We start from the raw sequence: 57,671 nt of genomic DNA, 5'->3' as shown, positions 1-57,671 counted from the left end.
TTTGTTTTTTTATTCGTTGGTTATGAAAGTATTGCGTAGCCATTTTTATTGCTACTTCTATCGCACAAGAACCATTGTCAGAAAAAAAACAGCGCTTTATACCTTTAGGAAGTATAGGAATAAGTTTGTTAACGAGGTCTATTGCTGGTGGGTGCGTAGCGTTAGCAAAAATTACATGCTCCAGTTGTCTTGCTTGTTGTGCAATTTTTTTTGCTATGAAAGGATGGGCGTGCCCATGGAGGTTACACCACCAAGATGATATGGCATCTAGATACTTCGTTTCGTCTGCGGTATATAGGTAAGCACCCGACCCTCGAACAATATGTAAGGGCTCAGGATCTAAGCGTGGTTGATAGAACGGATGCCAAATATAAGAAGCCATGCTTTTCATCTTTTTAGTATTGGAGAGCAGACGTTATCTAATAGATTTAAATTTTTTTTCCATAAGCTAGCATAATATAGCACTCTCTCCTTGGAAATACTATGTTCATGCTGTATGGCACCTATGAGAGGTAGTTTGGAGAGTTCTATAATATCTTCCTGTTCTTTCCTAGGATATTGATTTAATACCAACCCTAAAATATCTAAGTTTCTCATTGTCATGGCCTCTAGTGTCAAGAAAGTATGGTTAATACTACCGAGATAATGTGAACTGACAAGTACCCATTGGCAAGGCCATGTCGACAATAAGTCTCCTTGAAGTATCTGAGTAGTACATGGAGAGAGGAAGCCCCCGAATGTTTCTATGATTAAATGAGAGGGTGTCTCGGGAATGCGAATTTTGTTTTCATCTATAGAGGTATTTTCTAGACGTGCTGATAAATGAGGTGATAGGCTATGCGCAAAGCAATAACTTTCAGGATGACATTTAGCTCCTGTAAGTTTACGAACGAAATCAGTATCCGTAAAATCTAGAGAACCTGCTTGTATAGGTTTCCAATATTCCGCGTTTAATACTTGTGTAAGGATTGCGCTAGTAAGAGTTTTTCCTACACCCGTATGAATTCCAGCTACAATGATACGCATATATCTTTTCTAATTTCGTGTAATTTAAGAAGGAAGGCGTCAACTTCTTTTTTGGTGTTAAAAGCGTGTAAACATATTCTTAAAAGTTCTTTGTTCTTCTGTACTGAGGGACTAACAATAGGGCGAACGTCAAAGCCATGTTCTTGTAACTTGGATGCTAACGTACGAACCATGACATGTCCAGGAACACATATAGATTGAATAGGGGTTGTAGAGTTTTCCTCAGATATCGACAATCCCAATGTCGATGCCACTCTTCGGAAATAAAGAGTAAGATCTTGCAAGTGTTTTCTCTGTGATGTTGCAGCTTGATTATATTGATATGCGAGATCTATTAGTAAGAAAGTGTGGTGCGATGGTGCTGTAGTGTAAATGAATGGACGACAGAAATTAATGAGGTAATCTTTTAGCACGGATTGTCCAGCAACTGCCGCCCCATGTATTCCTAGAGCCTTGCCGAATGTATACACTGTTGCAGCTACGGAGTTTTGTAGTCCTAGTGAAGATACAAGACCCTCGCCTTGCTCTCCAAGTATTCCTAAAGCATGCGCCTCGTCTACTATTAGATAAGCTGAATATTCATTACATAATTCACAAATAGCTTGCAGGGGTGCTACAGAACCATGCAGTGAATAAATAGACTCTATACACACAAAGGTATTACCATTATGAGGGCGTGCTAATCTTTGTTTTAAGTGCGCAACATCATTATGACGAAAGGGAAAACTTGTAGCTTTTGACAAGCGGATGCCATCGTGGATAGAGGCATGAATACGTATGTCATAGACTATTCTATCTTGAGCTGTTGCCAAGGAGGACAGCAATCCTAAATTTGCAGTATACCCGCTATTGAACACCAAGGCATCTTCCATCCCATGATATTCAGCTATTTTTTTCTCTACTTCCTGAGCATAAGTAGAGTGTCCTGACAATAAACGCGATCCTGTCGATCCTAATTGCGAAATCTGATTAAAAGAGTTTTCAAGAGATTTCTTAAATTCTCTAGATCTAGACAAACCTAAGTAGTCATTGGAAGTCAAATCCACAAGATTGGGATAACAAGATAGTTCTCGATATATACCCTTTTTCTTTTGTTGATTCAGGTTTGACTTTAACAGCAAGTGGAATGGCATGGATTGCCTCTTTCTACAGAAAACGCTGGACGATGATGCATGCCTAGCAAGTCCAGCATGAAGTTATCGTCGTTTACGTCACTATTTTTCACTGTGAGAAGCTTTTCACCGTAGAATATAGAATTAGCACCAGCTAAGAAGCATAAGGTTTGTTGTTCAATAGAAAGAAAAGAACGTCCTGCAGCAAGTCGAACCATAGAATGAGGAAAAACTATGCGAGCTGTTGCAACAGTACGTAGCAATTCCCAAAAAGAAAGTCGATCTTGATTTGCTAAAGGGGTTCCTTCAATAGGCCATAGCATATTAATTGGTACAGACTCGGGGGCATAATTTCTCGAGGCTAGAGTATGTAGCAATTTGATGCGATCATCAACACTTTCCCCCATACCAACGATTCCTCCGCAGCACGTGCTGATGCCGGAGTTATGAATTACATCGAGGGTATTCAGACGATCTTCATATTTTCTTGTCGTAATGATAGTTTTATAAAATTCCTCAGAAGAGTCTAGATTATGATTATAAGCATAAAGGCCAGCTTCATAGAGTTTTTCTGCTTGGCCAGGAGATAGCATACCTAAAGCACAGCAGACCTCAGCACCCATATCAGTGATCCCTTTAATCATAGCGAGTGTACGATCAAATTGATGATTATCTTTTACTTCCCTCCAGGCTGCTCCTAAACAAACACGGGTAGCTCCTGCTGCAATCGCATGCTTTGCTTGTTCCAGAACATCATTTATTTTCATCATAGGCTCCGGTTTGACTGAAGTCTGGTATCGAGATGATTGGGCGCAATAGGCACAATCTTCAGAACATCCGCCAGTTTTAATTGAGATCAAATGACATGTTTGTAGTTCAGAGTGAGGAAAATTAGCTCTTAAAATAGCGTTAGCTCTATGAATAAGTTCGAAAACAGGAGAATGATAGATTTCTCCGATTGCTTCTAGTGACCAAACAACAGCTTCTTTATTCGCATCCATAAGGTATCCCTAAAATGAATTTTTTGGAGAAATCTCTGGGTGCGAGATGTTTACATAAATGACAAAGGGAAGTCAAGAGGTTCTTTATTCATAATTATAGAGTATCATTAAAATAAAAGTTTTAGGAGAGCTTTGAGAGCTAGCTACTTATATCAATGATAGAAGGAAGTCAAGTTAGTAGTGGGTGTTGCTACTATATTTCTATTGTCTGAGTTAACCTTCGATTACTGTTTCACTAATAAAGCGAAAGAGTGAATCCTCCGTCCAAAAGTAGATTAGTTCCTGAAATAAAAGAAGCGGATGATGACAAGAAAAACTCTATTGTTTTGGCTACCTCTTCAGGATAGCAGTGTCGTCTTAAAGGGATGCTCGCAGAATCTTTTTCATATTCCTGAAGATATGTAGTATTATGCTTTTGAGCTCTCTCTTTAATGCGCTTTTCGTGAAATGGAGTTAAGACAATTCCTGGGGATACGACGTTAACACGGATGCCTTTCGCACCTAATTCATGAGATAAGGCTTTAGCATAAGCCGTCCACATACGACGAATAACACACGACAATCCAAAAGTAGGCTGGTGCTGCACAGACGTGGTGCCTCCAATGATAACGATAGCACTTCCCGGGGGCATGTAAGGAATAGTCGCTTGAATTAGAGCCGTTTGTGCAATAAATGTAGTTTGTAGTATAGCTTCCCATGATTCCGGAGATTGCAATACTCCTCCCCAAATAGGTCTGGGGGTAATGATGATAAGACCAGATATAGATCTATTTTCAGCTTTGATCGTTGATTTATAATCTGTAACATATCCAGGATGGCTGTAATCTACACATAAGGTAGTGCAGGATGGGCAGTTTTTATGTAAATTAAGAAGTTTGCTCTTTTGTCTGCCGATAAGAAGAAGATCATAATTTTTTTGGTAAAGGTGCCTAGATATTACAGAGCCCAGTTCTCCTGTAGAGCCAGTTACGACAACATATGGTTTATCTTCGGCACGTAGAGAAAACATAACAACACTACCTAGAATTGCACATAAGGCAAGAGCCTTGTAAATCGTAACCTTATACATACGGAAAATTCTCTTGTGAAATTATCTACGCTTTTATGAGGTAACAGACGGTCCTATGAATCTATACGGAACGACAGCATATTCGGAGAACCTACAAGCTTCATGGGCGCAAAAACTAAAAGGAATAATACGGTTAAATGAAACACCCAATAGCCCATATGCAAGAAATAGTCGTACTTCCACCCCGGGAAAATCTACATAAAGAATATGATTTATTCCAAATATTTTGTCGAAAAGTCTCTATGTTTCTCGCTGAATACTCAAAGAAGAGGAAGATAATTTAGCGGTAGCAAGTTGAGAACAGGTATTTTTATAAAATTGGTGTAATAGGGATTGAGCTCTATTAGCGTCTAGATTACTCAAAGAAAATTCTGGGTTGCTCAAATATTTGTCTAAATACCAAGCAACCCAGATACCACAGGATGTTCCATCCTGTTGTAAAGGAGTAGCAGCTGCCTTTTTAATAGTAAAATCTTGTGTTTGATTTTCTAAGGGATACATCTGCCCTGAAACTTTAGCAATGTCAGACAGCATAGGGTCCAATACGCTATTGTTAATATAATTAGCCAAGCTATCAAAGAACACTACTTCTCTTAGTTCCGTGTTAACAATCAACAATGTCCAGTGTGACAACCCTATGTGTTGAAACAAAGCGTGCTCCCGCATTTTGCACCACATATCTTCAGGAGAAGTTGCTAATGGATGATGCCACAGAGGATAAGCTAAAACAAAATTTTTAGTCTGAGATACAGAATCTTCTGAAATGTTATCTGTAACTGAATGTTCTGTTTTATTTTTTTCTACAAGTAAGTCGCCGTGAGTAATCGATTCTGCATTGTATATAGATATTATTTTTGAGAATGATAAAGAAGATAATTTTGGATGTATTTTCTTTATAAAATTACCAAACGAAATTAAATCATCAGTATCCCATCCAGTTATGTGATATTGATTAGGGATATATTTGTGCGGGAGTTGATATAAGGATGCAAACTGGTTACTAATAACTATGCTGTCATCTGCATAAATGTCTAGGTCTAGTAATTTTCGTACAGGTAGAAAAATAAGGATTAATCCAAGAGTGACCAAAATACAAAAGATGGCTAATAGTACCCTCGATATTTTATCCAAGAAGTTTGCTTGGGTAAAAGATTTCGATCCCGACATATTGCTCTGGTTTATTTCGTTTAACCACTTTGATGTAGGGATGGTAAGCAAATTTTTGGAGAATCCGGGTGCAGATTCTGAGATGAGAAATGATGCCATTAACTGATTTATTGAATTCTGGTCATATTATAAAACAATCTCGACTTATATAAAGTGTATTTTCTTGTTTATTTTTTTTGTTAACAAATTTTTAATTAACAACTAATCTTCAGTTTGTTTGGTAAAATCAATAAAATGGTTAATTTTCTTAACTAAAAAACATAGAATCGGAGAGGTTATTAAACTAAAGAATACTTTATAAGAGTAAGAACATGTCATGATATAAAAGGTCTTTGTAAGAGAAAGGCCCATACCAATATAAACAATGCCTAGATCTACAATCAGGGTGTCGATGATTTGAGAAAGGCAGGTAGAAATGTTGCTCCGCATCCATAATGAGCCATTGGGATATGTTTTTTTAAGAAGCGAGAATGAGAAAATATCAAGATATTGAGAAGCTAAAAAAGCAGTGAACGAAAAAAATAGACAAAACGGGTTAAGGTCGAAAACTAGCTTCCATGCTTCATGTATTTCAGGGCGTGTTGTAGGTAAAATAGAAAAGATTTGTACCAATAAGACAGATGCGGCATTACCTACAAATGCAGAATAAACTATTTGCTTGGCTTTCTTGGAGCCATAGATTTCGTTCACTATATCCGAAAGTAAAAAAGTGAAAGGATAAAAGATTAAACCGCCAGGTAGAGTAAAATACTTGGTAATAATTAGTCTGGGAGCAAAGATTAAATTAGAGAGAATTAGGATTAAAGAAAAGGCAAGTGATAGATAAGACAGTAGTGTTGTTTTCTGACAATGCATATCCATAATCTATTTTCTAGTAAATAGATCGAAACCCCATCTATAAGAGGGCTCGACATTAAAATTGACAACGTTCTTCAAAAAAGTCTATATAACCTTTACATTTTTTTGGGAATGAAAGCAGTTATTTACCGTCTGAACGAACTCTTGCAAAGGAGACCAAGTCTTCATGGGAGCTTATCTATAAGTTCTCAAAATCTAATAGCCCTCTGTTTAAAAGATCAAGCATGCTATCTACAGTAGTGGGTAACTCTTCAAAATCTCGAATTACAAAAGCAATATTTTGAAGATGGCTGGGGTCAAAATCCTGCAAGATTACTTTCTCTAGATTCCAACAGTAATGTGTTGCTTTTGTTGAAAAAATATGAGTTAAGTCTACGGGTGAGCTAAGTAAAGCAGCCCCGTATGCTTTCTTTTCTCCATGTTTTTTGATCAACCCCGTTTCTACAGAAAACCAAAAACATTGCGTTATAACTGAGATATACCTATCTAGGGCGAATTTTTTTTTGTCACTATGTTGAAAAAGAAGAGCTCTTTTTTGGGCTTCTTTAAATAAAATCCCCATCTTGTGAAAAAAGGAAGCAAAGTGTGGAGAAAGTAACCAGGGAACGTGACACAATAAATCATGTACTATATCAGGAATTAGAGAAAAATTATTATTTTCTATAGGGCGAACATATTGAGATATGGGGAAGCATTTCTGACTAAGAAGATGTAAGTAATCTTGTGGGGCTACTTTTTCAGGGGTTATGATGAGAGAGAACTGCGCTTTCTCTTGGATTATTTTTTGTATATTATGGAAGTCTGGAAGATTAGTGGATAACAATTCAAGTGTTTCGAGATAATCGAAGAATTCTTGAGAGCAATGACGCTGCCATAAAGCAAGGCGGGAGGATAAAATCAGGCTCCAGTGTCTCTGGATTTCATTTGGTAAATCTAGAACTTGGCAATCCATAATATGAGCTCTATAGCATTGAGAATAGTAGGATGATTATGTTGGGATTGAACAAAAATTAATCTTTAAGAATTAGAAGTTTCCGAATTTTATAGTTAGGCGAGATTTTTGTCTATGTTGCACAAAGCTATAGGAAGTAGGTGTAGTAATGAAGGTTGGTATTATTGGTGTTAGTGGAAGAATGGGGACATTGATCAGAGATCAGTTAGCAAATCAGTCTGGTTACTCCTTAGGCCCCGGATTCTCCAAAAGTAGTTCATATACTCTGGACGACGTTATAGAAAATAACGATATACTCGTAGATTTTTCATCTTTTGAATTTACGGAGCGCCTTGTTGATTGTTTGTTTAAACGTCCAAAACCTATAATATTAGGAACAACAGGATATGGGAAAACTGTTCAATCGAAGCTAAAAAGATTATCAAAGATTGTGCCAATTTATGTATCTTCTAATACCAGTTTAGGTGCTTATATACAAAAAGTGCTAGCTAGTGTACTGGCGCAAGTCTTTGATGACACATATGATATACGTATTCGCGAAACTCATCATCGTAAAAAGAAGGATGCTATTTCAGGAACAGCTATGGATTTAGCATATACTATTCAACGCGCCAAGAAAGAGGCTCGCCAAGAGGAATATTCTTTGTTAGGGACATCCGAGAATAACAAAACCATAGAAGTGCTCGCATCCCGTGTAGGTAATATTCCAGGTGAACACGAGGTTAGTTTCGTTAGCGATTCAGAACAGGTTTCTATTTGCCACACAGTATTTTCTAGGGAAATCTTCGCTGAAGGAGTTTTGCGTATTTTGAATTGGTTTAATTATGTTAAACCTGGTCCAGGGTATTACGGACCTAAGGATGTTTTCAACATTGCATTATGAAAACGAACATTACTTGCTTAAAAAATAAAAGCGTCATTAAAATGTACGCTTCTGAGATTCTTTGATTTCTAATTTCTTGGGATTTTTTGTTTTTAAGTATCTTCCCAAGGCTCTGACAGCTTCTTATTAGTGGCATAGACGTTTCTTAGTTTTGTTGAAAGGGCGGAATTTTCGTCTGCGCTTACCTTGAGCAATGTACAAGTTGATTTTTTGGATTAAGAAATACAAGTGTCTCGGGTAATAGTACGAATACAGTTAGGGAAAATATGCGTGTGGCTGTTCTAGGTGCTACCGGACTTGTGGGCCAGAAGTTTATAGCTCTTTTGTATAAGCATTATCCTTGGGATATTGCTGAGTTGGTTGCTTCGGAAGAAAAAAGAGGGTTGTCCTACCATTCTGTATGCAATTGGCAAGAGCCTTTAATTCCTATGCCAACTTGCGTAGGTCATATACCTATAAAGCTTATTGAGGAAGTTGAATCTGACGTTATTGTTTCCTTTTTGCCCTGTAGAGTAGCTCGGGAATATGAATATTATTGCCTATCTCGTGGGAAAATTGTTTTTTCCAATTCTTCAGCTTATAGAATGCATCCTCAGGTTCCTATTATTATTCCGGAAGTGAATTTGGAGCATATGCGTTTAGTATGTGAGCAGCCATTTCCAGGTCGTATGATCACAAATTCTAATTGTTGTGTCTCCGGTATAGCCTTAGCTTTGGATCCATTACAGGTTTTTGGAATTTCTAACCTACATATTGTTACCCTACAATCTGTCAGTGGTGCTGGTTATCCAGGGTTATCTTCTATGGATATTGTGGCTAACACGGTACCTTACATACCTAATGAAGAAGAGAAAATTCGACTAGAAACGTTGAAAATACTCGGAGAAGTTAACTCTCCTGCTGATATTCCTATTTCTGTAAGTGTTCACCGTGTTCCTGTTGTGTATGGACACACTTTAACGCTTCATATCACTTTTACACAGGCAGTTGATATTAGGGATATATTAGAATGTTATCATGTTAGGAATGAGAGATTTTCGAGTATTTATCAGTTATATGACTCTCCTTGGCATCCTCAGGCTAGGAAAGATTTAATGGACGATGATATGCGCGTTCACATCGGCCCTTTAAAATATGGTGGCGATAATAAAACGATTAAAATGAATGTATTAGTCCATAATCTTGTTCGAGGTGCCGCTGGAGCTGTTCTAAGAAATATGGAGTTTTATTTTTCTCAATATTTCGGAGAGTGTTCATGTCGCCAGTAGTCTACAAATTCGGCGGAACAAGTTTGGGAACAGCTATAAATATAAAAGTAGTCGTAGATATTATTTGCAACTACAGGCCAAATTTTGTCGTTGTAAGTGCCATCGCTGGGATTACTGATTTATTAGATGCTTTTTGTATGGAGACTAAAGGAGGTCGTGAACGAATCATTAATAAAATAACGAATACACATAATTTGATTATTGGTGATCTAGGAATCGAATTCTCTTTAATGGGATGGTTGGAAATTTTACATTCTTACCTAGATTACAATGGCAATATAGAGGGCTCTGATCGTGCCTTAATACTGGCAATAGGAGAGGATATTTCTGCGTCTTTAATTGGTTATGTGTGTCATAGTCGTGGTTTCCCTATAGAATTTTTAGAGGCGCGTAGAGTAATTGTTACAGATAGCTCTTATAATCGTGCTAATCCTAACATTGCCTGTATGCGTGAGAATTGGATGTCTCTAGGTCTTAGTCAGAAGAAAAGTTATATCACTCAGGGATTCATAGGAGCTGATCTACAAAACAAGACAACTTTATTAGGTAGGGGAGGGAGTGATTATTCTGCAGCTTTGATTGCAGAATTAAGTGAAGCAAAAGAAGTTCGTATCTATACGGATGTTAGTGGTGTGTACACTATGGATCCTAGAGTCGTAGAGGATGCTCAACTGATTCCTGAGTTAAGTTTCGAAGAAATGCAACATTTGGCTACATTTGGTGCTAAGGTACTACATCCACCTATGCTTCTTCCTTGCATGCGCTCTAGCATCCCTATTTTCGTGACTTCTATTTTTGAAGATTACAAAGATGGGACATGGATTTATGCTATGGATAGGACATCAAGCTATGAGTCTAGGGTAAAAGCATTATCTGTGAAAAAGAATCAGGATTTATGGTTCGTCTTAGGTGCAAGCTCTTCTGTATTGGAAGAAGTAATTCATATCTTGCATACTTGTCAAGTTCTCCCGGGGATAATTACATCCAAGGAAAATACCATTACCTTTACGACTGATTCTGCAGACATTTCTCCTCGTATTTATCATTCTCTTTATCATATGCTCTCAGAAATAGGCGATGTTTATACAACAAAAGAATGTGCACTAATTACTATGGTAGGTTCTGGATTAGCTTCTGCTGCGATGCTTACACAGGTAACAGAAAAATTACAGCATGAGTCAGATCATATTTTTTGTTGCTCACAGGATCACATGAAACTGAGTTTGGTTGTTTCTGGGAAATATGCCGAATATATTGTCACACAACTTCATCGTGATTATGTGCGAAAAAAACTTACTATAGTTTAATTTTATCTACGCATGACCCTACGTATACTTTTATCCAGTTTTCTATTGGGAAGAAATTATGAAACTTCTTACTGCTTCTGTTACCCCATTTCTTGACGATCATAAAATAGACTTTGTTAGTTTTAGACGTTTGTTATTTTCTCAGGAAGAATCAGGAAGTGCTATTGTCGTTTTAGGAAGTACAGGGGAAAATATGTCTCTGACAAACCAAGAGAGACGATCCATTGTAGATTTTACATTTTCTCTTGGTTTGAAGGTTCCTATAGTCATAGGTGTACCAGGTGTGTCTTTGTATGAGTCTATTGAATGGGTTAGGTTTTGTAATGATTATCCTATCGACGCGTTTTTATTAACATGTCCCATATACATGAAACCTGGGATTACTGGCCAAACACTATGGTTTGAAACGTTGTTAGATCAAGTATATAGCCCTGGTATTCTCTATAATATTCCTTCAAGAGCAGGTACCCCATTATATCCAGAAACGGTAGTCTCTTTAGCAGATCATCCAAAATTCTTGGGTATCAAAGATTCTGGGGGATCTCTGGAGATGTTCGTAAAATATTCACAGATTACACCACATTTACGATTATATTGTGGAGATGATAGTTTATGGCCCACTATGGCACGATTAGGTGCTTATGGCTTAGTCTCCGTGTGTAGTAATGCTTGGCCTGTAGGAACTCAGTATTATGTTAAATCAGTTCAAGATCATCAATTCCAAAAAGAGTGGCAGGTTATTTGTTCTTGGTTGGCAAAAACTACTAACCCTATAGCAATTAAGGCTGTTTTAAAATACCAGAAAATAATTACATCTTCAGTCGTTCGCATACCCCTATCTGTTGATGATTTTGTTGAGCATGAACATTTACCTTACATGATAGCAAAGGCTTCGGAACTATCTAAAGTATTTACCTCTTAAGTGAGTTGCTTTTCTTTAGATTATGCGAAATATTTTCGACATGAAATATTAGTAAGGTTTATTGTGATCGGGGCTAAACTGCTCTAATTTGTGTTTGGGGAAATTAGGGTTTATAATTTCTAAGTATTCAATAATTCTTCGGAATCGTGCTTTATAAAGAATGGTCATATGTTTACAACACCTTATATTGTGGCGTGTATTTTTATTTTTACAGTAGTATTCCAGGGGTATGGGAAAAGTATATCAGATGTTATAGACAAGGGGACGTCTACAGAAGAGTATTCTGATATTGGAGATTTTTCTAGTTCTATAGAAGAAGAAAAAACAGATGTAGTTTTGAGTAATTTGGATTCTTTGTTTCAAGTGCTTGCAGACGGACATCAAGAATTATATCAAGAATTCTTACGTTTTGAAGATAGCAGTAAAAAGGATTTAAATGATGAGGAACAAGTTCTCTACTGGATTAGAGAGTCGCAAGCAGGTAAGAAAATTGTGTCTGCTTGTAAGGATATAATCAGTGTCTTATCTTTAGATTTCGAAGATACTTCGGTGGAAAATGGGCCTTTCCATCAGTTATTCCATAAGTTAGATGAGGTAGTGGATATTTGGAGAGAACGTGACCAATCTAAAGAGCTAGCCTATGCTTACAGAGAATTGGAAATGCGAGAAAAGGAACTCGAATTTAAACGGGATCTTTTAGCTTGGGAGAAAGAAAAAGTAGCTAAAGAATTGTCCTGGAAAAGAGAAAAATACATCAGAGATATTATAGAATGATAGGCGCCTATGTCTTTTCTAAGCGAAAGCTCGTATTGGTCGATTTTTAAAGACTTTATCTATAGGTCTTTATGCTTTTTGTTTATTTTTAATAGTTAAACGATTATTTTTATCTCGCTGGTTCATTCCTCTTTTTTCTAAAAGAGTTGTCATAGCAGTTGGCAGTGTTTTCAACTTTCGAGAGCGATGTGCGTACTAGTGTACTACTCTCGAACGTTGTTCTTTTGATTTGTATCTTTATCATTGGATTTTTCATGGTGAATCCCATACGTCCCCTCACGTACGTGGAGAGGCAGTTTGTTGGTTCTCATTCAGATATAACAGAAAAACAAGAGATCATAAAAGTCTCACAAGCTACTACCACAAAATTAACTAAACTGGTGTCTAGCTATGATGAGGACAATAAATACATGGATATGGAAGTTTTTGAAGCAATTTGTATCGCAGATACAAATTGTAAAGAACCTCCGTCTTCACAGGTATCTGTAACTTACGTTAATGGTAGTTGGCAAACGCTATTAGAAGCTCAATTAGAAGCACTATATCTTAGTGAGGTGAGAAAAGAGCCTATTAGACTTGTGTATAATTCTGGAGTAGCCCCCCTTAGGTCTTGCCTGTGTTCTAGGAAATTAGAAGTAGAAGTAAATCACCCAGCTTGCATAGCAATACTAGAACATTTAAATCATTTTTTCTCCGATACTAGTAATGCTGGTAGACAGCATACTATTATTTTTTATTCTGATGGGGGAGCGATTGTCCAAAAGGTTTTGGATCAAACACCTTATGCTAGTAGAGTACAAGTTTGTGGTATTTCTCCTAGAGTTTATGTTAGGGGAGGAGGAAAAAATGTCCAGCATTATAGAGTATTCGGAGATATGCTCAGTCTTTTAGACTACTCTGGGTTTCTCACGACTAATGTTACTACTCTGCCTTATTCGTCATCCTGTGAAGGATTGTATTCACCATCTCTAAGATGTCCAAACTATAAGTGGGCTATATCCGGAATAGCTGAAACAGGGTGTAGTAGAACGACTTCTCATTTTAATCATACACTATCAGTTGTTGAACTAGGGGAAGGAAGAGATGTATTGGGTAAAGTTATAGCAATTCTAGAAAGAGGAGATACTTCCGCAGAGCAGGAAATAAATCCTGTCTCACAGACTAGGATTGACCTGATATCTAACTTAATATTTAGTGTATTTAGAATATTGGATTTGTCACAATTATTTTTCTCATTATCAGTAGTAGATCCCAGAGATAAACAAGTGCTTTTTCTTTTATTAACTACATATTCTTTGGGTGTTTGTCAGCAGTTGTTTATTTTATTCACTAATGTGATGGGACGTAGAGAAAGATATCGAACGGCACGTTTGGTCGCACATAGTTTGTCTCCTTTTATTACCGTAGTTATTCTAGTAGACTTAGCCAATTGCTACCGCAATTTATTTACTAATCTCCTAACTCATTCGCATCCTTTATTAACAGGTTTGTTTTTTTCTGCCTCGGGACTAGGGGGGAGTATTCTTGGTTTGGATATCTTTAAATATTTTTTACCTAAGTTACGTCATAGGGTACAGAGGGCGATACTTTCTAGTGCAGGAGGTGGAGAGTTAGCTACTAGAAGACTAGTTTTACGAGATAGGGAAAGACGTATGGGGGTCCAGGAATTGATAGGAGCTATCCATAGTATTTTCTTTTTCTCTATGTATACAGCTTTAAATGGTATAGGAATTCAATTACCCAGAGAGATTACAGGACATTGTAATGTAACAGATGTTTCCAACACCACTGATCACTGTAATCCTAATAATGCTACTTGGGGATCTTCTCTAGTTTCTAATCAAGTACATAATGCAACGTTAGCATGGCAAAATGGAGATGTACTTGTGATTACACAGATGATCAATCTATTTGTTGTTGCGGTCATCATGATGATCAATGTTGCTATTGTAATCAGACTGATACGTCGTATACGTCAAGGACGTTGAAAATAAGCTATATAGTTTATAAAAATTTTTTTAAAATGAATGGTCTTTGTGATTAAGGATAAGATTATGGAAGTGATTGTCGAAAGCGGTCCGACAATATTGCAAGAAATAGAGGTCAATATTTGGGACGAATTTCCTATTCGAGAACGGTCTTTGATTATTTTATCCCTCGTATTATTGCTATTGGGTGTAATTTATATATCAGTTGGGGTTGCTCTTTTTCAGGTTCCTTTGGCTGTTTTAGGACTCTGTTTGTATACCATTAGTATAGGTTTACTACTACGGTCTGTTATATTATATAATCGGTTTGCGTCTAATCTATTATTATACGGTAAAGCAGGTATAAGCTTAATAGAAAGAGAGTTGTTGCTTCATAGACAACTCTCCTCTTCGAGTGTTGCTTGAAATGATTCTAGGACTATTTAAGTGTTCATCCAATTTTTCCAACGTTTTTTAGGAGGTTGGTTGCTGGCAGGTGTTTGGGTATTCTCTTCAACTGCATTCTCTCCGTGCTGTCTCTTTGTAGCGGGAGTACTTTTTTTATGTTTGGTACTTGTTGCTCCTTTTTTACTTTTAGATGCTGATGCGCTAGTACCCGGTTGCTCTTGATCTATTGAACCTCTGTTCGAATCAGATGCTTTAGGAGTATTAATAGCTTGAAGAAGAGACATACTCCAAGGTGCTTGCCCTGCGGTTATTCTACTATTGAAAAAGTCACGAATTTTTGTGCGGCGTGATGATTCTGGAGTAAGTTTACTTCGATCTAAGTCGTCAGAAATACCTACGCGGTTGTGTTTTCTATATGAGAATTCTCCCAATAAAGTTTTACGGAATGTATCCGAGGCTTCTTTAATTTGTTGATTGTCTCGTTGAGAGAAGGAGACGGTCTCTTTACGTGAATATATTTGTTGGAAGCGCAATCCTCTTGCTGTAAGTATCATAACGAGCAATTTATGAAGAAATAAGTAGCTACATTTATAGATAGAACAGTCATTGTTTATTACTTCTTTATGGAAAATTGTTTGTTTGTGAGGACTTGCTAGAGCAGCTGCTAGTGTAAACATTGCATGTAGTGTCATTTTATGAGTTTCTCCAGCTGCAAGTAATTCTTCTCGTTTCCTGTGTGCATGAACAAAATAAGCTTTATTGAGAAATGCTTCTAAACGTTGGAAGCAAAAGGGTGAAATGTTATTACTTTTATCTACTATCCAGATATTTAAAGCAGTTTCAGGGTTTATTTTCGCAGGTGTTGATTTCCAAATATCTAAAATCAACGACAGGTGCTGTTCTTGTAATCCTGATGCCGTAAGAGAGTTTGTTAGTTTTATTAGTGAGTATGTAATCTCAAACCTACGGTCTATTATTTTTTCAGAGCACTTAGCTGCTATGGTATGTTTATCTTCTTCGCTAAGTTGGCAATGTTGTTTTGCAATCTTCGCAATAGAGATGTTTGCTTTAAGTATTGATAGAGATGTGCAAAGTGTTCCATGTGTTATAGACATTTCCTTGAAATATCTGGATAACGCCTCCATTTCGTTGGGAGAGGGTTCCCCGAAACAGCACGTCCAGCAATGACAGAATTCTACAAGAGGAGAATTTCCTCCAGAATGTACACAAGAATTAGGATGGCAAGACAAGCAGGAGGTGTTGCGTTTTAAACAGCAATCAGAACTTAGAGGAGTATTATCTTTAAGAAAGCTATTGATTTTTTTTGCTAGTTCAATAGCTTCCTCAGGAGATGGGGAAGTAATGGGGGTTTCCCTGTTTGCGTAGGGGCATGATGGATTGCCACACACTACAGGAGCTGGCTGCGGTATTATGGCATCAGAAATATTACTGCTTGGGCATGTCATATAGGCACCTGATTTTTAAAATAGTAATTATTTTTCGTTGTGTTTGTTTTCTGTTTATTAAATTGAAAGGATTTATATCCTTTAAAAACTTTCAGAACTTTTGCGCATTAAAATATTAAGTTCTCGTTCTAGGGGAGATAAGCTCAGAGTATTGATTATTTTAAGTCAGATAATAGACACTATCATGAAATAGCCTTATGTCTAATTCAAAGATCGAAAGGCTATTTAAAAGAGATTTATTCATTACTCTCTGTGCTACTAAGATTGCCGAGGACTATTCAGTTTTCCTTGTTGTTAATTGTTCCTCTTCTTTGATTCGCGAGCTGCTACTTTGGATAATATCTTCTAACAACTGATCTTCTGCATAGCTTCCACTAGGTAAAGGCCCTAATTGTCTCAAAATTTCATCAATCATTTGACTATGTTCTTTTGAGATTTCTGGAAGGTTTGTCTCTGTAACTTTCGTAGTTATAGTGGATTCTCGGGATAGTGTGGAGGAGAGCGAAGGAGTCTTAGAAGCTCTAATTAGGTCTTCACGTGCTTGTTTTGATGTAGAGGGTCTGTTTTCATCAGAAGATGTTTGTTCTTCTTCGGATAAGGAGCGTTTTCTTCTACTTAAAGGCTGAACTGTATTAGATGAAGGTGGTGGGGAATCGCATATCGTAAATGAGCTATAATAGTATGGTGTTGTTTCGTATTGTAAATTGCATATGTTTATAGGATCCCAAGGGCTTGTATTTTTGTACGGGACTCCTAGGAAATCTCGAATCACTGTTACACAGGAGCCGTCGTCGAGAAGATTTTGACTCCAGCCTAACAAATTTTTCCTAAAATTATTCTCGGCATGTACAATGGAACGGAACATGGGGTTCTTTGTAAAAGGATCAGGTTTGTTCATGTCTTCTTTGCTTTTTTTATTCCTTGCCGCAAGTACCATAATAATGAGTTTTGTGACCAGTGTTCCACTACACACAGGAATGGTTTCCGAAGAGTTTGGAGTTGGCAAACATGTTATAAATGCAGAAGAAGCTTCTGGATTATTAAGTATACAAGCTAAGGTACACATAACTTCTGTAGCATATATATGGGCGTCTCTAGGAATTATTCTTTTTATTTCCAGACCACGAACGAATTGTAGACACGAAATACTTCGGATATAGTGAACCAAGTGGTTAAAACAAAATGGCCTGACAGTACTGTCTCCAGACACCACCCATAAATTCAGTGCTAATTTAGCATCAATACTTTTAATACCAGAATTCCAAATGCCAAGTATAAGTTTTGTAGATTTGAGGTCGAGAGCTTCTGGTGTTGAGAGATTTTTTAATGATGCATGAATAAATTCTGAGATTGTCTGTTCCTTTTCTGCTTGTTTGCCTTTTGGTCTTGGAAGTACTTCGGGACATAGCATTGGATTCATACATTGTTTTTCGTAGGAAAGATGACGCGAAGTTTCTGTCGGATATTTAGGATCACCACCACTTAATATGATCGACATTGCTGTACAAGTGGCTCCGTGGATTTTCACGAGTCTTTGATAATGTCCTAGAAAGTATTTCAATTTTTCTTCCGGTCCACAGGAAAAATTACAATTCCAACAACGGCAGGTTGCAGATTCAGTATGTTGCGGAATTTGTACGGATTCTTGAATTTTTTGAGCCAGCTGCTTTACTTCTAGCATTGATATCTCTTGACTTCCCGGGTTGGAAGTTGGAACTGGTGAGCTGCTACGATTGCTTAAAGGAGATGCCATAGGTTACCTCTACAGTTTTCTAAAATGTTTAGAAATCAAATACGAGTGACGTACGTTTATGAAAGAATATGTAGACAGAGGATAGGAAGAGGAGGTGGTAACTGTGAACTTTGATAAGTCGGGTGTGAAGAAAGAGTAGCTAGGTAGAAAAGTTTTTTGTATTTAAAACATAAAGTGACGTCTGCTTTAGCATTTTAATTAAATCGCAATATATTAACAATCAGCTATTAGCGTATTCTCCTCCTTACAAACAAAAAATCTTATTGTCTAGAGTGAAAAGTAACATTTACTGGTTAGATTGTTAGTTCTATTTATTTGACTATGTCAGAAATAAAGAAATAGTTTTTGATTTTTTTTCGCACATCTTTTGGCAAATCAGTTAAGCTCAAATAGCATTAACTTGATAGTTCTATACAGTTATAGGAGAAGAGTGTGATACAGGCTATAATCAAGCATAAATACGTACAAATTTCAATATTCAGGGAAGTAGGAAAAATATTTTTGGGATCATGCTTGTTTACAATACTGGCCAAAATTACTGTACCCATTCCATTTTCACCTGTGCCCGTGACTTTGCAAACTTTAGCCATATATTATCTAGGAGTTGGTAGTTCTCCTACAGTTGCTATGGGATCAGTTGCTTTGTACCTTATTGAGGGTTGTTTCTTACCTGTGTTTTGTGGTTCTACTTATGGAGTCGGTGTATTTCTTGGCCCTACGGCAGGTTACCTGTTGTCTTTTCTTCCCGCGATATCTTTGATTTCTTATATTCGTTGTAGAACTAATTCTAATATTAAATTATTTTTCACCCTGAATATAGCAGCTAGTTTAATACTTTTGTGTGGGGCGTTTTGGTTAGAGTGTTATCTAGTTTATGTATCTCAAGGTACAGCCAGTATTACACGTGCAATTGTTTTGGGTGTCATTCCTTTCATCATGGGTGAAATATCGAAAATGTCTCTTGCTATCACTATGAAACACATGTTCTTTTCTCTCAAAAGCAGGATTTTTAAATAGTGTCGAGAGGTATTCCAATATATTAGAGAGAGATGTCTTCATTTGCTCTTTCTTAAACCATTGTTTGGTGTAAAAATAAATGTCTACGCTGTTATCGTTTTGTGATTCTGAAGAAAAATTTCTGACCCCATGATTATTTGTATCTCCAGGATATCTCTGACGACGTCTTTACGAAGTTGTTGTAGTTTTTCAACTATTTGGCTTTGCATACTTCTTGGAATGCCGAAGTAGCAAAAATAAGCGTCAACAGTTACGTGTTGATTCATTGAAGAAAGTTTGCAAGGAAGTAAAGTTTCTGGTGTACGATTGGATATTACATGGGCTTTTCTGTACTCATTCAAGAACTGCTTTGTCAGTGAATCTACGTGATCGCGACAACGAGAGCCTTCGATAAGCCAACAATTCGTCTTTTGTGCAACACTTATGAGCTGATCTAGTATTCCTAGGGCAGTTTTGTATTGTAGATGATCATGCACTACGCACTCACCAATACATTCTCCAGGTTTTAAAAAGTTGCAGTACTTGTTAAAGAGAATTTTTTGTGCAAGTATATTTTTATCTTGTTCTAGAGAATGACTGAGCGCTAAGATATTTGTAATTGAGTCTGAAAGAAGTTCTATAGATTGCTCTAATATTGCCTCTACAACTAATTCTCGATATTTTGTTTGATCTAGAGCCGGTGCTTTCTTTGGAAAAGAAAAAGTCATAAAGCCACAAAGAAAGATGAGTATCTTTTTGTTCATATAACTGTGTTTGTTACTAATGATCTATAGATAAGTTATCACATAACACTCTGATTGTCAGCATCCTGTTAAATCGATATGTATTGAATGAAAGAAATGTCAGACAGCATGTTTAGTAGATCATGGAACAACCATTCTCATTGTCAGGGAATAGACCTTAACAAAACGTATTGCCTCCCGGACCTACTCCCTGGGTGTGATTTTAATTGTCTTGACACTTTTGTTTTTTGATAACTGTGTCAAGGAAAATACTGGTTTTTTTAAGTGTTTTGATTGCCTGTATCATAAAACGAAGGTGCAGAGCTATTGTAAAAATACCAAAGACAATCATCATTAGACTAAGAATTCCTAAGATAAATTCCATATCCGTTCCATTTTAATTTGATAGGATTTGTATTTTGGAGAGATTAGATTATCTTTTCTTAAAAAGAAAAGGTTTAAATTTGTTTTAACAGATGAAAAAACAAAACCCCGAAACAAAAAGCTATAAAGAAAATTGGGGCAGACAGGATTTGAACCTGTGACCTACGGGTTATGAGTCCGCAGCTCTAACCGCTGAGCTACTGCCCCAGGAATTGATGAAGATCATCTTAACATATTGGAATCTGACAAGCAAGCGATATCGACTATCTAATTGTATCTTAGTTAATAAACAGAAGATAATTATTACGAGGGGAGATCAAGATGTCAAATACCGTACGGCAATTTGTTTCATTCGCATGTATATAGAATCTCCTCCGTTAACTCGACCAATAGATAGATATTGGCTTAGTTTTTCAAAGAATATCGGTTTACATGTCAGAATAGTTTCTGGGTGCTCTCCAGAATATACTTGAGAAAAAAGATGCGCTATACCAGACGAAATCAAGGCTTCAGTATAGGTGAAAAAGAAGAGTCGACCATCGCAATAAATTTCATACAAATACAAATCGCTTTGACAACCTGGTACTAGAGTGTCTTGCGAAACTTTGTTTCTGTCAAAATTTGATTTATCAGAGCCGAAAGACATTAAAGTATTGTACAAGACATCTTTATTAAACTTTTTAGGAAACAAAAGTTGAATAATTTTATCTTGTTTCTCTAAACATCCCGAATTCTGTAATGGACATACTGTAGGTTCCAAAAGCTACCCCTCAACTACCCGGTTGGGCTCTTCATTTAATTGAACTAATACTTGTGATAGCGCAAGGATACTCTGATTTACGGAGGATAATGACAGATTGGGATCAGTGAAGTGCAAAGTATGTTCCGCATTTGGGTGATGGGTATCAAACATGTATGGTAAGGGATGATTCATATTCAATTCGATTGATTGCACTTCTTCTGCAAAAGTATCATCGTTTTGTCGGGAGACAATAGCAGCGATTTGTTGTTGAAGGATGAGTTGATGCTTGATTATTTGGTATTGATTGATGGCATTTTTTATTTTCAAAACTTTCTTATTGAAAGCTTTGGTATCTGAAACATAACCAAGGTTATTGCCTAGTCGTATGCCATACGTGGTCATGATGCTAATTTGATTTCCTATGCATGCCCCGATCATAAATCCTACGCCTTCGGGAATTGCATAAATTAGAGAAGATATCGATGCAATAATTGTAGCTAGAAGAAATTGGCGTGTGCCATTTGGATCTAGTTGTAGTAAACCATAGTTGATCAAATTCCACAAGCTATTGATATTATTATACTTGTTGTCCCGATCTAAAACATTTGCTGTAAATATTCCAAAGACAACACCAGCTCCTAACCCAATGCCTAGCCAGATAGTTAGGGTAAGAGCAACAGTGTAGTGGCAGGCTAGAATCAAAGACCACGCTAGAACATACAAGAGAATGTATTTCCAATTGTTTCTCAGAAATAAACTAATTTTTTCAGCCGTTGCAAGAATGCGGTCCTGGCATGTTTTAGGCGTAGGATAATAAGGAGAAATGTTTAAAGGAGATAGTGGAGGAAGCTGAGAAATAGCTAACCCATTAACCTGTCCTAACGGTGAATTCACAAGAGCATTCGAACTTGGTGACCTCGATTCAACAGACTCTTCACTCGGATTATCCGAATTGTCAGAACTTAAGTGCCGAGAAGAGGAGAGTAGAGAAGAAGTTACGGGATTGAATGATATCGTCATTTAATCTTCACAGAGAATTAAACGACCTCATAATAGAACAAATCTCCCTTAGTTGTAAACATGGCAAAATCATTGATGTGTTCCGTTGTCGAGATTTAGAAATAGCTAGAACTATTTATTTCTAAATCTGTTTATCAAGTTTTTATTTTCACAATACACCACGCTTACGTAACTGTTTTCCTAGCGTCTAGAATAAGCTAAGGTATTTGGTCTAGGTTATTGCTTACTTGTTCGTAGCGATTCAGGTGTCAGACGGGGTGCGATGGGGATAAAATAAAGGGTGATACTCGAATACTACAGTCTTCTGGGCAAGAACACTTCTAGATTCTCTAGCTATGCAATGAATTTTTAACTTATCCATCGATTCTCAGAAATTCATTGTCAATAATAAGCTCATCTATGAAAGGCGTTTGACTTTTTCTAAACGCCGAATATAATTTCGGTGCGTTTTATGGAATAGGGCAAGCTTGAAAGTGCCTATTCTTTAATTGACACCAAATCTGCGCGTCAGGCCGGTCTGAATTTTGGATGCCTTTGGCCGAAGGGTTTTGTTTTAAGGATAGTTTATTACATGGCAAAAAAAGAAGATACTATCGTGCTAGAAGGTAAGGTTGAAGAACTCCTTCCTGGGATGCATTTCAAAGTGTTATTAGAAAATGGCATGCCAGTCACAGCACACTTGTGCGGGAAAATGCGTATGAGTAATATCCGCTTGCTTGTTGGAGATCGTGTTACTGTCGAAATGTCCGCTTATGATCTAACGAAAGCAAGGGTTGTCTACAGACATCGTTAACTGTTTTCTATTGATGTTTTAAAATAAGTGACATAGACTAGGCGATTTTCTGAGCCATTGTAAAGCACAAAACACGCCCAGATAGCTCAGTGGTAGAGCACTTGCATGGTAAGCAAGCGGTCGTAGGTTCAATTCCTATTCTGGGCAGAAGGAATAGTTTGAGTAGAAACTAATTTTTAATTTGAGGATTCTGAGATGTCAAAAGAAACTTTTGAGCGTACTAAGCCCCACATCAACATAGGGACTATTGGGCACGTTGACCACGGTAAAACTACGCTAACTGCTGCGATTACACGAGCGCTATCTGGTGATGGTTTGGCTGATTTCCGTGATTATAGTACGATTGATAATACCCCTGAAGAAAAAGCTCGGGGAATCACTATTAATGCATCTCACGTTGAATATGAAACTGCTAATAGGCATTACGCTCACGTAGATTGCCCTGGTCACGCTGACTACGTTAAGAATATGATTACCGGTGCCGCTCAAATGGACGGGGCTATTCTCGTTGTTTCTGCTACAGATGGAGCTATGCCTCAAACTAAGGAGCATATTCTTTTGGCGCGTCAGGTTGGTGTTCCTTATATTGTTGTTTTCCTTAACAAGATTGATATGATTTCAGCCGAAGATGCAGAGTTGGTTGATTTGGTCGAAATGGAGTTGTCCGAGTTGCTTGAAGAAAAGGGATATAAAGGGTGTCCAATTATTCGTGGCTCTGCTTTGAAAGCTTTGGAGGGTGATGCTAGCTATATCGAGAAAATTCGAGAGTTAATGCAAGCTGTAGATGATAATATTCCTACTCCAGAAAGAGAAATTGATAAGCCTTTCTTAATGCCTATAGAAGACGTGTTCTCTATTTCTGGTCGTGGAACTGTGGTTACTGGGCGTATCGAGCGTGGAATTGTAAAAGTTTCTGACAAAGTTCAAATTGTTGGCTTAAGAGATACTCAAGAAACTATCGTTACTGGGGTAGAGATGTTCAGGAAAGAACTTCCTGAAGGTCGCGCAGGAGAAAACGTAGGCTTGCTTCTTCGTGGTATTGGTAAGAATGACGTTGAACGTGGAATGGTTGTGTGCCAGCCCAACAGCGTAAAACCACATACTCAGTTTAAATGTGCTGTTTATGTTCTGCAAAAAGAAGAAGGTGGAAGACATAAACCTTTCTTCACTGGATATAGGCCTCAGTTCTTCTTTAGAACCACCGATGTTACAGGTGTTGTGACTCTTCCAGAGGGGGTTGAAATGGTCATGCCTGGTGATAACGTAGAGTTTGAAGTGCAGTTGATTAGCCCCGTTGCTCTAGAAGAGGGAATGAGATTTGCTATCCGTGAAGGTGGCAGAACGATTGGCGCTGGAACAATTTCCAAGATCATTGCCTAATTTGTGGTTGTAAGCATGGTAAAGATGTATCTTCACCGTGCTTTTGGGTGTGTAGCTTAGCTGGTAGAGCAGTGGCCTCCAAAGCCGCCGGTCGGGGGTTCGATTCCCTCCGCACTCGTGTAGAGTTAATTTTTGATCTAGAAATCTGCTTATGAAACAACGTAATCGCCAAGAGACTCTCTCTAAAAAAGTAGCCGCAGCTAAGAAGCAGGCAAAGTTAGCTGGAAGCTTTCTGGACGAAATTAAAAAGATAGAATGGGTCAGTAAGCGTGATCTGAAAAGATACGTTAAGATTGTGCTTATGAGTATTTTTGGTTTGGGTTTTTCAGTTTATTGCATAGACCTTGTGTTTCGTAAGTTGCTCACATTTGTGGGCAGTATAACAAGATTTTTGTTTGGTTAGTTGCATGTTTAAATGGTATGTCGTTCAAGTTTTTACGGCTCAAGAAAAGAAAGTAAAAAAAGCTTTAGAGGATTTTAAAGCTTCTTCTGGGATGACAGATCTGATAAAGGAGATCGTCCTTCCTATAGAAAATGTAATGGAAGTAAAAAAAGGTGAACATAAGGTTGTAGAAAAGTACATATGGCCCGGTTATCTTTTGGTTAAGATGCATCTAACAGATGATTCTTGGTTATATGTAAAGAACACCCCAGGGGTTGTCGAATTTTTGGGTGGAGGAGTTCCTTTAGCCTTGTCCGAGGATGAAGTAAATAATATTTTGGCGGATATCGAAGAGAAGAAATCAGGTGTTGTTCAAAAGCACAAATTTGAAGTCGGTTCGCAAGTCAAAATTAACGATGGCGTTTTTGTGAATTTTATTGGAGTGGTTTCAGAAGTGTTCCATGATAAAGGACGTCTTAGTGTCATGGTCTCTATCTTTGGTAGAGAGACTCGGGTTGATGATTTGGAGTTTTGGCAAGTAGAGGAAGTCGTTCCAGGACAAGAAAGTGAGTAAGAATTAACAAAATCTATGTATTCTTATTCCCTATCTTCTTATAATTTTAGTTTTTCGTTTCTTTCCCTCTGATATTAGAGGAGCGTCAAGAGTAGAGTAAGGTTTAGTATGTCGAACAAGAAAGTAATCAAGATAATTAAACTGCAAATTCCTGGTGGTAAAGCGAATCCAGCTCCCCCTATTGGGCCTGCTTTGGGTGCTGCGGGTGTGAATATCATGGGATTCTGTAAAGAGTTTAATGCGGCGACACAAGATCGTCCAGGAGACTTGTTGCCTGTAGTGATTACTGTATATTCGGATAAAACTTTTACTTTTATAACTAAACAGCCTCCTGTTTCCTCCTTAATCAAGAAGACTCTCAATTTGGAGTCTGGGTCAAAGATTCCTAATAGGAATAAGGTGGGGAGATTAACCCAAGAGCAAGTTACTGCGATTGCTGAACAAAAGATGAAGGATATGGATGTTCTTCTTCTTGATTCCGCTAAGCGCATGGTGGAAGGAACAGCCCGAAGCATGGGCATAGATGTGGAGTAAATTGTTAATAGGGCTGCATAATTATGACAAAACATGGAAAACGTATACGGGGCATCTTAAGGACTTATGATTTTTCTAAGTCGTATTCTTTAGGAGAAGCTATTGATATTCTAAAGCAATGTCCTACTGTGCGCTTTGATCAGACCGTTGATGTCTCTATTAAGTTGGGTATTGATCCTAAAAAGAGTGACCAGCAGATTCGTGGATCTGTTTTTTTGCCTAATGGCACAGGAAAAACTTTGAAAATTCTTGTGTTTGCTGCTGGTGAAAAAGCAAAGGAAGCTGTTGAGTCTGGTGCTGACTTTGTTGGTGCTAACGATCTGGTTGAAAAGATTAAGGGTGGCTGGTTGGAATTTGATGTTGCTGTTGCCACTCCGGACATGATGCGTGAAGTGGGGAAATTAGGAAAAGTTTTAGGGCCTAGAAATCTTATGCCTACGCCTAAAGCTGGTACTGTAACTACAGATGTTGCTAAGGCTGTTTCTGAGTTGCGAAAGGGCAAGATTGAGTTTAAATCTGATCGTGCAGGCGTGTGCAACGCTGGCGTTGGCAAGTTGTCTTTTGATGGTGTTCAAATTAAAGAGAATATAGAGGCTTTGTGTTCTGCTTTAATTAAGGCAAAGCCTCCTGCGGCGAAGGGGCAATATTTAGTGTCTTTTACTGTCTCTTCAACTATGGGGCCAGGCATTTCTGTTGATACTAGAGAATTAATGGCGTCTTAATCTGGGAGGGAAAATGAAAGAAGAAAAGAAATTACTTCTTCAAGAGGTAGAAGAGAAAATTTCCGCATCCCAGGGGTTTATTCTGTTAAGATATCTTGGGTTCACGGCAGTGCATGCTAGAGAGTTTCGCAATTCGCTCTCTGGGGTTTGCGCGGAATTTGAAGTGTTAAAAAAGAGAATATTTTTTAAGGCTGCGGAAGCTGCTGGTTTTGAAGTTAATGGCTCGGATATGGAGGGGCATTTAGGTGTGGTTTTTGCCTATGATGATCCTGTTTCCGCGGCAAAACGAGTTTTAGATTTTAATAAACAACATAGTGATTCTTTAGTTTTTCTTGCAGGGCGGATTGATAACGCATCTCTGTCAGGTAAAGAAGTGGAAGCTGTTGCTAAATTACCATCTGTTAAAGAGCTTAGACAGCAAATTGTTAGCTTGTTGGCTGCTCCTATGTCTCAGGTTGTTGGAGTTATGCATTCAGCTCTTTCTGGGGTTATTTTGTGTATTGACCAGAAAGCAGAAAAAAACAAGGAATAATGTTAGAATTCTCAAATTAAGCAAAGGGTGACAAAAGTGACAACAGAAAGTTTGGAAGCTTTAGTAGAGCAATTGAGTGGCTTAACAGTACTTCAATTAGCTGAATTGAAAAAAATGTTGGAAGAAAAGTGGGATGTTACTGCTGCTGCTCCCGTAGTTGCTGTTGCTGGCGGAGTTGCTGCTGGCGGAGAAGCTCCTGCTGCTGCCGAATCTACAGAATTCGCTGTAGTTTTGGAAGATGTTCCGGCAGATAAAAAAATCAGCGTTCTCAAGGTAGTTAGAGAAGTTACTGGGTTAGCTTTGAAGGAAGCTAAAGAGATGACCGAAGGCTTGCCTAAGACTATTAAGGAAAAAACTTCCAAGTCTGATGCTGAAGAGACAGTAAAGAAATTACAAGAAGCTGGTGCCAAAGCTGTCGCTAAAGGCTTGTAGTTTTGGGAAAAGAAAAATCGTTTAGGTTTTTCTTTTCATGTTTTTACTTGTGAAATCATAATGCTCCCTTTTACAGGCATACGTAGGCTTGTTTTAGGGAAGTTTTTTAGCATCTAAATAGTCTAGGAGAAGCTCGCATGTTCAAATGCCCTGAGCGGGTCAGCGTCAAAAAAAAAGAAGATATTTTAGATCTTCCTAATCTTATTGAAGTTCAAATTAAGTCATATAAGCAGTTCCTCCAGATCGGAAAGCTTGCAGAAGAGCGTGATAATATCGGCTTAGAGGAAGTTTTTAGAGAGATTTTCCCCATAAAGTCTTATAATGAAGCTACTGTCTTAGAGTATTTGTCTTATAATTTGGGCGTACCTAAGTACTCTCCGGAAGAGTGTATTCGTCGTGGTATTACCTATAGTGTTACGCTTAAGGTTCGGTTTCGTTTAACAGACGAGACGGGAATTAAGGAGGAAGAAGTCTATATGGGCACTATTCCTATCATGACAGACAAGGGTACCTTCATTATTAATGGTGCTGAGAGGGTTATTGTTTCTCAAGTCCACCGTTCTCCTGGGATTAATTTTGAACAAGAAAAGCACTCCAAAGGCAATATTCTATTTTCGTTTAGAATTATTCCTTACAGGGGAAGCTGGTTAGAAGCTGTCTTTGATATTAATGACTTAATTTATATTCATATTGATAGAAAGAAACGTCGCAGAAAAATTTTGGCGATGACCTTTATCAGAGCTCTTGGTTATTCTTCTGATGCAGACATTATAGAAGAGTTCTTCCAAATCGAAGAAAGATCGCTGAAGAGCGAGAAAGATTTTACCTTCTTTGTTGGTAAAATATTGGCTGATAATGTTATTGACGACTCCTCTTCTCTGGTTTATGGAAAAGCTGGAGAAAAACTCAGCACAGCTATGTTAAAACGCATGCTCGATGCAGGTATCCCCGTCTTAAAGATTGCTACTGACGCAGATGAAAATCACCCTATCATCAAAATGTTGGCTAAGGATCCTACAGATTCTTACGAGGCAGCTTTAAAAGATTTCTATAGAAGATTGCGTCCTGGAGAGCCTGCAACGTTGGCTAACGCTCGTTCGACGATCATGCGTCTGTTCTTCGATCCTAAACGCTATAACTTAGGACGTGTAGGACGTTATAAATTGAATCGTAAGTTAGGGTTCTCTATGGATGAGGCGACCCTGTCTCAAGTCACTTTGAGAAAAGAAGATGTGATTGGAGCGTTGAAGTACTTAATTCGTTTGAAGATGGGTGATGAGAAGGCTTCTGTAGATGATATTGATCACTTAGCCAATCGTCGTGTTCGTTCAGTCGGTGAACTAATCCAAAATCAGTGTCGATCCGGTTTGGCTCGTATGGAGAAGATTGTTCGCGAAAGAATGAACCTCTTCGATTTTTCTTCGGATACTCTTACTCCTGGAAAAATTATTTCAGCCAAAGGATTAGCTAGTGTTCTCAAAGATTTCTTTGGGCGCTCTCAGCTCTCTCAGTTTATGGATCAGACGAATCCGGTTGCTGAGTTAACTCATAAAAGGCGTTTATCCGCTTTGGGGCCCGGAGGATTGAATAGAGAGCGTGCTGGTTTTGAAGTGCGAGACGTTCATGCAAGTCATTACGGACGTATATGTCCAATTGAAACACCAGAAGGACCGAATATTGGCTTGATTACGTCTTTATCTGCCTTTGCCAAAATTAATGAGTTTGGGTTTATTGAGACACCTTATCGTGTTGTTAAAGACGGTGTAGTCACAGATGAAATTGAGTACATGACTGCTGATGTTGAAGAAGAGTGTGTTATTGCTCAGGCTTCAGCAAATCTAGATGAGTATAATATGTTTACTGATCCGGTTTGTTGGGCTCGGTATAAGGGAGAGGCTTTTGAGGCAGATACCTCCACTGTTACGCATATGGACGTGTCTCCTAAACAGTTAGTGTCAATTGTAACTGGATTAATTCCATTTTTAGAGCATGATGATGCAAACCGTGCTTTAATGGGATCAAACATGCAACGTCAGGCTGTTCCTTTGCTGAAAACGGAGGCTCCTGTTGTGGGTACCGGATTAGAAGGTCGTGCCGCTAAGGATTCAGGCGCCATTATTGTGGCAGAAGAAGATGGCAAAGTAGAGTACGTAGACGGTTATAAGGTGGTTATCTCTGCGAAACACAACCCGACTATTAAACGTACATACCAATTGAAAAAGTTTTTAAGATCCAATTCTGGTACATGTATTAACCAACGTCCTTTATGTTCTGTAGGAGATAATGTCGTAAAGGGAGATGTTATTGCTGATGGGCCTGCGACAGACCGTGGAGAGCTTGCATTAGGCAAGAACGTGCTTGTTGCTTTCATGCCTTGGTATGGATATAACTTTGAAGATGCTATTATCATTTCTGAAAAGCTTATCAAGCAAGATGCTTATACCTCTATCTATATAGAAGAGTTTGAACTAACTGCTCGTGATACTAAGTTAGGAAAAGAAGAGATTACCCGAGATATTCCTAACGTTTCGGAAGAAGTCTTAGCTAATTTGGGTGAGGACGGAATTATTCGCATCGGTGCGGAAGTTAAACCTGGAGATATCCTAGTCGGTAAAATTACACCAAAATCAGAAACTGAGCTGGCCCCAGAAGAGCGTCTATTACGAGCTATTTTTGGTGAGAAAGCTGCTGATGTCAAAGATGCTTCTTTAACAGTGCCTCCGGGGACTGAAGGCGTCGTGATGGATGTCAAGGTATTTAGTAGAAAGGATAGATTATCTAAGAGTGATGATGAGCTTGTCGAAGAAGCTGTCCATTTGAAAGATTTACAGAAAGATTATAAAAATCAAGTTGCTGAGCTTAAAATTGAATATCGCGAAAAGTTGGGTGCGCTTCTTCTTAATGAAAAGGCTCCTGCTTCAATTATTCATAGGCGTACTGCTGATATCTTAGTCCAGGAAGGAACAGTATTTGAGCAAGAGACTATAGAGCTCCTTGAACAAGAGTCTTTAGTTGATTTGCTCATGCCTCCTTGCGAGATGTATGACGTCTTAAAAACTCTCTTGTCAGATTATGAGACTGCTTTACAACGTTTAGAAGTCAACTATAGGACTGAAGTAGAACATATTCGTGAAGGTGATGCTGATTTAGATCACGGTGTAATACGTCAAGTGAAGGTTTATGTAGCTTCTAAGAGGAAGTTACAGGTTGGAGATAAAATGGCAGGGCGTCATGGGAATAAAGGAGTAGTATCTAAGATTGTTCCTGAAGCTGATATGCCATATCTAGCGAATGGCGAGACAGTACAAATGATTCTTAACCCTCTTGGGGTGCCATCCAGGATGAATTTGGGTCAGGTACTAGAAACTCACTTGGGTTATGCTGCAAAGACTGCGGGTATTTACGTAAAGACGCCAGTATTCGAGGGTTTCCCTGAGTCTCGTATTTGGGATATGATGATCGAACAAGGATTGCCAGCAGATGGCAAATCGTTCTTGTATGATGGTAAGACTGGAGAGAGATTCGATAACAAAGTAGTAATTGGCTACATCTATATGTTGAAATTGAGCCACTTGATTGCTGATAAGATTCACGCTCGCTCTATTGGGCCATATTCGCTTGTGACCCAACAGCCTCTTGGAGGTAAAGCTCAAATGGGTGGACAGAGATTTGGAGAAATGGAAGTTTGGGCTTTAGAGGCTTACGGTGTGGCTCATATGCTGCAGGAGATTCTCACAGTTAAATCCGATGACGTTTCCGGAAGAACAAAGATTTATGAATCTATTGTTAAGGGAGAAAATCTGCTTAAATCGGGAACTCCTGAATCATTTAATGTTCTGATTAAAGAAATGCAAGGGTTGGGACTTGATGTTCGGCCTATGGTAGTAGATGCTTAAAAAATCACTTGTTGGAGAAAAATACTAATGTTTGGAGAAGGTTCTCGAGACAATGCTACTCTTCCAAAAGAGGGGCTATTTGATAAGTTAGAAATTGGAATTGCCTCAGATGTTACTATTCGAGACAAGTGGTCTTGTGGGGAGATTAAGAAACCAGAAACAATAAACTATCGTACCTTTAAGCCTGAAAAGGGTGGTTTATTTTGCGAGAAGATTTTTGGTCCAACTAAGGATTGGGAGTGTTGTTGCGGTAAGTATAAGAAAATCAAGCATAAAGGTATTGTTTGTGATCGATGTGGGGTCGAGGTAACTCTATCTAAAGTCCGCAGAGAACGAATGGCGCATATTGAATTGGCTGTGCCTATCGTTCACATCTGGTTTTCTAAGACAACACCTTCTCGTATCGGCAACGTCTTAGGCATGACTGCTTCAGATTTGGAGCGTGTTATTTATTATGAAGAGTATGTTGTTATTGACCCAGGGAAAACAGATTTAAATAAAAAACAATTGCTGAATGATGCTCAGTATCGTGAAGTTATTGAAAAATGGGGTAAGGATGCTTTTGTTGCCAAAATGGGTGGCGAAGCTATTTACGATCTGCTCAAATCTGAAGACTTACAAACTTTGTTAAAAGAACTAAAGGATCGTTTACGTAAGACAAAGTCACAGCAAGCTCGTATGAAATTAGCGAAACGCTTAAAAATCATCGAGGGATTTGTTTCTTCTTCGAATCATCCTGAGTGGATGGTGCTAAAAAATGTTCCTGTCGTTCCTCCTGATCTTCGTCCTCTCGTGCCATTAGACGGTGGTAGATTTGCTACTTCGGATTTAAATGACCTGTATCGTCGAGTAATTAACAGAAATAATCGTCTTAAAGCAATTCTCAGATTGAAGACACCTGAGGTAATCGTGCGCAATGAGAAGCGTATGTTACAGGAAGCTGTGGATGCTTTATTTGATAACGGTCGTCACGGCCATCCTGTTATGGGTGCAGGTAATCGTCCTTTAAAATCTCTTTCCGAAATGTTGAAAGGTAAGAACGGACGTTTTCGTCAGAATTTATTGGGTAAACGTGTTGACTATTCTGGTCGTTCTGTAATTATTGTGGGACCTGAGCTTAAGTTCAATCAGTGTGGATTGCCCAAAGAAATGGCGTTGGAGTTATTTGAGCCCTTTATCATCAAACGACTAAAAGATCAGGGTAGTGTCTACACTATTCGTTCTGCTAAGAAGATGATCCAACGTGGGGCGCCAGAGGTTTGGGATGTTTTAGAAGAAATTATTAAAGGGCATCCTGTCTTACTCAACCGGGCTCCTACTTTACATCGCTTGGGTATTCAGGCTTTTGAGCCGGTCCTTATCGAAGGTAAAGCAATTCGGGTTCATCCTTTAGTTTGTGCCGCGTTTAACGCTGACTTCGATGGAGACCAAATGGCAGTACACGTTCCGCTATCCATAGAAGCACAGTTAGAAGCTAAGGTCTTGATGATGGCTCCCGATAATATTTTCTTGCCGTCTTCAGGTAAACCCGTTGCTATACCATCTAAGGATATGACTTTGGGACTTTATTATCTAATGGCCGATCCTACGTATCTGCCAGAAGAACACGGCAAGAAGACGAAAGTTTTCAAAGACGTTACTGAAGTCATGCGAGCACTAAATGCCGGTGGTTTTATAGATGAGCAACTTGATAATCGTCGTGATGAGACCGGTCGCGGTATTCATATACACGAAAAGATTAAAGTGCGTATTGATGGACAGATTATTGAAACAACTCCGGGGCGTGTTTTATTCAACAGAATCGTACCTAAGGAATTAGGATTCCAAAACTACAGTATGCCAAGTAAAAGGATAAGCGAGCTGATTTTGCAGTGCTACAAGAAAGTAGGATTGGAAGCAACGGTCCGTTTCTTAGACGATCTGAAAGATCTAGGCTTCATTCAAGCAACTAAGGCTGCTATTTCTATGGGATTGCGAGATGTGCGTATTCCAGAGATTAAGAGTGAAATTTTGAAGGATGCCTATGATAAAGTTGCTGTCGTGAGACAACAGTACGAGGATGGTATTATCACAGATGGAGAGAGACACTCTAAGACAATTAGTATCTGGACGGAAGTTTCTGATCAATTGTCAGATGCTCTTTACGTAGAAATCAGCAAGCAAACTAATAGTAAGCATAATCCGCTGTTCTTGATGATTGATTCCGGTGCTCGAGGTAACAAGTCTCAGTTAAAACAGCTTGGTGCATTGCGTGGTCTAATGGCGAAGCCGAACGGAGCAATTATTGAATCTCCAATCACTTCTAACTTCCGTGAAGGGCTAACAGTTCTTGAATATTCAATTTCTTCTCACGGAGCTAGAAAGGGTTTAGCGGATACCGCATTGAAAACTGCTGATTCTGGTTATTTAACAAGACGACTTGTTGATGTTGCCCAAGATGTTATTGTAACGGAGAAAGATTGTGGCACTCTCAATCATATTGAGATTTCTGCAGTTCGTCAGGGATCTGAAGAGTTACTTCCGTTAAAAGATCGTATCTATGGAAGAACTGTTGCGGAAGATATTTATCAACCTGGCGATAAGAGCAAGCTTTTGGCCAAAAACGGGGATGTTTTAACCTCAATTCAAGCAGAAGCTATTGATGATGCCGGTATCGAAAGTATCAAAATCCGTTCTACTTTGACTTGTGAAAGCAGACGTGGTGTTTGCGCAAAGTGCTATGGTTTGAACCTAGCTAATGGTCGGTTGATTGGATTGGGAGAGGCTGTAGGCATTATTGCAGCACAGTCAATTGGAGAACCTGGAACTCAGCTGACAATGAGAACTTTCCACTTGGGAGGTATTGCTGCAACATCTTCTACACCTGAGATCGTCACAAGTAGTGATGGAGTCTTAGTTTATATGGATCTACGTGTCGTTGTCGGGCAGGATGGTAATAACCTTGTTTTGAATAAAAAAGGTGCTCTTCACATAGTCCGCGACGAGGGTAGAAGCTTAGAAGAATATAAGAAACTTTTAAATACTAAGTCGATTGAAAGTTTGGAAACTTTCCCTGTTGAATTAGGCGTGAAGATTCTAGTCGCTGACGGTGAAAAGGTTCAGACTGGTCAAAGAATTGCAGAAGTTGAGTTACATAACATTCCTATTATCTGTGATAAACCTGGTTATGTGAAGTATGAAGATTTAGTTGAGGGAGTCTCTACTGAGAAGGTGATCAATAAGAATACAGGTCTTGTTGAGCTGATTGTGAAGCAGCATCGTGGAGAGTTACATCCTCAGATTGCGATCTATGACGATTCAGAGTTAACTGAGCTCGTCGGTACTTATGCTATTCCTTCTGGGGCGATTATCTCTGTTGAAGAAGGACAAAGGGTTGATCCAGGAATGTTATTAGCAAGACTGCCAAGAGGAGCTATTAAAACCAAGGATATTACTGGTGGTTTGCCTCGTGTTGCTGAGTTAGTGGAAGCTCGTAAGCCTGAGGATGCTGCTGATATTGCGAAAATTGACGGTGTTGTTGATTTCAAAGGTATTCAAAAAAATAAGCGTATTCTTGTTGTGCGTGATGAAATAACAGGCATGGAAGAAGAACACTTAATTCCTTTGACTAAACATTTAATTGTCCAACGTGGAGACAGTGTTGTCAAAGGTCAGCAGTTGACTGATGGTTTGGTAGTTCCCCATGAGATTTTAGAAATTTGCGGTGTTCGTGAATTGCAGAAATACTTGGTGAATGAGGTTCAAGAGGTATATCGTCTGCAAGGCGTAGATATCAATGATAAACATATTGAGATCATTGTTCGTCAAATGTTGCAGAAGGTACGCATTACTGATCCGGGTGACACAACTTTCTTGTTTGGTGAAGATGTAAATAAAAAAGAGTTCTATGAAGAGAATAGACGTACTGAAGAAGATGGAGGTAAACCGGCTCAAGCTGTTCCTGTGCTTCTTGGTATCACTAAAGCTTCTTTAGGTACAGAATCCTTTATTTCAGCGGCATCCTTCCAAGATACGACTCGCGTGCTTACCGATGCAGCATGTAGCAGTAAGACCGACTATCTACTAGGATTTAAAGAAAATGTTATTATGGGACATATGATACCCGGAGGCACTGGTTTTGATACGCATAAGCGTATTAAACAGTACTTAGAAAGAGAGCAAGAGGACCTCAAATTTGACTTTATTAGTGAAACCGAATGCGCTTGTTAAAGTCATAACGAGTAAAATGGGGGTTGTCTTTGGTGATAACCTCCTTGATGGTAATCTTTTTTTTTGCTAGCCTCACTGAAAGACGAATAGTGATAACAAGGTGCTTATGTCTAGCCAGTTTGATCAATTGAAACTATCGAGTGTTATTGTTTGTGATACAGGAGATCCAGAGCTGGTTAAGGCCTCGGATTCTCAAGATGCAACTACAAATCCGTCACTTATTCTCCGAGTTGCCCAGGAGCCTAAATACCAAGATTTATTAAGCGAGGCTATTGGTTGGGGGATTCGCCAGAATGGTGATGACGTTCAGACCCTCGCTTTTGTTTTAGATAAAATTCAAGTAAATTTTGGATTAGAAATTTTAAAACAGATTCCCGGTCGTGTTTCGTTAGAAATTGATGCAAGGTTGTCGTTCAATGTTGAAGCCATGGTTCAACGAGGTGTCTTCTTATCACAATTGTTTGAAGCTATGGGTGGAGATAAGAAGCGTCTTTTAGTCAAAGTCCCAGCAACCTGGGAAGGTATTCGTGCTGTAGAATTATTGGAAAGCCGTGGAATTGCTTGTAATGTAACGCTTGTTTTTAATTTAGTACAAGCTGTTGCTGCTGCTGCGTCAAAGGCAACGCTAATATCGCCTTTTGTTGGTAGAATTTATGATTGGTGGATAGCTGCTTATGGTTCTAATGGCTATTCTATTGATTCCGATCCTGGAGTAATATCCGTAAAAAATATTTACGCTTATTACAAAAAGTTCGGTATCCCAACGCAAATTATGGCGGCTTCTTTTAGAACTAAGGAGCAGGTCTGTGCTTTGGCAGGATGTGATTTTTTGACAATTTCGCCTAAATTGCTAGATGAGTTAAAAAACACCCAGGGAGAGGTAAAAAGACAGCTTTCTGTAGAAGATGCTAAGAATCTGGATATTCAACCTATTCAACTTTCTGAGAGTAGCTTTAGATTCTTAATGAATGAAGATGCTATGGCTACCGAAAAATTAGCAGAAGGTATCCGCTTGTTCTCAGCAGACACTCAAATTCTTGAAGCTGCAGTTACTGAGCTTATTAAGCAAATAGCTACACAAGATGCTTAATTGATAATGATAGTCGTTTACTGTGGATGAGGTCGTTTGTGCCTACACAGTTAAAGATTTTTTTGGCTTAGAGCTTGTTTGCGTATAGTCCTTTTATTTTTTCCTATAACAAAATTTAGGATAGAAAAATTTGTGTGTTAAGCGTAATCTTGATCCTTTGTCCTGATTTGTTCTCGTCTTGTTTTTTAGCAGGTCCTGAAGGGGTAACGGATTAGGGATTGGAGGGCTGTGTAGTAGGCTCTCATCAGGAACCTCTTTGTTCTTTGTATAAATCTGGCTTCATATGCTCGATAGTATATCGGAAGAAAATAAAAGAAGATAATAATGAATCGTAATACATTACTTGTTTTTTCCTGTCCTAACTGCATCAAAGGGGAGGTTTCTTTTTCTCTTTTTAACCTTGAGGGAGCATTAATTTGTAATTGTTGCTCTTGCAGCTACATTTTTGATGCTTCCATGCGTAACTCAATACGCCAGTTTGTTGCATTATGTGCGAGAATTCATGAATCATCTTCCATATTAGGTCACGCCTCTATTGCGGTTTCCTCACAAAATCAGACAACAGAGATTCCGTTTCAGCTGCTGTTTTCTAGGTTTCCTGTAACTCTAAACCTATCTTTGAACGGTAAAAAGATATCTATACGTTTTATTTTCGATGCTTTAAAGAACGTGATCTTACACCAAGAAGATAAAGTATTGGTGTAATCGTTGGTGTTAGCGTTTTTTCTCTTTTTCGAGCATCTGCAGTGCTTCCTCTAGGATTTGATCTCCAGATGGTTGCTGATTTTTTGACAGTTGGAATGATGATACTGTCTTTAAGAAGACTAGAGAGACGTCGGAGTAATCTTCAATAGTCGTAGTTGCAGTGAAAACGTAAGCTGTATGATTGATAATGCTGATTGCTTGTAAGCAAAAAACTTTTCCCCAAGACGAATTTTTTTCAGTTTTTATGATAGTAAACTCTACTGAGTTTGCGTGTAATTGTGTAAATATGTCGGATTCTAGAGTAGATTCGTCTGCTCTATGGTAGTTGAGAATTTCTTCTAGATATTCTCTTGTCTTTTTCTTAGTAATTTCTTTTGCAATGTTAATCGTTGGAGTGAGTCCTCCATTGCCTCGACCAATAAATACCGAGTCTAGTTTTTCAGGAAGTTGTGTTTTATCATCGATACATTGCCAATCATTAGGGATATTAAAGCTATATTCTTCAGTGTTATATGTTTCCCAGGAGACTTTTGCGCGCCGTTGTTGTGCGCATGTTTTTTCTTTTTTTCTCTTATTTGGTACGGATTTCCGAGAATTAAGATTATTTGAATGGAACTTTTTGCGAGAGCGTTTTGCTGTAGCATTTGATGAAATTTTATTTATCTTTGCAAACTGTTTTGCTTCTTTTTGGGCGGATAGGGAGGCATGGAGGGGAAGTATTAGGAGGTTGAATAAGCATGAGAGCAGAAGTAAGAGTTTCATCGAAATCTTTATTTGATTTTATTTAAATGTTCTAATGTTATAACCTTTCAGGTTGATTGAATCATAATCGAAAACTTTTTTAAAACAATCCTTGTTTTCTAAGGCAGAGATGGTATGGCGGATCTGAATTCGGATGGTAAACTTAAACAAATCTGTGATGCTTTGCGTTTGGAAACTCTGAAACCTGCAGAAGAAGAAGCTGATATCATCGTACGTAATGCTCATGAGCAGGCTAAAAGAATCTTGCAGGATGCTCAGCATCGCGCAGACAAGATTATAGAAGCTGCACAAGAGACTGCGGAAGCTAGGGTTAAACAAGGAGAATCAGCGCTTGCTCAGGCTGGCAGACGAGCTTTAGAAAGTTTGAAGCAAGCCGTGGAACAAAAAATTTTCAGAGAGGCATTAGCAGAGTGGTTAGAGCAAGTTTCTACTGAACCTGATGTTGCCTCTAAGTTGATCACTTCCTTGGTGCATTCTATTGAAGAACAGGGTGTCCTCGGTAATATGTCTGCTTTTGTAGGTAAGTATGTTCCTGCAAGAAAAGTTAATGAGCTTCTAGGAAAGTCAGTTATTGCTAAGCTTAAAGATAAAGGCGTTACTGTTGGCAAATTTGTTGGTGGTGTCCAATTGAGAGTAGAGGATAAGAATTGGATACTGGATCTTAGCTCGGATGCTCTTTTGGATCTCCTTATGCGCTATCTTCAGAGGGACTTCCGTGAAATGATATTCCAGGCTTCCTAGATTCTTTGTTTAAACGAAGTCCTCGATTAAATTTAAAGTGCTTGGAATGACTCAGTACTATTTTTTATCATCGTTTTTTCCTAATCAACTTCCTGAGGCTCCTCCTCTATATTCTTTTGAGGCTCTCGATTCTCTGCTCCTTTTGAATCTTTCAAAAAGAGATTTCGCTCACTATGTCATTTTAAAGCGTTTTTTTGATTTGGAGAACTTTGCTTTCTTTTGGGCAGATAAGCCAATCCCTTACTCTTTTGGTACGGTAACTCAGGATCGTGTGGCGGGTATGGTTTATTTGCAACAATGGTCTGATGAGTGTGAGTTTGAAGATTTTTTTAAGGATTTTCTTTTAGAGCATAAGAGTTCTAAGGAACGACTAGAGCATTTTTCTGCTTTAATGAGTTGTTTTTTATCTCATTATCAAAATAGTTCCTTAGAATTTCTTAGAGAGTATTTCACATTTAAGAAGAATCTTAGAGTCGTTTTAGCAGGATTTAGGTCTCGTGTAATGCAGCTAGATGTTTCTTACGTGTTGAGGGATGAGGATAGTTCTGATCCTGTAGTCTTACAGGTTTTGATGCAGAAAGATGCTCCTAATTACGAGCTTCCGGATGGCTTTTCAGATTTAAGTAGCGTATTGGAAGATTATGGTCATCTTCCTCACACATTACATCGAACTCTTTCATTGTATGAATTTCACAAAATGGAAGAGATGTACCGTAATTGGTATTTTGATGCTAATGCTGTTCTAGGTAGAGTAGCTACTTATCTGTTTGCTATACGCAATAGCATGGTAAATTTAGAGGCAGGAAAACAAAAAATTAATTCTATGGAAAAGGCAATCGCATGGTAACAACTTCGGGACAAACCACTCAAGGATATGTTGTAGAAGCCTATGGTAACTTATTACGTGTGTGTTTCGATGGTCATGTACGTCAGGGGGAGGTTGCTTATGTCAATGTCGATGATACTTGGTTGAAGTCTGAGGTTATTGAAGTCTTAGGTCAAGAAGTTAAAATGCAAGTCTTTGAAGAGACACAGGGTATTCGACGTGGCGCTTTGGTAACTTTTTCTGGTCATTTACTAGAGGCAGAATTAGGCCCTGGGTTACTTCAAGGTATTTTTGACGGCTTGCAAAATCGTTTGGAGATATTGGCAGAAAATAGTCTGTTCTTGACCCGTGGCAAATACGTTAATGCTATTTGTGATCAAAAAGAATGGGAATATACTAAAAGGGCTAATGTAGGTGATGTATTGGTCCGAGGAGATGTAATAGGTTCCGTTAAAGAAGGTCGCTTTGATCATAAGATTATGGTTCCTTTTTCTTGCTTTAAAGAGGTGACTATTACTTGGGTGATCTCATCCGGTGTGTATACAGCTGACACTGTCATTGCTAAGGCCAGAGACGAGGATGGCAAGGAATATAGTTTCACAATGATTCAAAAATGGCCCATTAAACAGGCCTTTATTGAAGGGGAGAAGATTCCTTCTCATGAAATTATGGACGTCGGTTTACGCGTGTTAGATACTCAGATTCCAGTCCTGAAGGGGGGAACCTTCTGTACTCCTGGTCCGTTTGGTGCTGGAAAAACAGTTCTTCAACATCACCTTTCTAAGTATGCTTCTGTAGATATTGTCATTCTTTGTGCATGCGGTGAGCGTGCTGGTGAAGTTGTAGAGGTACTTCAAGAGTTTCCACATTTGAGTGATCCTCATACAGGAGAGTCTCTAATGAATAGAACGTGTATTATTTGTAATACTTCTTCTATGCCTGTTGCTGCTAGAGAGTCTTCTGTTTATTTAGGGATAACGATAGCTGAGTACTACAGGCAAATGGGGCTTCATGTTCTTTTGCTTGCTGACTCTACCTCTAGATGGGCACAGGCGTTACGTGAGATTTCTGGAAGACTAGAGGAAATTCCTGGAGAAGAGGCGTTTCCAGCTTATTTGTCTTCTAGAATAGCAGCATTTTATGAAAGAGGTGGTGCTTTGCGTATGAAGGACGGTTCTGAAGGCTCATTAACAATATGTGGGGCTGTATCCCCAGCTGGAGGTAATTTTGAAGAACCTGTCACACAATCTACCCTGTCTGTTGTTGGGGCTTTTTGTGGGTTGTCGAAATCACGAGCTGATGCTCGTCGCTATCCTTCTATCGATCCTATGATTTCTTGGTCCAAATATCTCGATCAAGTGGCCGATATACTAGAGGATAAAGTTAAAGGATGGGGAGATTCTGTTAAGAAGGCTAATTATTTTCTTCGTGAAGGGACAGAAATAGGAAAACGCATGGAAGTGGTTGGTGAAGAAGGCATTTCCATGAGCGATATGATTACTTATTTAAAGTCAGAGCTATATGATTTTTGTTATCTTCAACAAAATGCTTTTGACACAGTAGATTGTTATTGTCCTTTTGATAGGCAAATCGAGCTGTTTTCGTTAATGACGCGTATCTTTGACGCGAAGTTTGATTTTGACTGCTCAGACAATGCAAGGAGTTTTTTCCTTGAACTACAGAGTAAGATCAAAACTTTGAATGGTCAAGAGTTTCGTTCTGAAGAGTACGAAGAGGGGATGCGGATTATTCAGAAATTGTTAGAGACAAAGATGTTACAAGTAGCGTAGAGACATGCAGACAATATATACAAAGATTACTGATATCAAAGGGAATTTAATAACTGTAGAAGCTGAGTCAGCTAAGTTAGGAGAACTAGCAGAGATAAAAAGAGGAGATGGCAGATCGTCCTATGCTTCCGTATTACGTTTTGATTCTAAAAAGGTTACATTGCAAGTTTTCGGAGGTACCTCCGGATTATCTACGGGTGATCGTGTAATATTTTTAGGCCGATCGATAGATGTTGTTTTTGGAGAATCGTTGATTGGAAGGCGATTTAATGGTGTAGGAAAACCAATTGATGGTGAAGGAGAGTGCTTCGGAGATCCGATTCCTATATCAACACCCACGTTTAATCCTGTATGTCGCGTGGTTCCTAGAGAGATGGTGAAAACCAATATCCCTATGATTGACATATTTAATTGTCTTGTAAAATCACAAAAGATTCCTATTTTCTCCTCATCTGGTGAAAACCATAATGCTTTACTCATGCGTATTGCTGCTCAAACTGATGCAGATATTGTAATCATTGGTGGTATGGGTTTGACTTTTGTTGATTATAATTTCTTTGTAGAAGAATCACAAAGACTTGGCTTTGCAGACAAGAGCGTTATGTTTATTCATAGAGCAGTTGATGCACCTGTTGAATGTGTCTTAGTGCCTGATATGGCTTTAGCTTGTGCTGAACAATTCGCTGTCAATAGGAACAAAAATGTTCTTGTTTTATTAACAGATATGACAGCATTCGCTGATGCGCTTAAAGAAATTTCCATTACCATGGACCAGATCCCCGCAAATCGTGGATATCCAGGATCTTTATATTCTGATTTAGCGTATCGCTATGAAAAGGCAGTAGATATTGCGAATGGTGGGTCTATCACTATAATTAGCGTTACGACGATGCCTGGAGACGATATCACACATCCAGTTCCTGATAATACTGGATTCATCACGGAAGGACAATTCTATTTAAAGAATAATCGTATTGATCCATTTGGATCCTTATCTCGTTTGAAACAATTAGTTATCGGTAAGGTAACTCGTGAAGATCACGGAGATCTTGCAAATGCTTTAATTCGGTTGTATGCAGATTCTCTCAAAGCAACAGAAAGAATGTCCATGGGCTTCAAACTGTCTAATTGGGATAAAAAACTCTTATCTTTCGCTGAACTTTTTGAAACTAGACTTATGAGTTTAGAGGTTAATATTCCTTTAGAGGAAGCTTTAGATATAGGATGGAATATTCTTGCGCAAAGTTTTCATTCTGAAGAGGTAGGGATTAAGGAACAGTTAATTAACAAGTATTGGCCTAAATCATGTCTGCACAAATAAAGCTTACTAAGAATGCTTATAGGTCTGAGAAGACAAAATTAGCTCGCTTAGAAATGTATTTACCTACTCTAAAGTTGAAAAAATCTTTGCTTCAGGTAGAAACGCAGAACGCTATTCGTAATACCGAAAAGTGTATGGAGGATTACGAGCAAGCTCGTGATATGGTGTATGCTTTTGCTCCGCTATTTAGTATCCCTCTCTATGTAGATGCGGTTGTCAATAGCTTCAAAGTAGATCGGGTAGTGAAGGAATACGAGAATATTACGGGCGTTGAAGTTCCGGTAGTGCGTGATGTTGTTTTGATGCAAACTTCTTATTCTTTATTGGATACACCAATTTGGATGGACACTTTAATAGCGTCCATTAAGGAACTAGTATTGAGCAAAGTTTATGTTGAAGTAGCTAAAGAAAAACAGGACATTCTTGAAAGAGAACTTCGTAGTGTATCAATACGCGTGAATTTATTTGAAAAGAAGTTGATACCAGAAACCACACAAGCAATGAAAAAGATCGCTATTTTTCTTAGTGATCGTAGTATTACTGATGTTGGGCAGGTAAAAATGGCCAAAAAAAAGATACAACAGCGTAAAGAGGATTCCTAAATGCGCATAGATGTAGATAAGTATCTATTTCTTGGGAAGGATAAATCCGACTTCTTTCTCGCTTGTCGAGATTTAGGTGTTGTTGAATTTATTACCTCAAAAAGATTCCTAGATAATGAAAAGTGTCGTCGTTTTTCTGAGTGTTTAAAAATTCTTAATTCCTTACAAGTAGAGCACGCCTGTGGTGATTTAGTATCTTCAAAGTGTGAAATTCTTACAGTTGATCAAATTTTGGATGAGGTCTTCTGCTTACATCAGGAAATACTCAGATTAAGAGAGTCAGTGAAAGCTTTGCAGAAGGAAATTGTTCGAGTAAAACCTCTAGGGATGTTTTCTTCTCAAGAAATTTCTGAGTTTACCCAGAAAACGGGCTTAACAATAAGGTTCTTCTACAGTAAATATACTGGGGATGATCATATAGAAGTAGATCAACCTAATGTTTTCTATCTTTCCACGGCCTATACCTTTAATTATTATGCTGTGGTTGGTGTTGTTAATTTATCTAAGGATATATTCACTGAAATTGAGTCTCCACATTCTGTAAATGAGTTAATGGAACGCGAGGCACAATTACATAAAGACATTCATAGGAAGACATCTAGGCTGTGCGAGTTATATGCATATCGTCAAGAGATTGTGGAGGGATTTTGTAATTACGATAATGAACAGAAGTTAAAACATGCTGAGGACAGTGCTGAGGACATTTTTAAAGGACATGCATTTGCAGTATCCGGTTGGGTAATTGCTAGTAGGGCGCAGGAACTTGAGAAGCTTTGCAATGCTCATGGCATTTATATGACAAAAGTCTGCCCCGATGATCACGAGATTGTGCCTACATATCTTGAAAACTCAGGCATTAGTCGTATAGGGGAAGATCTTGTCAATATTTATGACACGCCTTCCTCATCTGATAAAGATCCTTCTTTATGGGTATTTATTTCATTTTTCTTCTTTTTCTCAATGATTGTTAACGACGGTGGGTATGGATTAATTTTCTTACTATCGTCCCTTTTCTTATCATTTAAGGCTCGCTGTTCTTTAAAAAAATCCCAGGCACTCAGAAGATTTATTAAAATGTTTGCCATGTTGGGAGTCGGGTGTATTTGTTGGGGATTTGCGACGTCGTCGTTTTTTGGCATTCCCATAAAGTATACTAGTCCCTTGAGAGAATACTCACTGACTCATAACCTCGCTCTTAAAAAAGCAGAGTATTATTTACGATATCATCCCAAAGGTTACAAAGAATTAGTTAATGAGTATCCGAAACTGAAAGAACAAGTTACTCCTAAAGATTTTCTTCTTTCTACAGAACAACGTTCCGGTGAGCCGGTTGGTAAGGCGATTGTTTATGACAAATTTATTGATAGTATTTTGTTGGAGTTAGCTTTATTGATTGGCGTAATACATATGACTCTAGGTATGTTGCGTTACAGTAGACAGCGGTACTCTGGTATAGGGTGGGTTGTTTTTATGTTGGGAGCATATCTCTATCTGCCTTTATATTTACAAGCTGTATCTTTAGTGCATTACATATTTCATATTCCCTACCAGTTGGGAGGAGTATTGGGGTTATACGCAATATTTGGTGGCATAGGTTTAGCAGTCATTGGAGCTGTTATGCAACGTGGTTGGCGTGGTGTTGATGAGCTAACGGCAATTATCCAAGTATTTTCAGATGTTCTTTCTTATTTGCGTATCTATGCCCTTGGATTAGCTGGGGCAATGGTAGGCACTACTATTGTTCAAATAAGTAATAATTTTTCTCCATTTATTGCATTTCTGATCATCATGTTTGGTCATTCTGTGAATATCATCTTATCCATTATGGGCGGAGTAATTCATGGATTGAGGCTCAACTTCATTGAATGGTATCACTATAGTTTTGATGGAGGAGGGAGATTCCTTCGGCCTTTACGGAAAACAGTTTGCTATGGAGATATGGATTTCTAGGGATTGCTTTAGATAATAATTCTAGGGTTTGGTAAAATTTCGCAATCTTTCTTGGAGATTCAGTTCTTGTGACTATAGGGAGGCAAGGTTTTGTGAATTGTCTCTCTCGTCTTTCCTTGAAACATTGCTAATAAGATGTAGAGGTACTTATGATTGATTTATCTGTTGTTGGCCCAGTTTTAGCTATGGGTTTAGCAATGATAGGCAGTGCTATTGGTTGCGGTATGGCAGGAGTTGCTTCTCATGCTGTTATGTCTCGGATCGATGAAGGGCACGGGAAGATTATTGGCTTGTCAGCTATGCCATCATCTCAGTCTATTTATGGTTTGATTTTTATGCTTTTGCTCAGAGACGGTATCAAAGATGGAAAAGTCGCTGCAGTGGGAGCAATCTTAATGGGAATTTCTGTTGGAGCGGCTTTATTGATTTCTGCAATTATGCAAGGGAAATGCTGCGTTAGTGCTATACAAGCATATGCACGTTCTTCTGCAATTTATGGTAAATCATTTGCATCTATAGGAATTGTCGAATCTTTTGCACTCTTTGCTTTTGTTTTTGCGTTATTACTATTTTAAGACGGTTCTACTCTTTGGAGTTGTCCCTTTCTTGTGTTTGATTGGCTTGTCAAGTTGTTCGCAGCCTTCGTTGTCCTCTTTTACTGAGTTTATAGATAGCGATTATTGTGCTGCCGCTCGTCTCGGTATAAGTCGTGATTGCACAGATGAAATTTTCGGTCAGCAAGTTGTTATGACTTGGAATCTTCCTTGGCGTATGCGCAACTTGCTGCCTGCTACTCTTCGTCTTCATCTGTATTGTGGTGACGGACATATCGAAACTCTAGTCTATGAAGTGCATCGTTTGTCAGGATATCGTATTTATTGCCTGAAAAATGAAGACTATCACGCGTACAAGGGAATTGTTTCTTATAAAGTCACTCTATTCAGCGGGGATAGTGAGATCATAACTAGACGTCATCATTTGTGGACTGAAGTTATTTCTTTTAATAATTCTTAATTTTTTTCACAGGCTTATCCTATCTTCCTAATCTTCCTAATTAGTTTTCATAGATTTTTATTGTTCAGAGAGACGAAACTTATTGGTTGTTATGGTAAGATCGTTGTGTTGTTTTTATCATTATATTTTCAAGAGATATTTTTGATTTCCGTCTCGTGGCATGGGAAAAAGCCTATAGTTTAAATAAAGATTTCGGATGTAGAATTATGGAAGAGGATGTATTTCCAAAAGTTTACGACCCTAAGGGTGTCGAAGAAGAATTGTACGCTTTTTGGGAACAGTCAGGAATGTTCTTAGCTCAGTCTTCAAGTAATAAGTTGCCTTATGCTATTGTCATGCCTCCTCCTAATGTCACAGGCATTCTGCATATGGGACATGCTCTCGTAAACACTCTTCAAGATGTTTTAATACGGTATAAGAGAATGTCGGGGTATGAAGTGTGCTGGATCCCCGGTACTGATCATGCAGGTATTGCTACACAAACTGTTGTAGAGCGCCACCTTTATGCCTCTTTAGGCAAGAGGCGAATGGAGTTTTCTAGAGAAGAGTTTTTAGAACACATCTGGGCTTGGAAAGAGAAGAGTGAGAGCGTTATTCTTTCACAATTGCGTCAACTGGGTTGTTCCTGTGATTGGTCACGCTTACGTTTTACCATGGAGCCTTTGGCAAATCGAGCTGTTAAAAAGGCATTCAAATGTCTTTTTGATAAGAAATATATTTATCGCGGTTACTATTTGGTGAATTGGGATCCTACTTTGCAGACAGCTCTTGCTGATGATGAAGTAGAATATGAGGAGCAAGACGGGTGGTTGTATTACATCAATTACAAAGTGCTAGGGCGTGATGATGAATATCTTACAGTAGCTACTACACGTCCAGAAACCTTGCTTGGAGATACTGCAATAGCAGTTTCTCCAAATGATGAGCGGTATGCTCATTTAATTGGCTCCACTGTCATGGTTCCATTTGTAGATCGTGAAATTCCGGTTATTGCAGATATCTCTGTAGATCCTTCTTTTGGTACTGGGGCAGTTAAAATTACTCCTGCACATGACAAAGATGATTACCGCATGGGTATCAATCATGACCTACCTATGATTAATATTCTTACTCCATCAGGTGATATTAATGAGAATGGAGGAATATTTGCAGGATTGAGTAAAGAACAAGCTCGTGTTGATATTATCGCTGCTCTGGAAGCTAAAGGATTATTTGTCAAAAAACAACCATATAAAGTGCGTATAGGTGTTTCTTATAGATCTGGTGCGGTAATAGAACCTTATCTATCTAAGCAATGGTTTGTATCTGTTGAACATTTTCGCGATCAATTAAGAGAGTTTGTTGCTAGTGATTCTATTACGATTTTCCCTAGTGAGTTTAAGAGAAATTATCTTGCTTGGGTAAATAATTTAAGAGATTGGTGTATTAGTCGCCAGTTGTGGTGGGGACATAGAATTCCAGTTTGGTATCATAGAGAAAATGAAGACAGAATTATTTGTTATGATGGAGATGGCGAGCCTGAGGAGGTCACTAAGGATCCTAGCTCGTGGTATCAAGAATCTGATGTTTTGGATACTTGGTTTTCTTCTGGTTTATGGCCTTTAACTTGTTTAGGTTGGCCTGATGTTAATTCTGAAGATCTCAAAAAATTTTATCCCACGTCTGTTTTAGTCACCGGGCATGATATTTTGTTTTTCTGGGTAACTCGAATGATTTTATTATGTTCGGCCATGGTTGACAAGAAACCCTTTTCAGACGTCTTTTTACATGGATTAATTTTTGGTAAGTCTTACAAGCGCTATAACGATATTGGTGAATGGCACTACATTTCTGGACTGGAAAAACATGAGTATGACATGGGTAAGCCATTACCTGATAATGTAGTCGCCAAGTGGGAGAAATTATCAAAGTCAAAGGGTAATGTTATAGACCCTATCGAAATGATTAGTAAATATGGTGCAGATGCTGTACGTATGACTCTATGTTCTTGTGCAAATCGAGGTGAGCAAATAGATCTTGATTATCGCTTGTTTGAAGAGTTTAAAAATTTCGCAAATAAGCTGTGGAATGGTGCAAGGTTTATTTTCGGGCATATTTCTGAGTTGACGGGTACAGATCTTCTAGACGGCATTGATGAATCCCTTTTAGGTTTAGAAGATTTTTATATTATAGATGGTTTTAACAATTTATTAGCTCAGTTAGAGCATGCGTATGCAAATTATGCTTTTGATAAAATAGCCTCATCAGGGTATGAGTTCTTCCGTAAGAATCTTTGTTCTACATATCTAGAAATCATTAAACCTACTTTATTTGGTAAGCAGGGTTCTGATAGGGAACGGTTAACTAAGCGTAAACTCCTTGCTGTTCTTTTGATCAATATTCTGGGTGTATTGCATCCTATAGTGCCTTTTGTTACAGAAACTCTGTTTTTAAAAGTCAAAAAAGAGTTAGGCGACATTCCCTCAGGTATGGGGGATAATATTACGGGGCATGCTTTAGATATGCTCAGATCTTCAGCGTGTATGCTTGCTTCTTATCCTAAACCTTTATCTGTAGCTATTCCTAAAGATTTACATGAGTCTTTTACTTTGGCTGAAAGGCTTGTTTACACGATCAGGAATATTCGTGGTGAGATGCAGTTAGATATGAGAGTTCCTCTACAAGCTTTTGTATGCTCTATAGATATGGATATTTCTCAGTATCTTCCTATGATGCAAGCACTAGGAGGCTTGTCTTCAGTAGAAATTTTAACAGAGGAACCTACAGATCGTTTATATAGTCTGGGCGTTGTAGATAGTATTCGTTTGGGTATTTATGTGCCACAGGAGCACCTTGATAAGGAAATGATTCGTTTGGAGAAAGAAAAAACTAGGTTAGAGAATGCTATTGCAAGTGCAGAACGATTACTTTCTAGCGACGATTTTCGTGCTAAAGCAAATCCCGATCTTGTTCGCAACAAAGAAGAATCTTTAAAAAATAATCGTGTAGAATTACAAAGCATTCTTGATAAGCTTGCATCGTTTTCTAAATAGAGGTAATCACACTTTTGGAGCGTTACGATATTATCAGAATAGTAGGTAAGGGAGGGATGGGTGAGGTTTACCTGGCCTATGATCGCGTTTGTTCGCGTAAAGTTGCTTTAAAGCGTATTCGCGAAGACCTTACTAACAACCCCTTATTAAAAAAACGTTTCCTTCGTGAAGCAAAGATAGCGGCTGACCTTGTCCACCCTGGTGTTGTCCCCGTCTACACGATTTGTAGTGATAGCGATCCTGTTTATTATACTATGCCTTATATCGAAGGCCATACGTTGAAAAGCTTGCTCAAAAGTGTTTGGCAATGTGATGTGCCTCCCAAAGACTTAGAGGAAAAGACTTCCGTATCTGCATTCTTATCAGTATTTCATAAGATTTGTTCAACGGTTGAGTATGTACATTCTCGTGGTATTCTGCATCGTGATTTGAAACCAGATAATATTCTTATCGGTTTGTTCAATGAGGTAGTTATTCTAGATTGGGGAGCAGCAGTTGCTATTGATTCTGAAGATAGTATGTTGCTTGCTCTCGATCATAAAGTCGAAGAAACTCTGTTCTCTAATATGACTATACCCGGGAAGATTGTGGGCACTCCGGATTATATGGCTCCTGAACGTCTTCAAGGAAGACCAGCCACTGAGTCTACAGAAGTGTACGCCTTGGGAGTTATTCTATATCAGATGTTGACACTTTCGTTTCCTTATCGTAAGAAGAAAGGAAAGAAATCTTATTTTTATCATCAAATCACTAATCCTGAAGAGGTTTCTCCCTATAGGGAAATTCCACCATTCCTCTCGCACATAGTCATGAAAGCTTTATCAGCAGACCCAAGTAAAAGATATCAATCTGTTGGTGAGCTAAAGTTAGCTATTGAACAGCACATGCAGGGGACCCCAGAATGGATTAAGAAAAAAGAGCTTTGTCCTATAGATCCAAATAGCTGGAAACTACAAGAATCTATTCTACTTTCTAAATACTTTCCGATGGCTAAGATCATGCCTACGTTATGGTATACCTTATTAGTCTCTAATGTAGAAAGTTTCCCTGAAGTTAGCCTAGAGTTGTCATTATCTCGAAATGCTTTGTATGAAGGATTTGGTGTGATTATGCCTCCTGTTGACAAAGCTGATAAAGGAGATTTTTTTAATGGTTATGGATTTTGGTTATCTATTGCCGAAGATAGTATTTGTGTATCATTGGTCAAAAATGGTCTGCAGATACAGAAGAATTATCAACGTCTTGATTTATCACAGAAAAATTTTAAAATTTGTTTTGAGAAGAGAAATGATAAGATATCCCTGATTATCGATAATCAGGTATCAATAGTGCATATGGACTATCTTCCTATTGTAGGAGGAAGAATAGGTATAATTGTCCAAGATGTTTCTCATGTTTTAGGGAACATTATTATTTATGAAAGTAGCAGTGCATTGAAGGTGAGCTGTTTGGCTATTCCTGATGCATTTCTTTCAGAACATTTATATGATCAAGCAATTGCACTCTATCAACGTATTGTTGCTTCGTTCCCAGGACGTAGAGAAGGAGGGGAAGCACAGTTTCGTTTAGGTATCGCTCTATTGGAAAAAGCATCTTCTAGATCGTTTCAGGAAGGGTTTTCTCAAGCTATAGAAGCTTTTTCTCAGTTGCATGGGGGTGTTTCAGCCCCCTTAGAATATTTAGGGAAGGCGCTCGTATACCAGAGATTAAAAGAGTATGATGAAGAGGTTAAATCTCTTCTTCTTGGCTTGAAAAGATATGCGAATCATCCCGACATTACTCGTTTGAAGGATCATGTCATCTATAGATTTTATGAAACTATTCATAAGAAACATAGTTTGTCGCTAATTTTTACCCTTCTTGTTCTTCATATTTCTCCAGAATCTATCAGAGACAACGATGAGATAGGTTTTTTATCAGACTTCGAAGGTAAAATACAGGACACTCTTTTTTGTCATTTAGACCGTTCCTCTATGAAGTTTCGATCTTCAAAAATGGAACTTTTTCTAATTTATTGGTCAGGTTTTACTTTTGCCCTCCCTATTTTGTTTCAAAGATATTGGAATCTCAAAGATTACAAAGGAATAGCTGACATTTTTTATGTTGCTGCTGATCTCGGAGATCTGCAATTTATAAAAAATTATGGTGAGGTATTGCGAGGATATATACGCACTACTATTTTCACTGAAGACGTTGTAGAAATTGCCCCCTATGAATTATTAGATTATCTCGAAAGTATAGAATTAATTCTTTTTGAGAGAACACATCAAGAAGTATTTCGTAATTCGGAACGATTATCACAGACACTTCTGCTCTATCTCTTGGATTTGTTTATGAAATCTAATTTGCTTAGTGGTAAGGATTATGAAACTGTTCTAGGAATAGAACAAATACAGTCTCGATGTAATGAAGAACACTTGAAACCCTACCGTTTGATGTCACAACTATGTACCAGGAATAGTCAGAAGATTCAAGAATATCTTTTCTCTTTAGATGAACATTCTTGGATTGATGACAATCAGGATGCCTTTCTAATATTCGGTTATTGGCTAGCAATTACAGATGGCAGCCAGCTCGCGGAGATACATTTCTCAGGGTGTTGTGAAGATAATGCTCGTCCACGATGCCTCATTGCAAAATCTTATACAGCATTGGGGGTTTGCGATACACAGTTATCTTATCAAGAGAAAAGACAACTGTTACTGCAAAAGATTTTATTCTCTCATTGTCTCGGAGACGAAAAGGATAAAGCTGCCCTAATAGCTGCGTATCGTCTCATAACTCGCGAACGTTTTCCTATCAATTCATAGGAAGTCTTTCCAAATCGATGTAGGTGATAACTTACTGTCTTTAGGATGACCAGAAAAAATAATTTTCCCTCCGTTTCTTCCTGATCCCGGTCCTAGTTCTATGAAATAATCGGCATGTTTCAACATGTTGCGATCGTGATCAATATAAACGACAGAATGCCCCAAGGTGACAAGGTGGCGAAGTAGGTGAATTAGTTCTTCTTTTCTAAGATTATCCAGAGAAGACGACAGCTCATCTAAAAGGAAGAGAGTAGGTTCTTTAGGGGATAAATAGAGATGTTTTGCTATTTTTATAGCGATTTTTTCACTACGTGATAGAGAAGATAGATTTTGTCCCAAAGTCAGGTAATCTAGGCGGGCCTTTATTAAGGCATTAATAGGTGCTTGAATTTTTTTGATAAATGGGAACATTGAGTGTATATCCGCAATAGAAGTTTGCAATAACTGACCAAAATGTTTGCCCTCATACTTAACTTCTTGAGACAAAGGGTTCAAGCGAAATCCAGAGCAAACAGAGCAAACTTGTTTTTCAAGGGCATAGAATGCACGGTCAATCATACGATATCCAAGCCCTAGACAATCTGAACACTGTCCTTGTTTTGTGTTCGGACTTAACATGGAAGGAGAAATTTGTAGGGCTTTAGCTTGTGTTAAAGAAGCGTAGAACTCCCTGAGCGCGGGTGCTATGGAAAAATAAGTGCTAATATCAGAGCGAATAGACGTTACTATTGGGTAGGAATCTAGGAAAAGAATCTTCTGAAACTCTTTTTCCATACCTTTTAGGTTAAGATAGTGCTCAGCATGTTTATAAATGCCTTCAGTAAGTAAGGAAGTTTTTCCTGACCCTGATACTCCTCCAATGGCTACCAAACTTCCTAACGGAATGGAAACTTTGAGATTGATGAGATTATGGGCAGACACCTCGATCTTTAGTAGATTCTGTTTGGATATACTAGAGCACGGAATATGTGTGTCTATGTGAGGTAAAGCAGATACTATGGATCCTCCATCTGGCCCAGATCCTGGGCCTAGGTATATGGTGTTGTCAGTGTATGCATGAAGTAAATCGTTTCTATCAGTCGCGATTACCGTATTATTTGACTCTACTAAATCTCGTAAGAGATGAATCAAACAAGTTTGATCTTTAGGATGTAGGCCAGAAATGGGATCTTCTAGAAGATAAACAATATCTCTTAAATTAGTGGAGATTTTCTTAGCGATATGAAGGCGATAAGCTTCTCCATCACTCAGAGAATCTTGACGTTGACCTAGGGTAATATATTCGAGACCTACTCGTTCTAACAACGCAAGTTGCTCTAAGAGGTCATGCACATATTCCCGGTTTAAGGATGATAAGAATGTTTTAAGATATTGCGAGTCATTTTTATAAATATCAATTATAGATACACCATTTATCAGAACGTTTTGTCCATAAGGATGAATTCCAAAGCCATGACATAAAGGACACGAGATAGGAAGAACCAGGGAATCAAGAATTTGGGATGAAGTAAGACAATAGTGTTGTTGAGTAAGTAGATGATCTAATCCCTTAGCATGCTTTTTCCCTTTACAAAGGATAGAAAATTGTTTTGGGTCGAGATCACAAATTTTTGTAGAGAGATCGATTCCAAGGAAGCTAAGGAGATTTTCTAGATCTTTTGTGCTACTATTAGGGAAAAACAATTGCCATAATTCTATGGGAGTATAATTCGAGATTTTACTCTTATGCGATTCTAGAGAAATTGTGTCTATAGATCCGGTGCCATTGCATTGTGGACATCGACCTTCTTCATGTTCAGGAGAAAGGGTTTTTCTAGTAATCTGAGGATAAGAATTCCCATCTGCATCAGACCAACCTAACGTGTAGCATAGACTAATAGGATCACCAGACACATTTAGATAAAGTATTGGACAAGACGATGCAGAGAATGCAATGGCTAAAGATGAAAGTAATGTGGACGCTTTGCCTCTAGTTATCTTTGTATGTTGAATGATTATTGCAGGGTTTATTAGTTTTTTAGGAAGTGGGCCATCCAAATCATAGATAGTGCCATTGGCATAAAGTTTGACAAACCCCTCCTTTCTTTTCGTATCTAGAAGAAATTCCCGATCGTTCTCTAGTTCAATAGGTGTAGTAATGGTTATGTAGTTATTTTCATAATTTTTAAGCAGAGTCTCAACAATAGATTCTAGGGTTATTTTATGTAGAGGTTCCTTCGTTTCAGGAATATGAGGGTGGCCATAGGTGGCGAACAATTTTTCTAGGCTATTAGAGATCCCTAGTGCTGAAGCTACGGAATGACGAGAATTTTTTCCCGGATTAGTTTTTTTAATTGAGATAACTGGAGACAAACCACGAACATCTTTAACTAAAGGTAGAGGAGTTTTATTGATAAGAGTTTGTCTGAGATATGTTGGGAATAATTCCGCATAAGCAATATTTCCGTAGGAATAAAGAACATTAAAAACCAAAGAATATTTTCCAGATGCCGAAGGTCCTACCACTGTTGTTAAACAGTTTCTAGGAATCGATAAGTCTATATGTTTAAGGTTATTATGGTGAGCATCACGAATTGTGATGGATTTGGGGGAACTTTTTACAGGTGTTTTGGGGCTTAAGATTATAGAAGAGGAGTTATCTTGTATGTAAGGGCGCAGTGCTAACGCTGTCGGGGTAGAAAGGTTTACCAAATCTTCTGGAGAACAGGAAGCTAAAAGATAACCTCCACGATCTCCACCCTCTGGTCCTAGTTCTACGATATGGTCCGCAATTTTTATTACATGCATATTATGTTCGATAATTACTACCGTATGCTTTTGCATAGTCATGGAAAGTAGGATAGTAATTAAAGACTTAATATCGTGAGTATGAAGACCTGTGGTTGGCTCATCTAATACGTATAAAGTGGGTTTTTGCGTAGGGATAAGAAGCTCAAAAGCAAGTTTAAGTCTTTGTATTTCTCCTCCAGATAGGCTAGATAAAGGACGACCTAAAGGAAGATGGCCTAATCCTAGCAAGCATAATGTATGGATTTTTTCATGAATTTTGGGACAAATTTGAAAGAATTGTTCCGCTTCGTGTGCTGTCATTTCCAGAATGTCAGAGATATTTTTCCCTTGATACGTTACTTCTAATACTTGAGATTGAAAACGTTTTCCATGACATACGGAACAAGGAAGAGGAGAGAGATCTTCAGAAATTGTTGAACTCCCTAAACCTTGGCACTCAGAACACGCTCCTTGTGGGAGATTAAAACTGAAGTGTTTCTTGGTAAAGCCTAAATGACGACTGCGTGTTTGATTGGCAAATAACTCACGTATATCATCCAGAGCTTTAATGTATGTAATAGGAGTAGAACGCTGCGATCTTCCTGGAAGGTCTCTGGTGATGTGTACAATACGTTCAATATCTCCTCCAGTAATACTTAGTTTAGAAGTGGTATTTCCATCTAGGAAATCTTGCATAGCAGGAACTAAGGTGTTATTGATAAGAGAAGATTTTCCTGATCCTGATACTCCAGTTATTGCTGAGATTCTTTCTAAAGGTAATTGTATGGAGATATTTTTTAGATTGTGGATAGTAGCACCCGATAGTGAAAGAAACCCTTTTGGGGGCTCTCTTCTTTTAGGAAGGGCTATTTTTTCTTCATTTCTTAAATATCGAGATGTAATCGTATTGCTTGTCTCCAAAAATTGTTTAGGAGAGCCGTTAAAAAGTACTTGGCCACCGAAAATTCCTGCTCCAGGACCGATATCAATAACTCTATCAACGAAGGAAATCATCTGTTCATCGTGTTCAACAAGAATAACAGTATTACCTTGATCACGAAGTCTCTGGATTATTTCTATAAGTTTTTGAGTGTCTCGGGGATGCAGTCCTATCGATGGCTCATCTAGAATATAAGTAATTCCTAGCAATCCTGAACCTAAATGCTGAGCTAAGGCTGTGCGTTCTTGTTCACCACCAGATAATGTCGCAACGGCACGTCCCGGTGTAAGATAGGATAATCCTAAATCAATAAGACAAGACAAACGTGATGTAAGGCCATCTAGTACCTCTTTAACAAAGCTTGAATAGGTTTTTATAGAAGACACAAAAGTATGTAAATCTCCTAAAGATAAGTGATAAAAATCAGCGAATGTTTTTCCGTGCCACGTAGCTGATAAGGCAAATGAATTGATACCTGTTCCAGAACATTTTTGGCAGATGTTACAGGAGGTTCCTTTTGGAATGTGTCGTTGTGGGTCAGCTGCATAACGGGCTTTCTCACCGATATCATTCAAGATTCCACGCCACAGTTTGTGGGAGAGTTTTTTTTTCCCTAACGAAGGATCAAATAAATAGACAGGTAAGATGAGGTTATTGCCACCATAAAGAAAGATATTCTGAATATTTTCAGAAAGATCTTTCCAAGGTGTGTCTAAGTCAAAATCTAAAGTGTCTGCGAGAGCTTGGTAGATTCCATGATATACTACGGACAAACTACTACGGGCTAAAGAACAGCAGTTTTGTTGGATTGATAGATCACGGTTGATAAGATTAGAATCATCAATTGTGATGTATAGTCCCGATCCTTGACACTGCAAACAACGTCCATGTATGGAGCTAGGAGAAAATAAATCTGGAGTAAGAGGAGTAAATTTCTCTTGGGATGTAGAGGAACGTATTTCTGTGGAAAACGATAGACTTTCTCCTCCATTGATCATGGCAAAGCAGTGCCCTTTTCCTAATTCTAAGGCTGTAAGGGCACTTAATTTAAGACGAGCAGAATTTTTGTCATTTTTAACAAAAGAATCTACTACTACTTGCGCTTCGTAATAGTTTTCAATGCCTGAAGACAAAAAAGAATAAATGGGGACAGTTTCATTATTAATTCTTATTTTTGTGAAACCCTGCTTAATAAGTTCCTGTACATTTTTCTGATCCCCAGAGGAAATAGGAGAGAGTAGTAGTAACTGTGAACCGTCAGGGATATCTTCGAGAATAGCAAGGATTTTTTCTTTGCTTTGTAAATTTAAAATTTGTTTTGTTTCTGGATCTCTAGCTTCTGCTTCTAAAGAAAATAGTAATGCGAGATGTTTAAAGATTTCTGTTGCACTGCCAACAGTAGCGTGCGCATGTTGTGTAAAGTAGTTTTGTTTTACAGCTATCGTAGGAGATAGGCCTCGAATTTCCTGTACATCAGGTGTGGGGAGAGTTCCTGTTATATTCGCAAAGAACGAAGGTAGCGTTGCTATATAGCGTTTCCTACCAGCAGCATATATTGTATCAAAAGCTAAGGAAGATTTTCCCGACCCCGACACCCCAGTGAGTAAAACGATTTCTCCGGAAAGGAATTCTATAGAAACGTTTTTTAAATTTCTAACATTGATCCCTGAAATAACGACAGGAGACATAACTATTAAAAATAAGTGAAATTGAAGAGTAAGTCAGTATTTTATAGGTTGTACAAGGAAAATACAAACACTTCTAATGTATGAATGTGATTTACACAGACCCCATCCCTGTTAGGGGATGGGGGAGGTGAGTGGGTTAGAACTGGATTTTAGAACCCAGGTCTATGTTGTAAGTACGAGCTGATCCGCGGAGTTCGAAGCCGAATTGGCTAAAGATCTCACATCTTGGGGTTATGGAGAAATGATTCCCGGCTTGAGCGATGAAAGCATTTCGAGCCAAGTTAGTAGCTCGTGTGGTCCAGATTGCGGAGACAGGATCAGAGATCATGGCGGTTGTGCAATCAGGATTACTTCTAGCT

46 protein-coding genes and 3 tRNA genes (1 of these 49 running past the window's edge) are annotated in these 57,671 nt (G+C 38.3%); 32 read left to right on the top strand and 17 right to left on the bottom strand.

Features of this window, described 5'->3' with window-relative positions; translation table 11 throughout:
- The 8 genes from bioA to H359_RS03725 form a co-directional block, all read right to left on the bottom strand.
- Positions 1–391: the start of an adenosylmethionine--8-amino-7-oxononanoate transaminase gene (gene bioA / locus H359_RS03760; protein WP_035392178.1), read on the bottom strand. Its footprint begins 869 nt before the window's first position; only the first 391 of its 1,260 coding nucleotides appear in the window; the start codon lies at positions 389–391; its stop codon lies beyond the left edge, outside the window.
- Entirely contained in the window at positions 388–1,026 is a 639-nt protein-coding gene (gene bioD, locus H359_RS03755; RefSeq protein WP_020370427.1) for a dethiobiotin synthase, read from the bottom strand. The genes bioA and bioD overlap by 4 nt, the downstream gene beginning before the upstream one ends.
- The gene (locus H359_RS03750; RefSeq protein WP_020370426.1) at positions 1,011–2,159 is read right to left on the bottom strand and encodes an aminotransferase class I/II-fold pyridoxal phosphate-dependent enzyme; all 1,149 of its coding nucleotides are present in this window, start codon (positions 2,157–2,159) and stop codon (positions 1,011–1,013) included. Before H359_RS03750 ends, bioD begins: the two co-directional genes overlap by 16 nt.
- Positions 2,138–3,139 carry a biotin synthase BioB gene (gene bioB, locus H359_RS03745; RefSeq protein ID WP_020370425.1) on the bottom strand — a complete coding sequence of 334 codons (1,002 nt, stop codon included), beginning with the start codon at positions 3,137–3,139 and terminating at the stop codon, positions 2,138–2,140. The genes H359_RS03750 and bioB overlap by 22 nt, the downstream gene beginning before the upstream one ends.
- A 235-nt stretch (positions 3,140–3,374) precedes the next feature.
- Positions 3,375–4,208, bottom strand: coding sequence for an SDR family oxidoreductase (locus H359_RS03740; protein ID WP_020370424.1), 834 nt, complete (start codon positions 4,206–4,208; stop codon positions 3,375–3,377).
- Between the two features lie 240 nt (positions 4,209–4,448).
- Entirely contained in the window at positions 4,449–5,474 is a 1,026-nt protein-coding gene (locus H359_RS03735; RefSeq protein ID WP_021119618.1) for a Ulp1 family isopeptidase, read from the bottom strand.
- Between the two features lie 102 nt (positions 5,475–5,576).
- Complete coding sequence (locus tag H359_RS03730; protein WP_020370421.1) at positions 5,577–6,236, bottom strand: queuosine precursor transporter; 660 nt, start codon at positions 6,234–6,236, stop codon at positions 5,577–5,579.
- 175 nt (positions 6,237–6,411) lie between these two features.
- On the bottom strand, positions 6,412–7,185 hold the full coding sequence (locus H359_RS03725; RefSeq protein ID WP_020370420.1) for a biopterin-dependent aromatic amino acid hydroxylase family protein: 774 nt from the start codon (positions 7,183–7,185) through the stop codon (positions 6,412–6,414).
- 148 nt (positions 7,186–7,333) lie between these two features.
- Between H359_RS03725 and dapB the strand changes: the two genes are divergently transcribed.
- The 7 genes from dapB (at position 7,334) to H359_RS03690 (ending at position 14,732) form a co-directional block, all read left to right on the top strand.
- Positions 7,334–8,068 (top strand): 4-hydroxy-tetrahydrodipicolinate reductase, encoded by a 735-nt coding sequence (gene dapB / locus H359_RS03720; RefSeq protein ID WP_020370419.1) that lies wholly within the window; start codon positions 7,334–7,336, stop codon positions 8,066–8,068.
- A 266-nt stretch (positions 8,069–8,334) separates the two neighbouring features.
- Positions 8,335–9,336 carry an aspartate-semialdehyde dehydrogenase gene (asd, locus tag H359_RS03715; protein ID WP_020370418.1) on the top strand — a complete coding sequence of 334 codons (1,002 nt, stop codon included), beginning with the start codon at positions 8,335–8,337 and terminating at the stop codon, positions 9,334–9,336.
- Positions 9,324–10,643, top strand: a complete 1,320-nt coding sequence (locus H359_RS03710) for an aspartate kinase (protein WP_020370417.1) — start codon at positions 9,324–9,326, stop codon at positions 10,641–10,643. Before asd ends, H359_RS03710 begins: the two co-directional genes overlap by 13 nt.
- 58 nt (positions 10,644–10,701) lie before the next feature.
- Positions 10,702–11,565, top strand: a complete 864-nt coding sequence (dapA, locus tag H359_RS03705) for a 4-hydroxy-tetrahydrodipicolinate synthase (protein ID WP_020370416.1) — start codon at positions 10,702–10,704, stop codon at positions 11,563–11,565.
- A gap of 168 nt (positions 11,566–11,733) precedes the next feature.
- Positions 11,734–12,339, top strand: coding sequence for a hypothetical protein (locus H359_RS03700; RefSeq protein WP_020370414.1), 606 nt, complete (start codon positions 11,734–11,736; stop codon positions 12,337–12,339).
- Positions 12,340–12,593: 254 nt separating this feature from the next.
- Positions 12,594–14,327 (top strand): DUF687 family protein, encoded by a 1,734-nt coding sequence (locus tag H359_RS03695; RefSeq protein ID WP_020370413.1) that lies wholly within the window; start codon positions 12,594–12,596, stop codon positions 14,325–14,327.
- A gap of 66 nt (positions 14,328–14,393) precedes the next feature.
- Positions 14,394–14,732, top strand: coding sequence for a hypothetical protein (locus tag H359_RS03690; RefSeq protein WP_021119619.1), 339 nt, complete (start codon positions 14,394–14,396; stop codon positions 14,730–14,732).
- A 17-nt stretch (positions 14,733–14,749) separates the two neighbouring features.
- Here the strand turns inward: H359_RS03690 and H359_RS03685 are convergent, their stop codons facing one another.
- Both H359_RS03685 and H359_RS03680 read right to left on the bottom strand, forming a co-directional pair.
- Positions 14,750–16,180, bottom strand: a complete 1,431-nt coding sequence (locus tag H359_RS03685) for a hypothetical protein (protein WP_020370412.1) — start codon at positions 16,178–16,180, stop codon at positions 14,750–14,752.
- A 274-nt stretch (positions 16,181–16,454) separates the two neighbouring features.
- Positions 16,455–17,933, bottom strand: coding sequence for a hypothetical protein (locus H359_RS03680; protein WP_020370411.1), 1,479 nt, complete (start codon positions 17,931–17,933; stop codon positions 16,455–16,457).
- Between the two features lie 432 nt (positions 17,934–18,365).
- Between H359_RS03680 and H359_RS03675 the strand changes: the two genes are divergently transcribed.
- Entirely contained in the window at positions 18,366–18,950 is a 585-nt protein-coding gene (locus H359_RS03675; RefSeq protein WP_020370410.1) for a biotin transporter BioY, read from the top strand.
- Positions 18,951–19,033: 83 nt separating this feature from the next.
- On the opposite strand, the gene H359_RS03670 is transcribed toward H359_RS03675, so the two are convergent.
- The 4 genes from H359_RS03670 to H359_RS03655 form a co-directional block, all read right to left on the bottom strand.
- The gene (locus H359_RS03670; RefSeq protein ID WP_035392175.1) at positions 19,034–19,657 is read right to left on the bottom strand and encodes a hypothetical protein; all 624 of its coding nucleotides are present in this window, start codon (positions 19,655–19,657) and stop codon (positions 19,034–19,036) included.
- Positions 19,658–20,190: 533 nt separating this feature from the next.
- A tRNA-Ile gene (locus tag H359_RS03665) sits at positions 20,191–20,263 on the bottom strand.
- A 109-nt stretch (positions 20,264–20,372) separates the two neighbouring features.
- Entirely contained in the window at positions 20,373–20,816 is a 444-nt protein-coding gene (locus H359_RS03660) for a SufE family protein (protein ID WP_020370407.1), read from the bottom strand.
- A gap of 3 nt (positions 20,817–20,819) precedes the next feature.
- Complete coding sequence (locus H359_RS03655) at positions 20,820–21,818, bottom strand: hypothetical protein (RefSeq protein ID WP_020370406.1); 999 nt, start codon at positions 21,816–21,818, stop codon at positions 20,820–20,822.
- Between the two features lie 571 nt (positions 21,819–22,389).
- On the opposite strand from H359_RS03655, the gene infA reads away from it, so the two are divergent.
- From infA to H359_RS03585, 14 genes are all read left to right on the top strand, one after another.
- On the top strand, positions 22,390–22,611 hold the full coding sequence (gene infA, locus H359_RS03650; protein WP_020370403.1) for a translation initiation factor IF-1: 222 nt from the start codon (positions 22,390–22,392) through the stop codon (positions 22,609–22,611).
- 75 nt (positions 22,612–22,686) lie between these two features.
- Positions 22,687–22,758, top strand: a tRNA-Thr gene (locus H359_RS03645).
- Positions 22,759–22,806: 48 nt separating this feature from the next.
- Positions 22,807–23,991 carry an elongation factor Tu gene (gene tuf, locus H359_RS03640; RefSeq protein ID WP_020370402.1) on the top strand — a complete coding sequence of 395 codons (1,185 nt, stop codon included), beginning with the start codon at positions 22,807–22,809 and terminating at the stop codon, positions 23,989–23,991.
- Positions 23,992–24,036: 45 nt separating this feature from the next.
- Positions 24,037–24,109, top strand: a tRNA-Trp gene (locus H359_RS03635).
- Positions 24,110–24,142: 33 nt separating this feature from the next.
- Complete coding sequence (gene secE / locus H359_RS03630) at positions 24,143–24,394, top strand: preprotein translocase subunit SecE (RefSeq protein ID WP_020370401.1); 252 nt, start codon at positions 24,143–24,145, stop codon at positions 24,392–24,394.
- 4 nt (positions 24,395–24,398) lie between these two features.
- Positions 24,399–24,947 carry a transcription termination/antitermination protein NusG gene (nusG, locus tag H359_RS03625; RefSeq protein WP_020370400.1) on the top strand — a complete coding sequence of 183 codons (549 nt, stop codon included), beginning with the start codon at positions 24,399–24,401 and terminating at the stop codon, positions 24,945–24,947.
- A 108-nt stretch (positions 24,948–25,055) separates the two neighbouring features.
- Positions 25,056–25,481 (top strand): 50S ribosomal protein L11, encoded by a 426-nt coding sequence (rplK, locus tag H359_RS03620; protein ID WP_020370399.1) that lies wholly within the window; start codon positions 25,056–25,058, stop codon positions 25,479–25,481.
- A gap of 23 nt (positions 25,482–25,504) precedes the next feature.
- Entirely contained in the window at positions 25,505–26,203 is a 699-nt protein-coding gene (rplA, locus tag H359_RS03615; protein WP_020370398.1) for a 50S ribosomal protein L1, read from the top strand.
- A 13-nt stretch (positions 26,204–26,216) separates the two neighbouring features.
- Positions 26,217–26,735 (top strand): 50S ribosomal protein L10, encoded by a 519-nt coding sequence (gene rplJ / locus H359_RS03610; RefSeq protein ID WP_020370397.1) that lies wholly within the window; start codon positions 26,217–26,219, stop codon positions 26,733–26,735.
- A gap of 36 nt (positions 26,736–26,771) precedes the next feature.
- Positions 26,772–27,167, top strand: a complete 396-nt coding sequence (gene rplL, locus H359_RS03605) for a 50S ribosomal protein L7/L12 (RefSeq protein ID WP_020370396.1) — start codon at positions 26,772–26,774, stop codon at positions 27,165–27,167.
- A gap of 137 nt (positions 27,168–27,304) precedes the next feature.
- Positions 27,305–31,063, top strand: a complete 3,759-nt coding sequence (gene rpoB, locus H359_RS03600) for a DNA-directed RNA polymerase subunit beta (RefSeq protein ID WP_020370395.1) — start codon at positions 27,305–27,307, stop codon at positions 31,061–31,063.
- 27 nt (positions 31,064–31,090) lie between these two features.
- Complete coding sequence (gene rpoC / locus H359_RS03595; protein WP_020370394.1) at positions 31,091–35,272, top strand: DNA-directed RNA polymerase subunit beta'; 4,182 nt, start codon at positions 31,091–31,093, stop codon at positions 35,270–35,272.
- Positions 35,273–35,378: 106 nt separating this feature from the next.
- Positions 35,379–36,362: a transaldolase gene (tal, locus tag H359_RS03590; protein WP_020370393.1), complete on the top strand. Its 984-nt coding sequence runs from the start codon at positions 35,379–35,381 to the stop codon at positions 36,360–36,362.
- 324 nt (positions 36,363–36,686) lie between these two features.
- Positions 36,687–37,067: a hypothetical protein gene (locus tag H359_RS03585; protein WP_021119610.1), complete on the top strand. Its 381-nt coding sequence runs from the start codon at positions 36,687–36,689 to the stop codon at positions 37,065–37,067.
- 9 nt (positions 37,068–37,076) lie between these two features.
- Here the strand turns inward: H359_RS03585 and H359_RS03580 are convergent, their stop codons facing one another.
- A complete protein-coding gene (locus tag H359_RS03580) occupies positions 37,077–37,829 on the bottom strand; it encodes a hypothetical protein (protein ID WP_020370392.1) in 753 nt (250 codons plus the stop codon).
- A 114-nt stretch (positions 37,830–37,943) separates the two neighbouring features.
- On the opposite strand from H359_RS03580, the gene H359_RS03575 reads away from it, so the two are divergent.
- The 10 genes from H359_RS03575 to pknD all read left to right on the top strand — a co-directional run bounded on the left by H359_RS03575 (position 37,944) and on the right by pknD (position 51,915).
- A complete protein-coding gene (locus H359_RS03575) occupies positions 37,944–38,570 on the top strand; it encodes a V-type ATP synthase subunit E (protein ID WP_020370391.1) in 627 nt (208 codons plus the stop codon).
- 46 nt (positions 38,571–38,616) lie between these two features.
- Positions 38,617–39,417 carry a DUF2764 family protein gene (locus H359_RS03570; RefSeq protein ID WP_020370390.1) on the top strand — a complete coding sequence of 267 codons (801 nt, stop codon included), beginning with the start codon at positions 38,617–38,619 and terminating at the stop codon, positions 39,415–39,417.
- Positions 39,411–41,186 carry a V-type ATP synthase subunit A gene (locus tag H359_RS03565; RefSeq protein ID WP_020370389.1) on the top strand — a complete coding sequence of 592 codons (1,776 nt, stop codon included), beginning with the start codon at positions 39,411–39,413 and terminating at the stop codon, positions 41,184–41,186. The genes H359_RS03570 and H359_RS03565 overlap by 7 nt, the downstream gene beginning before the upstream one ends.
- Before the next feature lie 4 nt (positions 41,187–41,190).
- Positions 41,191–42,507 carry a V-type ATP synthase subunit B gene (locus H359_RS03560; protein WP_020370388.1) on the top strand — a complete coding sequence of 439 codons (1,317 nt, stop codon included), beginning with the start codon at positions 41,191–41,193 and terminating at the stop codon, positions 42,505–42,507.
- The gene (locus H359_RS03555; RefSeq protein ID WP_020370387.1) at positions 42,492–43,109 is read left to right on the top strand and encodes a V-type ATP synthase subunit D; all 618 of its coding nucleotides are present in this window, start codon (positions 42,492–42,494) and stop codon (positions 43,107–43,109) included. The genes H359_RS03560 and H359_RS03555 overlap by 16 nt, the downstream gene beginning before the upstream one ends.
- The gene (locus tag H359_RS03550) at positions 43,110–45,059 is read left to right on the top strand and encodes a V-type ATP synthase subunit I (protein ID WP_020370386.1); all 1,950 of its coding nucleotides are present in this window, start codon (positions 43,110–43,112) and stop codon (positions 45,057–45,059) included. It begins immediately after the preceding gene.
- Between the two features lie 149 nt (positions 45,060–45,208).
- On the top strand, positions 45,209–45,634 hold the full coding sequence (locus tag H359_RS03545) for an ATP synthase subunit C (protein ID WP_020370385.1): 426 nt from the start codon (positions 45,209–45,211) through the stop codon (positions 45,632–45,634).
- Positions 45,594–46,073 carry a hypothetical protein gene (locus tag H359_RS03540; protein ID WP_035392169.1) on the top strand — a complete coding sequence of 160 codons (480 nt, stop codon included), beginning with the start codon at positions 45,594–45,596 and terminating at the stop codon, positions 46,071–46,073. The genes H359_RS03545 and H359_RS03540 overlap by 41 nt, the downstream gene beginning before the upstream one ends.
- 206 nt (positions 46,074–46,279) lie before the next feature.
- Positions 46,280–49,105 (top strand): valine--tRNA ligase, encoded by a 2,826-nt coding sequence (locus tag H359_RS03535; protein ID WP_020370382.1) that lies wholly within the window; start codon positions 46,280–46,282, stop codon positions 49,103–49,105.
- 14 nt (positions 49,106–49,119) lie between these two features.
- A complete protein-coding gene (gene pknD, locus H359_RS03530; protein WP_021119606.1) occupies positions 49,120–51,915 on the top strand; it encodes a serine/threonine-protein kinase PknD in 2,796 nt (931 codons plus the stop codon).
- Here the strand turns inward: pknD and uvrA are convergent.
- Positions 51,910–57,318, bottom strand: coding sequence for an excinuclease ABC subunit UvrA (uvrA, locus tag H359_RS03525; protein WP_122974536.1), 5,409 nt, complete (start codon positions 57,316–57,318; stop codon positions 51,910–51,912). The genes pknD and uvrA overlap by 6 nt on opposite strands.
- Positions 57,319–57,448: 130 nt before the next feature.
- Positions 57,449–57,671, bottom strand: a 223-nt coding sequence (locus tag H359_RS05170; RefSeq protein ID WP_238318206.1) for an autotransporter outer membrane beta-barrel domain-containing protein, incomplete at its 5' end; no start/stop codon positions are given.

Source organism: Chlamydia ibidis 10-1398/6, assembly GCF_000454725.1.
Taxonomy (GTDB): Bacteria; Chlamydiota; Chlamydiia; order Chlamydiales; family Chlamydiaceae; genus Chlamydia; species Chlamydia ibidis.
Note: the sequence above shows the minus strand (reverse complement) of the source record. Positions and strands in the feature narration are given on the sequence as shown.

Excerpts from the sequence above, each read along its gene's own strand:
- bioD (WP_020370427.1), bottom strand. The coding sequence starts at position 1,026 with ATGCGTATCATTGTAGCTGGAATTCATACGGGTGTAGGAAAAACTCTT.
- H359_RS03750 (WP_020370426.1), bottom strand. The coding sequence starts at position 2,159 with ATGCCATTCCACTTGCTGTTAAAGTCAAACCTGAATCAACAAAAGAAA.
- bioB (WP_020370425.1), bottom strand. The coding sequence starts at position 3,139 with ATGGATGCGAATAAAGAAGCTGTTGTTTGGTCACTAGAAGCAATCGGA.
- H359_RS03740 (WP_020370424.1), bottom strand. The coding sequence starts at position 4,208 with ATGTATAAGGTTACGATTTACAAGGCTCTTGCCTTATGTGCAATTCTA.
- H359_RS03735 (WP_021119618.1), bottom strand. The coding sequence starts at position 5,474 with ATGGCATCATTTCTCATCTCAGAATCTGCACCCGGATTCTCCAAAAAT.
- H359_RS03730 (WP_020370421.1), bottom strand. The coding sequence starts at position 6,236 with ATGGATATGCATTGTCAGAAAACAACACTACTGTCTTATCTATCACTT.
- H359_RS03725 (WP_020370420.1), bottom strand. The coding sequence starts at position 7,185 with ATGGATTGCCAAGTTCTAGATTTACCAAATGAAATCCAGAGACACTGG.
- dapB (WP_020370419.1), top strand. The coding sequence starts at position 7,334 with ATGAAGGTTGGTATTATTGGTGTTAGTGGAAGAATGGGGACATTGATC.
- asd (WP_020370418.1), top strand. The coding sequence starts at position 8,335 with ATGCGTGTGGCTGTTCTAGGTGCTACCGGACTTGTGGGCCAGAAGTTT.
- H359_RS03710 (WP_020370417.1), top strand. The coding sequence starts at position 9,324 with ATGTCGCCAGTAGTCTACAAATTCGGCGGAACAAGTTTGGGAACAGCT.
- dapA (WP_020370416.1), top strand. The coding sequence starts at position 10,702 with ATGAAACTTCTTACTGCTTCTGTTACCCCATTTCTTGACGATCATAAA.
- H359_RS03700 (WP_020370414.1), top strand. The coding sequence starts at position 11,734 with ATGTTTACAACACCTTATATTGTGGCGTGTATTTTTATTTTTACAGTA.
- H359_RS03695 (WP_020370413.1), top strand. The coding sequence starts at position 12,594 with ATGGTGAATCCCATACGTCCCCTCACGTACGTGGAGAGGCAGTTTGTT.
- H359_RS03690 (WP_021119619.1), top strand. The coding sequence starts at position 14,394 with ATGGAAGTGATTGTCGAAAGCGGTCCGACAATATTGCAAGAAATAGAG.
- H359_RS03685 (WP_020370412.1), bottom strand. The coding sequence starts at position 16,180 with ATGACATGCCCAAGCAGTAATATTTCTGATGCCATAATACCGCAGCCA.
- H359_RS03680 (WP_020370411.1), bottom strand. The coding sequence starts at position 17,933 with ATGGCATCTCCTTTAAGCAATCGTAGCAGCTCACCAGTTCCAACTTCC.
- H359_RS03670 (WP_035392175.1), bottom strand. The coding sequence starts at position 19,657 with ATGACTTTTTCTTTTCCAAAGAAAGCACCGGCTCTAGATCAAACAAAA.
- H359_RS03655 (WP_020370406.1), bottom strand. The coding sequence starts at position 21,818 with ATGACGATATCATTCAATCCCGTAACTTCTTCTCTACTCTCCTCTTCT.
- infA (WP_020370403.1), top strand. The coding sequence starts at position 22,390 with ATGGCAAAAAAAGAAGATACTATCGTGCTAGAAGGTAAGGTTGAAGAA.
- tuf (WP_020370402.1), top strand. The coding sequence starts at position 22,807 with ATGTCAAAAGAAACTTTTGAGCGTACTAAGCCCCACATCAACATAGGG.
- secE (WP_020370401.1), top strand. The coding sequence starts at position 24,143 with ATGAAACAACGTAATCGCCAAGAGACTCTCTCTAAAAAAGTAGCCGCA.
- nusG (WP_020370400.1), top strand. The coding sequence starts at position 24,399 with ATGTTTAAATGGTATGTCGTTCAAGTTTTTACGGCTCAAGAAAAGAAA.
- rplK (WP_020370399.1), top strand. The coding sequence starts at position 25,056 with ATGTCGAACAAGAAAGTAATCAAGATAATTAAACTGCAAATTCCTGGT.
- rplA (WP_020370398.1), top strand. The coding sequence starts at position 25,505 with ATGACAAAACATGGAAAACGTATACGGGGCATCTTAAGGACTTATGAT.
- rplJ (WP_020370397.1), top strand. The coding sequence starts at position 26,217 with ATGAAAGAAGAAAAGAAATTACTTCTTCAAGAGGTAGAAGAGAAAATT.
- rpoB (WP_020370395.1), top strand. The coding sequence starts at position 27,305 with ATGTTCAAATGCCCTGAGCGGGTCAGCGTCAAAAAAAAAGAAGATATT.
- rpoC (WP_020370394.1), top strand. The coding sequence starts at position 31,091 with ATGTTTGGAGAAGGTTCTCGAGACAATGCTACTCTTCCAAAAGAGGGG.
- tal (WP_020370393.1), top strand. The coding sequence starts at position 35,379 with ATGTCTAGCCAGTTTGATCAATTGAAACTATCGAGTGTTATTGTTTGT.
- H359_RS03585 (WP_021119610.1), top strand. The coding sequence starts at position 36,687 with ATGAATCGTAATACATTACTTGTTTTTTCCTGTCCTAACTGCATCAAA.
- H359_RS03580 (WP_020370392.1), bottom strand. The coding sequence starts at position 37,829 with ATGAAACTCTTACTTCTGCTCTCATGCTTATTCAACCTCCTAATACTT.
- H359_RS03575 (WP_020370391.1), top strand. The coding sequence starts at position 37,944 with ATGGCGGATCTGAATTCGGATGGTAAACTTAAACAAATCTGTGATGCT.
- H359_RS03570 (WP_020370390.1), top strand. The coding sequence starts at position 38,617 with ATGACTCAGTACTATTTTTTATCATCGTTTTTTCCTAATCAACTTCCT.
- H359_RS03565 (WP_020370389.1), top strand. The coding sequence starts at position 39,411 with ATGGTAACAACTTCGGGACAAACCACTCAAGGATATGTTGTAGAAGCC.
- H359_RS03560 (WP_020370388.1), top strand. The coding sequence starts at position 41,191 with ATGCAGACAATATATACAAAGATTACTGATATCAAAGGGAATTTAATA.
- H359_RS03555 (WP_020370387.1), top strand. The coding sequence starts at position 42,492 with ATGTCTGCACAAATAAAGCTTACTAAGAATGCTTATAGGTCTGAGAAG.
- H359_RS03550 (WP_020370386.1), top strand. The coding sequence starts at position 43,110 with ATGCGCATAGATGTAGATAAGTATCTATTTCTTGGGAAGGATAAATCC.
- H359_RS03545 (WP_020370385.1), top strand. The coding sequence starts at position 45,209 with ATGATTGATTTATCTGTTGTTGGCCCAGTTTTAGCTATGGGTTTAGCA.
- H359_RS03535 (WP_020370382.1), top strand. The coding sequence starts at position 46,280 with ATGGAAGAGGATGTATTTCCAAAAGTTTACGACCCTAAGGGTGTCGAA.